Annotated in this window: 50 protein-coding genes, 1 tRNA gene and 2 pseudogenes; 21 read left to right on the top strand and 32 right to left on the bottom strand. The window is 57.2% G+C overall.

The features are described from left to right. Nucleotides 1-434: 434 nt before the first annotated feature. From FBY03_RS18970 to FBY03_RS18955, 4 genes are all read left to right on the top strand, one after another. The gene (locus FBY03_RS18970; protein WP_147173911.1) at nt 435-2,555 is read left to right on the top strand and encodes a tetratricopeptide repeat protein; all 2,121 of its coding nucleotides are present in this window, start codon (nt 435-437) and stop codon (nt 2,553-2,555) included. Between the two features lie 8 nt (nt 2,556-2,563). Further along, nucleotides 2,564-2,917, top strand: a complete 354-nt coding sequence (locus FBY03_RS18965) for a hypothetical protein (protein WP_147173910.1) — start codon at nt 2,564-2,566, stop codon at nt 2,915-2,917. Beyond that, nucleotides 2,914-5,415, top strand: coding sequence for an Hsp70 family protein (locus FBY03_RS18960; RefSeq protein WP_147173909.1), 2,502 nt, complete (start codon nt 2,914-2,916; stop codon nt 5,413-5,415). Before FBY03_RS18965 ends, FBY03_RS18960 begins: the two co-directional genes overlap by 4 nt. A 247-nt stretch (nt 5,416-5,662) precedes the next feature. After that, nucleotides 5,663-6,838, top strand: a complete 1,176-nt coding sequence (locus FBY03_RS18955; RefSeq protein WP_256677991.1) for a competence protein CoiA — start codon at nt 5,663-5,665, stop codon at nt 6,836-6,838. A 277-nt stretch (nt 6,839-7,115) separates the two neighbouring features. Here the strand turns inward: FBY03_RS18955 and FBY03_RS18950 are convergent, their stop codons facing one another. Continuing rightward, nucleotides 7,116-8,390, bottom strand: a complete 1,275-nt coding sequence (locus FBY03_RS18950; protein ID WP_147173908.1) for a Y-family DNA polymerase — start codon at nt 8,388-8,390, stop codon at nt 7,116-7,118. Beyond that, entirely contained in the window at nt 8,383-8,820 is a 438-nt protein-coding gene (locus FBY03_RS18945) for a LexA family transcriptional regulator (RefSeq protein WP_147173907.1), read from the bottom strand. Before FBY03_RS18945 ends, FBY03_RS18950 begins: the two co-directional genes overlap by 8 nt. Nucleotides 8,821-8,922: 102 nt before the next feature. Here FBY03_RS18945 and FBY03_RS18940 point away from each other — a divergent pair, with 102 nt between their 5' ends. The 7 genes from FBY03_RS18940 to FBY03_RS23085 all read left to right on the top strand — a co-directional run bounded on the left by FBY03_RS18940 (nt 8,923) and on the right by FBY03_RS23085 (nt 13,934). Further along, a complete protein-coding gene (locus FBY03_RS18940; protein ID WP_147173906.1) occupies nt 8,923-9,624 on the top strand; it encodes an SOS response-associated peptidase family protein in 702 nt (233 codons plus the stop codon). A 140-nt stretch (nt 9,625-9,764) separates the two neighbouring features. Continuing rightward, complete coding sequence (locus FBY03_RS18935; RefSeq protein WP_147173926.1) at nt 9,765-10,094, top strand: hypothetical protein; 330 nt, start codon at nt 9,765-9,767, stop codon at nt 10,092-10,094. Between the two features lie 89 nt (nt 10,095-10,183). Further along, nucleotides 10,184-11,152, top strand: coding sequence for a DUF932 domain-containing protein (locus tag FBY03_RS18930; RefSeq protein ID WP_147173905.1), 969 nt, complete (start codon nt 10,184-10,186; stop codon nt 11,150-11,152). Nucleotides 11,153-11,232: 80 nt separating this feature from the next. Continuing rightward, nucleotides 11,233-12,237, top strand: a complete 1,005-nt coding sequence (locus FBY03_RS18925) for a YqaJ viral recombinase family protein (RefSeq protein ID WP_147173904.1) — start codon at nt 11,233-11,235, stop codon at nt 12,235-12,237. A gap of 85 nt (nt 12,238-12,322) precedes the next feature. After that, nucleotides 12,323-13,225, top strand: a complete 903-nt coding sequence (locus FBY03_RS18920; protein ID WP_147173903.1) for a hydrolase or metal-binding protein — start codon at nt 12,323-12,325, stop codon at nt 13,223-13,225. Nucleotides 13,226-13,253: 28 nt separating this feature from the next. Next, nucleotides 13,254-13,751, top strand: coding sequence for a DNA repair protein RadC (gene radC / locus FBY03_RS18915; protein WP_147173902.1), 498 nt, complete (start codon nt 13,254-13,256; stop codon nt 13,749-13,751). A 9-nt stretch (nt 13,752-13,760) separates the two neighbouring features. After that, a complete protein-coding gene (locus FBY03_RS23085; RefSeq protein ID WP_178090707.1) occupies nt 13,761-13,934 on the top strand; it encodes a hypothetical protein in 174 nt (57 codons plus the stop codon). Nucleotides 13,935-13,980: 46 nt separating this feature from the next. On the opposite strand, the gene FBY03_RS18910 is transcribed toward FBY03_RS23085, so the two are convergent. The 8 genes from FBY03_RS18910 to FBY03_RS18870 all read right to left on the bottom strand — a co-directional run bounded on the left by FBY03_RS18910 (nt 13,981) and on the right by FBY03_RS18870 (nt 27,196). After that, complete coding sequence (locus tag FBY03_RS18910) at nt 13,981-16,806, bottom strand: DEAD/DEAH box helicase (RefSeq protein WP_147173901.1); 2,826 nt, start codon at nt 16,804-16,806, stop codon at nt 13,981-13,983. Between the two features lies 1 nt (nt 16,807). After that, nucleotides 16,808-18,493 carry a site-specific DNA-methyltransferase gene (locus tag FBY03_RS18905; RefSeq protein ID WP_147173900.1) on the bottom strand — a complete coding sequence of 562 codons (1,686 nt, stop codon included), beginning with the start codon at nt 18,491-18,493 and terminating at the stop codon, nt 16,808-16,810. Then, complete coding sequence (locus FBY03_RS18900) at nt 18,493-21,357, bottom strand: SNF2-related protein (protein ID WP_147173899.1); 2,865 nt, start codon at nt 21,355-21,357, stop codon at nt 18,493-18,495. Before FBY03_RS18900 ends, FBY03_RS18905 begins: the two co-directional genes overlap by 1 nt. A gap of 131 nt (nt 21,358-21,488) precedes the next feature. Further along, nucleotides 21,489-22,376, bottom strand: a complete 888-nt coding sequence (locus FBY03_RS18895; RefSeq protein ID WP_147173898.1) for a WYL domain-containing protein — start codon at nt 22,374-22,376, stop codon at nt 21,489-21,491. 222 nt (nt 22,377-22,598) lie between these two features. Further along, nucleotides 22,599-24,737 (bottom strand): NERD domain-containing protein, encoded by a 2,139-nt coding sequence (locus FBY03_RS18890; protein WP_147173897.1) that lies wholly within the window; start codon nt 24,735-24,737, stop codon nt 22,599-22,601. 81 nt (nt 24,738-24,818) lie between these two features. Continuing rightward, the gene (locus FBY03_RS18885) at nt 24,819-25,094 is read right to left on the bottom strand and encodes a hypothetical protein (RefSeq protein WP_147173896.1); all 276 of its coding nucleotides are present in this window, start codon (nt 25,092-25,094) and stop codon (nt 24,819-24,821) included. A gap of 308 nt (nt 25,095-25,402) precedes the next feature. Further along, nucleotides 25,403-26,284, bottom strand: coding sequence for a hypothetical protein (locus FBY03_RS18875; RefSeq protein ID WP_147173895.1), 882 nt, complete (start codon nt 26,282-26,284; stop codon nt 25,403-25,405). A 93-nt stretch (nt 26,285-26,377) separates the two neighbouring features. Further along, the gene (locus FBY03_RS18870) at nt 26,378-27,196 is read right to left on the bottom strand and encodes a tetratricopeptide repeat protein (protein WP_147173894.1); all 819 of its coding nucleotides are present in this window, start codon (nt 27,194-27,196) and stop codon (nt 26,378-26,380) included. Between the two features lie 115 nt (nt 27,197-27,311). Between FBY03_RS18870 and FBY03_RS18865 the strand changes: the two genes are divergently transcribed. The 3 genes from FBY03_RS18865 (at nt 27,312) to FBY03_RS18860 (ending at nt 29,474) form a co-directional block, all read left to right on the top strand. Next, complete coding sequence (locus FBY03_RS18865; protein ID WP_147173893.1) at nt 27,312-28,376, top strand: YafY family protein; 1,065 nt, start codon at nt 27,312-27,314, stop codon at nt 28,374-28,376. A 55-nt stretch (nt 28,377-28,431) separates the two neighbouring features. Beyond that, complete coding sequence (locus FBY03_RS23080) at nt 28,432-28,596, top strand: hypothetical protein (protein ID WP_178090705.1); 165 nt, start codon at nt 28,432-28,434, stop codon at nt 28,594-28,596. A 71-nt stretch (nt 28,597-28,667) separates the two neighbouring features. Next, nucleotides 28,668-29,474: a hypothetical protein gene (locus FBY03_RS18860; RefSeq protein WP_147173892.1), complete on the top strand. Its 807-nt coding sequence runs from the start codon at nt 28,668-28,670 to the stop codon at nt 29,472-29,474. An 8-nt stretch (nt 29,475-29,482) separates the two neighbouring features. Here the strand turns inward: FBY03_RS18860 and FBY03_RS18855 are convergent, their stop codons facing one another. The 3 genes from FBY03_RS18855 to FBY03_RS18845 form a co-directional block, all read right to left on the bottom strand. Next, nucleotides 29,483-29,758, bottom strand: coding sequence for an inovirus-type Gp2 protein (locus FBY03_RS18855; protein WP_147173891.1), 276 nt, complete (start codon nt 29,756-29,758; stop codon nt 29,483-29,485). Nucleotides 29,759-29,837: 79 nt separating this feature from the next. Continuing rightward, nucleotides 29,838-30,827 (bottom strand): inovirus-type Gp2 protein, encoded by a 990-nt coding sequence (locus tag FBY03_RS18850; protein WP_147173890.1) that lies wholly within the window; start codon nt 30,825-30,827, stop codon nt 29,838-29,840. A 336-nt stretch (nt 30,828-31,163) separates the two neighbouring features. Next, a complete protein-coding gene (locus FBY03_RS18845; RefSeq protein WP_147173889.1) occupies nt 31,164-31,397 on the bottom strand; it encodes an AlpA family transcriptional regulator in 234 nt (77 codons plus the stop codon). A gap of 200 nt (nt 31,398-31,597) precedes the next feature. On the opposite strand from FBY03_RS18845, the pseudogene FBY03_RS18840 reads away from it, so the two are divergent. The 3 genes and pseudogenes from FBY03_RS18840 (at nt 31,598) to FBY03_RS18830 (ending at nt 34,384) form a co-directional block, all read left to right on the top strand. Continuing rightward, nucleotides 31,598-32,544, top strand: a pseudogene (locus FBY03_RS18840) (IS481 family transposase). 613 nt (nt 32,545-33,157) lie between these two features. Beyond that, on the top strand, nt 33,158-34,012 hold the full coding sequence (locus tag FBY03_RS18835) for a hypothetical protein (RefSeq protein ID WP_147173888.1): 855 nt from the start codon (nt 33,158-33,160) through the stop codon (nt 34,010-34,012). 295 nt (nt 34,013-34,307) lie between these two features. Then, nucleotides 34,308-34,384, top strand: a tRNA-Met gene (locus FBY03_RS18830). A gap of 63 nt (nt 34,385-34,447) precedes the next feature. Here FBY03_RS18830 and FBY03_RS18825 read toward each other — a convergent pair. The 11 genes and pseudogenes from FBY03_RS18825 to FBY03_RS18775 all read right to left on the bottom strand — a co-directional run bounded on the left by FBY03_RS18825 (nt 34,448) and on the right by FBY03_RS18775 (nt 42,440). Next, nucleotides 34,448-34,885, bottom strand: coding sequence for a hypothetical protein (locus FBY03_RS18825; protein WP_147173887.1), 438 nt, complete (start codon nt 34,883-34,885; stop codon nt 34,448-34,450). Between the two features lie 87 nt (nt 34,886-34,972). Next, entirely contained in the window at nt 34,973-35,299 is a 327-nt protein-coding gene (locus tag FBY03_RS18820) for an excalibur calcium-binding domain-containing protein (protein WP_147173886.1), read from the bottom strand. Between the two features lie 64 nt (nt 35,300-35,363). Beyond that, entirely contained in the window at nt 35,364-35,669 is a 306-nt protein-coding gene (locus tag FBY03_RS18815; protein WP_147173885.1) for a HigA family addiction module antitoxin, read from the bottom strand. A 12-nt stretch (nt 35,670-35,681) separates the two neighbouring features. Next, nucleotides 35,682-35,960, bottom strand: coding sequence for a type II toxin-antitoxin system RelE/ParE family toxin (locus FBY03_RS18810; RefSeq protein WP_147173884.1), 279 nt, complete (start codon nt 35,958-35,960; stop codon nt 35,682-35,684). Nucleotides 35,961-36,016: 56 nt separating this feature from the next. Further along, a pseudogene (locus FBY03_RS18805) lies at nt 36,017-36,629 on the bottom strand (tyrosine-type recombinase/integrase); the annotation flags it as partial. Between the two features lie 11 nt (nt 36,630-36,640). After that, nucleotides 36,641-36,949, bottom strand: coding sequence for a panthothenate synthetase (locus FBY03_RS18800; protein ID WP_147173883.1), 309 nt, complete (start codon nt 36,947-36,949; stop codon nt 36,641-36,643). Between the two features lie 129 nt (nt 36,950-37,078). Beyond that, on the bottom strand, nt 37,079-37,873 hold the full coding sequence (locus tag FBY03_RS18795) for a methyltransferase domain-containing protein (RefSeq protein ID WP_147173882.1): 795 nt from the start codon (nt 37,871-37,873) through the stop codon (nt 37,079-37,081). A 159-nt stretch (nt 37,874-38,032) separates the two neighbouring features. Continuing rightward, on the bottom strand, nt 38,033-38,590 hold the full coding sequence (locus FBY03_RS18790; protein ID WP_218570802.1) for a nuclear transport factor 2 family protein: 558 nt from the start codon (nt 38,588-38,590) through the stop codon (nt 38,033-38,035). A 146-nt stretch (nt 38,591-38,736) separates the two neighbouring features. After that, complete coding sequence (locus tag FBY03_RS18785) at nt 38,737-39,645, bottom strand: DMT family transporter (protein ID WP_147173881.1); 909 nt, start codon at nt 39,643-39,645, stop codon at nt 38,737-38,739. 5 nt (nt 39,646-39,650) lie between these two features. Then, entirely contained in the window at nt 39,651-40,295 is a 645-nt protein-coding gene (can, locus tag FBY03_RS18780) for a carbonate dehydratase (protein WP_147173880.1), read from the bottom strand. Nucleotides 40,296-40,445: 150 nt separating this feature from the next. Further along, entirely contained in the window at nt 40,446-42,440 is a 1,995-nt protein-coding gene (locus tag FBY03_RS18775; RefSeq protein ID WP_147173879.1) for a bifunctional UDP-sugar hydrolase/5'-nucleotidase, read from the bottom strand. Between the two features lie 208 nt (nt 42,441-42,648). On the opposite strand from FBY03_RS18775, the gene FBY03_RS18770 reads away from it, so the two are divergent. Next, entirely contained in the window at nt 42,649-43,041 is a 393-nt protein-coding gene (locus FBY03_RS18770; protein WP_147173878.1) for a serine kinase/phosphatase, read from the top strand. A gap of 5 nt (nt 43,042-43,046) precedes the next feature. On the opposite strand, the gene rimI is transcribed toward FBY03_RS18770, so the two are convergent. The 5 genes from rimI to FBY03_RS18745 form a co-directional block, all read right to left on the bottom strand. Further along, a complete protein-coding gene (gene rimI / locus FBY03_RS18765) occupies nt 43,047-43,499 on the bottom strand; it encodes a ribosomal protein S18-alanine N-acetyltransferase (protein ID WP_147173877.1) in 453 nt (150 codons plus the stop codon). Further along, on the bottom strand, nt 43,496-44,302 hold the full coding sequence (locus tag FBY03_RS18760) for an energy transducer TonB (RefSeq protein WP_147173876.1): 807 nt from the start codon (nt 44,300-44,302) through the stop codon (nt 43,496-43,498). The genes rimI and FBY03_RS18760 overlap by 4 nt, the downstream gene beginning before the upstream one ends. Continuing rightward, complete coding sequence (locus FBY03_RS18755; protein ID WP_147173875.1) at nt 44,299-45,846, bottom strand: 2-isopropylmalate synthase; 1,548 nt, start codon at nt 45,844-45,846, stop codon at nt 44,299-44,301. The genes FBY03_RS18760 and FBY03_RS18755 overlap by 4 nt, the downstream gene beginning before the upstream one ends. A gap of 360 nt (nt 45,847-46,206) precedes the next feature. Next, nucleotides 46,207-47,451 (bottom strand): saccharopine dehydrogenase family protein, encoded by a 1,245-nt coding sequence (locus FBY03_RS18750; RefSeq protein WP_147173874.1) that lies wholly within the window; start codon nt 47,449-47,451, stop codon nt 46,207-46,209. Between the two features lie 29 nt (nt 47,452-47,480). Further along, nucleotides 47,481-48,578: a carboxynorspermidine decarboxylase gene (locus tag FBY03_RS18745; RefSeq protein ID WP_147173873.1), complete on the bottom strand. Its 1,098-nt coding sequence runs from the start codon at nt 48,576-48,578 to the stop codon at nt 47,481-47,483. 391 nt (nt 48,579-48,969) lie between these two features. Here FBY03_RS18745 and mksB point away from each other — a divergent pair, with 391 nt between their 5' ends. From mksB to mksF, 3 genes are read left to right on the top strand one after another with little or no spacing between them, the layout of a single operon-like run. Next, nucleotides 48,970-50,238 (top strand): Mks condensin complex protein MksB, encoded by a 1,269-nt coding sequence (mksB, locus tag FBY03_RS18740; RefSeq protein ID WP_147173872.1) that lies wholly within the window; start codon nt 48,970-48,972, stop codon nt 50,236-50,238. After that, a complete protein-coding gene (gene mksE, locus FBY03_RS18735) occupies nt 50,235-50,945 on the top strand; it encodes an Mks condensin complex protein MksE (protein WP_147173871.1) in 711 nt (236 codons plus the stop codon). The genes mksB and mksE overlap by 4 nt, the downstream gene beginning before the upstream one ends. Next, nucleotides 50,942-53,779: an Mks condensin complex protein MksF gene (gene mksF, locus FBY03_RS18730; RefSeq protein WP_147173870.1), complete on the top strand. Its 2,838-nt coding sequence runs from the start codon at nt 50,942-50,944 to the stop codon at nt 53,777-53,779. The genes mksE and mksF overlap by 4 nt, the downstream gene beginning before the upstream one ends. Nucleotides 53,780-53,838: 59 nt before the next feature. Here mksF and FBY03_RS18725 read toward each other — a convergent pair whose 3' ends face one another. Genes FBY03_RS18725 through FBY03_RS18715 form a run of 3 tightly spaced genes read right to left on the bottom strand, consistent with a single transcriptional unit; the run spans nt 53,839 to nt 57,401 of the window. Then, complete coding sequence (locus FBY03_RS18725; RefSeq protein WP_147173869.1) at nt 53,839-56,139, bottom strand: PqiB family protein; 2,301 nt, start codon at nt 56,137-56,139, stop codon at nt 53,839-53,841. Beyond that, nucleotides 56,132-56,755: a paraquat-inducible protein A gene (locus FBY03_RS18720; protein ID WP_147173868.1), complete on the bottom strand. Its 624-nt coding sequence runs from the start codon at nt 56,753-56,755 to the stop codon at nt 56,132-56,134. The genes FBY03_RS18725 and FBY03_RS18720 overlap by 8 nt, the downstream gene beginning before the upstream one ends. Continuing rightward, on the bottom strand, nt 56,742-57,401 hold the full coding sequence (locus FBY03_RS18715) for a paraquat-inducible protein A (protein WP_147173867.1): 660 nt from the start codon (nt 57,399-57,401) through the stop codon (nt 56,742-56,744). Before FBY03_RS18715 ends, FBY03_RS18720 begins: the two co-directional genes overlap by 14 nt. Nucleotides 57,402-57,671 lie beyond the last annotated feature (270 nt).

The raw sequence follows: 57,671 nt of genomic DNA, 5'->3' as shown, positions 1-57,671 counted from the left end.
GTGACGACAGGCAGAAACCGGCCGAGGCTGTGTAAAAACGCAAATTCTGGACGTTTTAGGGGGTGCTTGACCCCTTACCAAATAGGCGATCGTGGCGTATACGCGATTACAGGAGGTCGCTTTTGGGTCGGGTCGATCTCGGTGCACGTTTTTACACAGGCTGGGCCAGAAGCGGACCTTCACGACAGGTTAAATCCATGTCGCTATGGGGCTAACAGGGCTTGCTCAAGGTTATTAATAGCCTCTCGGCTTTACCGTGTTGTTGAACCCGGATCGAGAGCAACAGGTCGAGAAAAGAGCGGCATAGTTAGACGGTTGACGCGACAACCACCTTGAAGGGCGCCGGTCCACCGTGATCAGATAAGCCCTCGCAAACTCAACTGCCAGAATCATGGCAGTTTCGCCACTGCCCGGACAGGATCCAAAATACGAATATGGACGTAGAAGAGCTAATAGAAAAGGCTAGAGATCAACGTAAACGCGACCGATACGAGGAAGCAGTAATTTCTGCCAAAGCAGCCACGGTCCAGGATCCCGACAATGCTGATGGCTGGTGGCTTCTGGCACTCAGCAATATTTCCCTAGGCAGGAAAGAGGCTGCCCTAGAAGCTCTCAAGGAAACCAACGACAAAGCCCCATACTTTGCCCAAGCGTGGGCAAAACGGGGCAGCTTGGAGCTTGACCTGGGGGCTCCTGAGGAAGCAGCAAGCTCGTTCGAAACTGCACTTGACTGTGACAATGATGAGATTGAGGCGCTACGAGGTCTTGCGCATATCTACGGACAGAACAATGACACTGAGAAGCGAACGGAAGAAATCCTCGTACTCACCAAGCTCGATGAACTTCAGGGTCTCAGTTCATGGGAACTTAATCGATTAGGCATCCTACATTTCCTCAACAACCATGGCTTTGATGCCATCAAATACTGGTCACGCAACGCGCACCAAAGCGACGACACCGCATCGTTGTTCAACCTTGGCCTCGCCTACAATATGGATGACGTGTCCCAAGACGTTGATGCTGTCGACTGTTGGCGCTTGGTCATGCGCAGAGACGTATCTAACAAAAAGGCGCCAGGCCGCATCCAGTCTGTCAAAACTCGACTCTTGGATTTGGCTCGCAAGGTTCAAACATCCCGAAAGTCACTCTGCCTGCCAGAAGATCAGTGGTACTCGATCTACATCAACCCCTTCCAGCTCCTAAATTGTCCGAAAGACTTCGATTTCGACGACCTTGAACCCAAGGTTGTCCAGAAATGGAAAAAAATGTTACTTCAGGAAATTGAGCTTGAAGAGGGAAAGCTACATTGGATGCCCGGGATTACTGTTGATCGATCAAAGGCCATTGAGTTAGCGGAAAAGTTGTCCGACATAGAGGTCGCCTCCTATAACTGGGAAGTATTTAAGTGTAAGCCTCTCCTGGAGTTTTTATCCAAAGGCGATATAAGCCATTTCTTACTCGACGAAGAATCGTCACCCCTCGATTTTATCGAGCGTGTAAGTGTTTCCGAAGAGGTCAGGGAGTGGTTAAGCGAACCATTTTCAGCGCAGTATGACCGCGTTTTTAGCAAGGCAGTTGTTGCCAGGGATGTGCCAGCGATTGAAGCACTGCTCGATGGCCGTCGCTGGATCATGCCCTCTTATACAGATCACTGCTTTGAAAACGCATTGCGAGAGGCCGGCTCATTATTGATTCCTCTACGGGAGCTCAAGATTCGGGCAGAGACCTTTAAAGTAACTGTCAAGCAGATCGAGGATGTCTTGGAAAAACACAAGATTATAAGCATCCTAAATCTGTTGCCGGCTTACTTCCGTAACGTGCAAAACGAAGCGGTTAATTTAGTCAGAAGCATTGCCATTGATGCGCACAACGTACATGAGGATTCTGAGCTATCGTTAGCGATTATTGAACAGAGCAAAGAGTTTTCCTTCAAGTCTATTGAACTCACACAGCGTTTGAATGAAGACTTCGAAACCATCTCAGAGATGATAAAAAAGCAACGAGAGCACGAATGTCACCTAACCTTCGGCAACGCACGGAGCTGGAAAGTTACGAAGGAAGGAGTGTCCGATAACGGTGACCTGTGTCCAGTAAATGAGATTCGTGCTCTACGCTGGGGAATCATGGTTGAGCAAAATGGCTCACACAACTACCTATTCGCCGCTAGGCGACGGACTGGTAAGGAGTACATCGTGACATGGACATCTTCCGAACACGAAAAACAGGATGAGTTGTTTGATCAGCTCGTCAATGCCGCGTTCCACTATGTCATCCCCAGCTTGATGGAGAATCTCCTCGACGAGCTAAAACGCGGCGGTACCCTGACAATAGGTCCGGTCCAGGTCACTCAGCATGGTATAAGCTTCGAATCAAAATGGCTGCTGTTCACCAGCCTAACTCAATTGCCTTGGAGTGCGGTAGATGTCGCGCTTCAGAATGGTAAAGCCATCGTGGCAGATAAATTCAGTGGAAAAAGATCTCCCTCAATCAGCTTACGTGACGTTCCGAACGCCATGTTGCTCAGATTAATTATAATGTCATTCAATCGCGATTAAGGATAGTCATGGCCACTCCCCCGCCTATTGAGATACCACGCTGGACGCTTGTCGTACTGAATAGCCTTTATGAAATAGAACGCAAGCTGCAAGTTCACGGCGACCTTGGACACGCTAAGCGCAACATTGATCGAATCAAGGAGGTATTTGAACAGCAGTCCTTGGTGATTGAGGATCCGCTGGGGCAGCCCTTTAAAGAGACACGCACCGACCTCGAGGCAACCATCGTCGGCGCAGACACCGAGAATTTGGTAGTCACTGAGGTCATCAAGCCTGTGATTAGACTGGTAAATGGCCCGGTCTCGCGGGTAGTGCAAAAAGGGATCGTTGTAGTACAGAGCAAGGAGGAGGCATCGCAATGACAAAGATGATCAGTTTCGGGATTGACCTAGGAACCAGCAACTCGCTGATCTCCAAATTTGACAAAGGATCAGTCGAGGTATTCAAGAACCCCAATGGCTTCAAGGAAACGCTCCCGTCGATCGTAGGCTTCCGAAATGACCGGATAATGGTCGGTGACCAGGCTCGCACGTATGCCGAGAAGGACCCGAAGAGCGTTGCCAGCCGCTTCAAGCGAAAGATGGGTACTACAGAAGCAATTAAAATTCACTCACTGAAGGCATCCAAGACTCCGGTCGAGCTTTCTGCTTTTGTTCTCAAGGAGTTAAAGGGATTCGTACATTCCGGCGAAGCAGTCGAAGCAGCGGTAATTACCATACCCGCCTCATTTGATACGGTGCAGTCAAATGCCACCAAGGATGCAGGGATCTCAGCCGGCTTCAAGCACGTGCTCCTCCTCCAAGAGCCGATCGCAGCAAGCTTGGCATATGCGAACAAGGAAAAGAACGACGACCTTCGGAACAGTCAGTGGATTGTTTATGACCTAGGCGGCGGCACCTTTGACGTGGCATTGGTCAAGATTGTCGAGGGCGAATTAACAGTGGTTGATCACGAAGGTGACAACTATTTAGGTGGGTCTGACTTTGACTCGATGATCGTTGAGAAGATCCTGGTTCCGGAGATCAACCGCCGCGGAAAGTTCGAGGACCTTCTTGGTCAACTGAAAAGCGAGAAAGGCAAATACAACAAGCTTTGGACTGTCTTGCTCCACAAGGCGGAGGAGGCCAAGATCGAATTGAGCACCAAGGCATCGGCGGAAATCGATCTGGGCATGATTCGTGATCTCGAGGATGACGAGGGCAATACCATTGACACCATCCTGACCATAACTCGCTCTGAGTTAGAAAGTGTCATCAAGGATGCAGTGGATGGCACTGTCGACTTGATGAAAAAGATACTGACGAGACACTCTCTGCAATCGAGCGATCTCAAGTTCATCCTGATGGTGGGTGGATCGACCTACAGCCCCTACGTTCGCAAGCGCGTCGAGGAAATGATGAACATCCCGGTCAATACATCGATTGACCCGACCAGCGCGATTGCCATCGGAGCCGCTTACTTTGCGGGCAGCAAGGAATTTAAGCCTGAAGGCGCTGCGCCGAAAGCTCCGATGAGCGCACAGATAAAGCTTCGTGCTGTTTACAACCGCAACTCCCAGGAAAGCGAAGAAACATTTACCGCCAAGGTTGAAGGAAATACCGCCGATCTGTTCTATCGGATCTCAAATGACGATGGCTCCTTTGATAGTGGTCTAAAGCCCCTGATGACCCGCATCGCTGAAGATCTGCCGCTGCGCGAAGGATCCTTCAATCTGTTCACCTTCAAGATCTTTGACGGCCAATCCAACATCATCAATGTCGGCTTTGACTCGATCCAGATTTCACAGGGTCGCTACAGCGTGGCGGGCCAAATGCTTCCAGAAGACATTTGTCTAGTTAGGGATGATCTATCCAACAAGGACACACGACTCGACCTTATTTTTGCTAAAAATTGCGTATTACCTACCAAAGGGAAGCGTACCGTTGAGATCGGCAAGACGATTGTCCAGGGCTCTCGTGACTCCATCGCCATCATGGTAGTTGAAGGGGCATCCGAAAAACATTCATCGACCAATAAGCCGATTGGAGTATTGGCCGTCACCGGTGAGCAAATCAGCCGTGACCTTCTTCGCGGCACAGAGGTTGATCTGACCTTCGAAATGTCGGAGTCACGAGACTTGACGGTGTCCGCCTATTTGAATGGTACGGGACAAGAGTTCTCTCAGGTCTTCAAGGGGCAGGCCCGCCACGTCGATACCCGTTTGTTAGCCGCCGAGGTGCTTCAACTCGAAACGAAGATCCAGTCCGAGATTGAGGACGCTCAGGCGAACGACAATCATGATACTGCAGCTAAGTTGGAGAAACTGAATTACGAACTCCAGTCTCTTATCGTTGAGAGCGCATCTCTTTCTAGCGATGACGTGACCGACGATCGCTTCAAGCTCGCAGACAAGAAGTGCAAGATTGCTCAAGGAATTTTTGAGTTAACAGCATCCAAGCGGATCGATGCTGCAAAAGCAAATTATCTCCAGGTAAAGTTCGATACGGCCTCCATGATTAAAGAGTCGGGCAACGATCGCGAACGTAATCAGCTTAAGGAAATCCTGGCGCGAGAGGAGTTGCATATCCACTCAACCAACCCAGAGCGTATCGACGCTGCGACGAGCGAATTGCAGCGACTTCACTTCCAAATCCTGGCTCGCCAGCCCGACTTCCTAGTAGGGATGTTCCAGCACTTGGAAGAGATACGACCGACTATGAACGATCAGGCGCAGGCCAAGCAGCTGATCGACCATGGACGCCGGCTGGTTGCGACCAAGAACTGGGACGATTTGCGTGATGTAAATGGTCAATTGTGGATGCTTGTTCCCGATACCGAGCGCGCAGATGAAGACGTGCGCCTCTATACCGGTATCGTTTAAGCAACGCCGTTTGCGGCGGGTCTTCACCGGCCCGTCGCTCTACGACCGGCCGCTCTGGGTCGACTTCGGCCTGTCGCGACAGGCAGCTTTTGGCCGGTAGTTGCCCGCCGTGACAGGCCGGAGTCGACCCGTGCGGCCCGTCGTGACGGACAGAAGTCGGCCAGGAGCTGTCATTGGGTGTCTACAAAATCAGGCGCAACTCAGGGATAGTTTCCCCCGCAGCTGATATTCAGGACTGAGGGCAGAGATGGCGTGTTCGGCTTTTATGGACGGCAAACGCATTATTGGGGCGTTTCTCTCCGATCAGGAATGGAGTGAGCTCAAGAAACTTTCCAGGGCACGCAAGGTGCTCATGCCTGATACGAAGCTGCCTGCCATTGCCAAGACCGTTCGCTGGAATGGAGGTGTGACCCGTTTCTTCTCCCACTTTCCCGGCGAGGCTCCCGAGGGCTATGCCAGCAAGGAAAGCCCCGCTCACACAGCGAGGAAGCTTGCGATCTATTCTAGGCTCCTAGAGCTGGGCATCCCCGCAGAGCTTGAAGCTGGCCGGGATGATTGGCGGGCGGATGTGCTGGTCGGTAAGTCGGCCTTTAGTCCCGAGCTGGCAATCGAGGTACAGCTGACCAAGCAAAGCGCCCAGCTCACCTATGAACGCACGAATCAGCGATCCACTTCCGGGGTGCCTACCCTCTGGATATTTGGCCATGGCTCTAGTACCGGCCACCTGGGAGTGGAGCTGCTTCAAAACAACCCCGTGTTTGAGGCGGACAGTGAAACGCAGGCTGCCGATATTGCTCAAGCCGTATGCACGGGAGAGGCGTTTTTCAATGACCGAACTGAGCTCGCGAGCACGCCGGCAAGGCCTATCGCGGTGAAGGTGGATTGTAAGTGCGGCAAGCCTTGGTTGTTGCCAGTAGGCGTAGTGCTGCTGCCCAACCGCATTCGTGGCGATCTGAGGCCGACCTACGTTTCGGTGTCCAGAACCTCTACAAAGCACAAGGGGAAAGCTGTCAGCACCTCCGGGGCATTTACCTATCTACGCCGCTATCTGGGCGTTATCGCGGCTGCCGGTGAGAAGTATGGGTTGCCTGTAGGCTTTGATCTTTACCCCGAGCGCGCCTACGGACACACGGGAACGATCCATGTGCAGCGGTTCTCATGTCCGAATATGCGGTGCCGGAGAATTATGCATGCCTTCGGCTGCAAGGGTGAAGACTTGGTCTGGTGCCCGGTGCCGATCACAGCGCATGTGGATGCGCGGCCTATAGTAGACGTTGAGCCGGCATGGTTGGTGGCCATGCCGGCACCATACGACGAGTCAGTTTTTACAAAGGCGCAGTGGCAGGAGCGCTTTATCCTGCCGATGCGTGCTGGACTGGTATGTCTGGGGACTGTTGGCGGGATTGATCCAGAAGATTTATGAATCGCACCTAACTTCGTATATACCTTCAAGCCTCAATGGGCATTTTCTGAGCTAGCGCTGGACAGTCCGCTTTTGGCCGATTCTGTTGAAAAAGTCGGCCTTGGTTACCACGACGTAAAAGTTGGCGCCTGAGATTGAAATCTTAAAATTCGGCAGAGGTTTGGGCTCAGATTTCACGTAACGACGCACAGAAAAGTGGTTTTCATAGGTCACTATTGGGCGGTTCGGGCAAAACGACTTTTTCAACAGAATCGGCCGTTTTCAGCCTATCACGCCACTATCGAGCGCTCACCCGCCACAACTGATCCAATCTCGTCGTGTAGCTCTGGCTCATCATCTCCCGCCGCATCCCCCAGTCCGGCGCCAGCTGCACGCGGCCCGGACGGATCGTGCCCCTGCCCCACTTGCTGTTGATCTGGTCGAGTACGTCCATCACCTGGCTGGCCTCGGCCGGCTGCATGGGTGCGAACAAGTCTCCGGTGCATTGGTTACGCTGGCATAGGCCGAGCAGCAGCACCTCGGCTTTGCTGTAGGCGAATCCGTCCCGATAGACACGCTCCAGGCCGGCCAAGGCGGCCTTGGTGATCAGGCGGGTGTCGTCGGTGGGATATGGCAGTTCGCACATCACGCCCTTGGCGTACTTGGCTTCCTCCGGGTTGAACATGCCGGTGCGGATGCTCACGCGGATCTGTTTGCATACCGAGTGCTGAGCACGAAGCTTCTCGCAGGCCCGTGCCGCGTAGGTGGCCACTGCCTCGCGAATCGACGGTAGCTCGCGCAAGCGTTTGCCGAACATGCGGCTACAGCAGATCTCCTTCTTCGCCGGTGCGGCCTCCTCCATCTCCAGGCATGGCGTACCGCGTAACTCCCTGACGGTTTTCTCGATCAGCACGCTGAAGTTCTTACGCAACATCCAGGTATCTGCTTGAGCCAAGTCCCAAGCCGTGCGGATATTCATACCGGCCAGATGCTCTGTCATCTTTCGGCCAATACCCCACACCTCACTCACGTCCATCCGCTGCAACAGCCGGTCGCGTCGTGCCGGATCACGAATATCCACCACACCTCCAGTCTGTCCCTGCCAGCGCTTGGCCGCATGGTTGGCCAGCTTGGCCAGGGTTTTAGTGGTGGCTATGCCTACGCCGGTCGGGATACCGGTGTGTTGCAGGACCTGGGCGCGGATCTGCCGGCCGAGCTGTTCCAGCGAACCGGGCATGCCCGTGATATCGGCGAACGCTTCGTCAATGCTGTACACCTCCACTGTCGGCACCATGCCTTCTATCACTGCCATCACCCGCTCGCTCAGGTCGCCATACAACGCGTAGTTGCTGGAGAACGCGACAATGCCGTGCTGACGGAGCTTGTGCTTGATCTGGAAGTACGGCTCGCCCATCTTCACGAAGGGCTTGGCGTCAGCGGAACGGGCGATCACACAGCCGTCGTTGTTGGAGAGCACGACAATGGGTGTGCGCAACAGGTCAGGCCGAAACACTCGCTCGCAACTGGCGTAGAAGCTGTTGCAGTCGATCAACGCAATGGCGGGTTCAGGCATGGCAGTGGTGCCGGCGAATGCTGGCCGTGACCACGCCCCAGATCAGCAGCTCATCGCCTTCCATGATGAAGCGCGGCGCGAACGTGGGGTTCTCCGATCGCAGCACGATCAGCTTACCGTCCATATTGAGGCGTTTGACGAACGTGTCGCCATTGATCGCCGCGATGACGATATCGCCACTGCTCGCCTGCAACGCCCGACTCACCACCAACACATCCCCATCAAAAATGCCGGCGCCTACCATGCTCTCGCCGTCGGCCCGCACCAAGAACGTGTGCGGTGCATCAATTTCCAGCAGCTCATCGAGGGAGAGCTTTTGCTCCAAATGGTCTTGTGCCGGACTGGGAAAGCCCGCAGGAACGCGAGAGGAAAAAAAGGGCAGCTCGATAGCGGAGCTGCCCACGGGGCCGAGAATGGTCGCGCTGGCCATGGAGGAGATACCTGCAAAACAATACTGGATGGATAAACAGTAAAACAATTGACAGGCTTACGGTCAATGCCATGCTCAGGAGAGCGATAGAAGGAGGCAACCATGTGCGGACGTTTCGCCCAATACCAAGGCCTGGCGGACTATCTGGCCGAGCTGAACGCAGAGCAGGACGTGATCAGCGGATACGACAACGTCCCCCTCGCCCGCTACAACGTGGCGCCGAGCACCAAGGTGCACATGCTCTACGGCGAGACTCGCGGGATCCACTTGGGTGCAATCCGGTGGGGTTGGGCTCCGCACTGGGCCAAGCCCAACTTGCCGCCGGCAATCAACGCCCGGGTAGAGACGGTGGCCAGCGGCAAATACTTCAGATCAATCTGGCCGCATCGCGCTCTGGTCATGGCTGATGGCTGGTACGAATGGGTAAAGGATGAAGCCGACCCGAAGAAGAAACAGCCTTACTTCATCAAGCTCAAAAGCGGTGCGCCGCTGTTCTTTGCTGCGCTGGGGCAATTTCCAATAGACGATGGCGAGGAGAGAGAAGGCGATGGTGTGGTCATCATCACCCAGGCCAGCGATGGAGAAATGCTGACTATTCATGACCGGCAGCCCGTGGTGCTCGCACCAGATGCGGCCCGCCGCTGGATAGACCCAGCGCTAAGCTCCGTTGAAGCGGAAGAATTGGCGCAGAACCAAGGATTACCCGCTGCCGCCTTCACCTGGTATCCGGTGACCAAGGCTGTTGGCAATGTGAAGCACGATTCGCCCGAGGTAATTCAGGCGATCAGCCTGCCAAATCCATGAATCAGCGAAATCAACGACTCCCATCAACACCTTGCGCAAAATCAGCCCATCTCTATCGCTAAAGGAATAGTCGTTTTCGACTCCAAAAAATCTCAGTCCTACATCACCGCTATGACATCCCCACCATGGAGTTTCAAACCATGTCATTGCAGTGTCCTCGCTGTAACTCACCCAAAATCGCGTCTTTCCACCGGGCCATGAAGATCGCTGCTGCCGTCGGTGCCGTGGGAGGCGCTGCTCGTGGTGCCAGCGCCGCTTTAGCTGGCGGCCAGATCGGTGCCACTGTTGGCGCTTTTGCCGGCCCGTTTGGCATCACCCTCGGTTCAATATCTGGCGCCATCCTCGGCGGGCTGGTCGGTGGCGTCGGCGGTTGCGCGCTTGGCGCTCAGCTCGGCGACAAGCTCGATCGACACGTGCTGGCAAATAACCTCTGCCTGGCCTGTAACCACCGCTTCAACCTGCCTGTCTGACCCGACTTAACACTCCCCAAAATCCTCTTCGGCCAGTGCTGCGCATCGCGCAGCGCTTATGCCGGCCTGCACCTAAAGGAATCACAACCATGGCTCATCAAATCGAACAAATGGCTTACGTTGGCGCAACTCCCTGGCATGGCCTCGGCAATCAACTTACTCAGAAACAGCCCATCGAAGTCTGGCAACGTGAAGCCGGTATGGACTGGCAGATCCAGGAAAGCCCGGTCCACTTCAAGGCGGACGCGGTCGGTCACCTGGGCACCATTCACTCCTTCCCGGAACAGAAGGTGCTGTTCCGCTCGGATACCAAGGCTCCTCTGTCAGTGGTCTCAAAGCGCTACCACACCGTGCAGCCGCGTGAGGTCCTGGAGTTCTACCGGGATCTCACCGAGGTCTCTGGCTACGAGCTGGAAACCGCTGGCGTATTGAAAGGTGGTCGTAAGTTCTGGGCTTTGGCCCGAACCGGCCAAGCCACTGCATTGAAAGCCAATGACCAGGTCAATGGCTATCTGCTGCTGGCGACCTCCTGCGACGGCACCCTGGCCACTACTGCCACCCCTACCACTGTGCGCGTGGTCTGCAACAACACCTTGAGCATTGCGCTGGATGGCACCAGCCGCGCGATCAAGGTGCCGCACAACACGCGCTTCGATCCCCAGGCGGTGAAGAAACAATTGGGCATCGCCGTCTCGCAATGGGACGAGTTCATGTACCGCATGCGCATGCTGGCTGAGCGCAAGGTGCAGTGGCATGAAGCTATGGGCTTCTTCATGAACGTGATGTGTGAAGTCAGCCCAAACAGCCAACTGCCCGAGCAACTTCCCAACGAGCGCGCCCTGCGTAAGGTGCAGGCGCTGTACGAAGGGCAAGGTCGCGGTGCCAATCTGGAGTCGGCACGCGGTACCGCCTGGGGACTGCTCAACGCCGTAACCGAATACGTCGACCACGAACGCCGAGCTCGCAGTAATGAGTACCGCATGGACTCGGCCTGGTTCGGCCAGGGTGCGCAGATCAAGCAACGCGCGCTAGATGCAGCTCTGCAACTCGCCGCCTAACCACCCTACTTCCTCACTCCCAATTACGCCCGGTCAGCCTCGTGCTGCTCGGGCGTTTTTATGTCCGCAAGGTGACCCATATGAAAGCCAAAAACCTGACTAGCACCACCGCCAAGCCTCGCCCTGCCCTGCGTCTGGTCAACACTAAAGAACTGCCGCGTGAAGACTGGCTGGCCGTGCGCAAGCAAGGCATCGGCAGTTCGGATGCCGGCGCTGCGGTGGGCCTAAATCCATATAAATCCCAGCTTGAACTGTGGCTGGAGAAGACTGGCCGTGACACCACCCTCCCCAAGCTAGATCCCCATGATGAGGAAAGCCCGGCGTACTGGGGCAATGTGCTGGAGCCGGTCGTGGCCTGGCATTACAGCAAGCGCACCAGCAACCGCGTGCGGCGCATCAACGCCGTGCTGCAGCACCCTGATCCGGAGCTGTCGTGGATGCTGGCCAACATCGACCGCGAGGTGATCGGGGCCGACGATGTGCAGATCCTCGAATGCAAGACCGCCGGCATAAACGGGGCACGCCTCTGGAAGGATGGCGTGCCGGAGTATGTGCAACTGCAGGTAATGCACCAGCTCGCCGTCACCGGCAAGCAGGCAGCGGATGTAGCGGTGCTGCTGGGCGGTCAAACGCTGGAAATCCACCGCATCGAACGGGACGAACAGATGATTGCTCGCCTGATCGAGCTGGAGCGTAAGTTCTGGTACTACGTCGAGACCGACACACCACCACCTGCTGATGGCTCAGCGTCGGCTGAAATGGCACTGCGTGCGCTCTATCCGGAGGACAACGGCCAAACCGTCGACTTCAGTGGCCGCGCTGGCTTGGCAGCGGCGTACCTGGAACTCAAGGCTGTGCGCCAATCCATCAGCGAAAAAGAAACACGCGAAGCCCAGCTCAAGCAGATGCTGCAACAGGCAATGGGTGACGCCACCCGCGCGGAGTTCAGCCACGGCTTTATCAGTTGGAAGAAGTCCAAGGACAGCAACGTACTCGATGTCGAACGCATGCTGAAGGACAAGCCCTACCTGCAGGTTCGCTACACCAAGCTCAAGGAAGGCAGCCGACGCTTCCTGATCGGCTGATGCCCCTAACAACCAATCCCCCCTTGGCCAGCCCATGCAGTTAACGCTGCGTGGCTGGCCTTTTTTCGTTTGCAGGAGAACCACCATGCTCAAAGGTCTAGCAATCACCCCCCCGGTGCTCGGGCGGATTTCGATTGGCAAGGTCGTCGAGAAGAACGGCAAACGCCTGCCGGAGAAAGATGATCAATTCACCATCACCTCCCAGGTGCAAGGCAAGGACGGCTGGCTGCTGCATCCACTTAATGATGAGCTGCGTAAAAGTCAGGAAGACAAACTACGCAGCATCCCGGTGCGGCTGCTGTTCAACGAACCGGAGTTGAACTTTCGCGCTGACTACACGCTGTTTGATCGACAGTCCGGCCGGCCGTTGTGCGTGGGCAACGGCGAGACCTGCAAGCGAGTTACCCAGGACGGCATGCAATCGCTGCCCTGCCCGTCCCCGGATGCCTGTCCCCTGGCCAAGGGCGGTGCCTGCAAACCTTATGGCCGGCTGAATGTGCTGATTGGTGATGACGATCCGCTAGGCAGCTTTGTGTTTCGCACCACCGGTTTCAACAGCATCCGCACCCTGGCCGCACGACTGCATTACTTCCAGGCCATTTCCGGCAATCGGCTGGCTTGCCTCCCGCTGGAATTGCGGCTGCGTGGCAAGTCGACTCGGCAGAGCCATGGCACACCGATCTTCTACGTCGACCTGACCGTACGCGGCGGCATGGATATGGCCGAGGCGCTGCGTGCTGCCAAAGATCTTGATGCACAACGGCAAGGGGCGGGCTTCGATCAGGTTGCGCTGGATGAGGCGGCACGACGTGGTTTTGGCAACGGAGCATTCGAGGACAGCGAGGAAGACGTCGGCGCAATCGTCGAAGAGTTCTTCCCCGCTGAAAGCAGCACTGATCAACCGCTCACTAAATCTGCCCCGCAGCAATCGGGCAAACCCAGTCTGGCTGAAAAGCTGGAAGCACAACATCAATCCCTGAACGCCTGAGCCTGGTCCCAGACCAAAGGAGCTGAGTATGAGACTGCACAAAATCAAGGCCGGCGAGACAGCTGGCACCTACCTGATCGAATCCCCAGTCACCGAATACGACATCCTGCTGATGGCCAAACAGCTGGCCAGCCAACGCCTGCGCCGGGGACGGCAACTGACGGCACCACGGGACGTATTCAGTCATCTGCAGGCGCTACTCGAAGGCTACGAACACGAGGTCTTTGCCCTGCTGATGCTGGATTGTAAACACCGGGTCATTGCCTTTCACGAGCTGTTCCGGGGCACCTTGGACGGAGCAAGCGTCTACCCCCGGGAGATCGTTAAAGTCGCCTTGGAACACAACGCTGCTGCCGTGATCCTGGTGCACAACCACCCCTCCGGCGATCCCGAACCCAGCCAGGCGGATCGCACGCTGACCGACAAACTAAAGGAGGCGCTGAATCTGGTCGGAGTGCGGACGTTGGATCACATCATCGTGGGGCACGAAGGCTGTGTGTCGCTAGCGGAACAGGGTTACCTGTAAGGAGGCGGTATGAAGCCGGTGCTACGCACCTTCGTTGCAGTATTCATGTTTGCCGGCATCTTTGCTGGCTGCCTGGCGATATTGCTGCTGGTGATTCTGATGGTGCGCTTTCCGCCACTGATTCTGGTCGTGGTTTTGGCCTGTTGGATTTACCGCAAAGTACGCATTCCGGATCATTTATGAGCAGCAAAAAGGGTAGCCGAAGCTACCCTTTTTTGCGTGGTTTCCCCTATGCCTGCAAAGCAACATCCAGCTCGCCAGATAACTCATAGCGGGTCAAAAGCTCAGAATCAGCCTGACAGGTAAAGCTCGCTATCAGCCCCGACAAGGTAGTGTTTGGCGCGACCGCCGTATGCGGCACCAGCAGATAGGTCCAAGGCTTACCCCCAACCTTCTGACTGTGGCAGACAGTGGCAATGTGCGCCCACAGCGCAGCGAGCTCTGCTTTTTGCAGCACCGATGCTTCCTTCATCTGATCGGCACGTTTTGTCTCAATGATCAAAAGACGATCATTGCTTTCGGCAACAAAGTCCGGCTGATAAGGAAGGCCATCCGAGCTGTACAGCTTGAATTGATTGGGCCCTGGTTTCATCCACAGCTTAACGCTCGCGTCTCTTTCAAGCAGCTCACTCATCAGCCGCTCTGAGTCCGAGTCAAACTTAGCCAAGTGATAGCAAGATTTTTTGAAACCGCTGAATATGTATTTTTTTATTTCATTCAGCTTCTCAGGCGCCTTACGGAAGTCAGAAGCGTACTTAGTACCCACATCCTCAAAATTTTGCGGGCGCAAATCCTGGAAGGCAGCATCAACCGTTACCCGGTATTTTGTCTGCCCACGCCACATGTTTTTCTTCATCTCGACAAAAATGGCGGCCGCCATCTGCTTGGAGTGCCCCTGCAAAACACTGCGCAGTTCTTCGGGCTTTTCATATTTCGCGGCAAAATGCTTCACAACCTGCCCCGCCAGGTCATACAGCACTTCTGCATGGGCTTCGTAATCGATCTCAGGAAGGTCGATCAGCTTTGAGACGATGAAGTCCTCAGGTCTTACCTGCTGCTCCGCATTGGCATCGCCGATGATGCTCTGCCTTTTCTCCGTTCGTAAAACCTGAATCAACAGTTCCTGCGCCAGGGGCTGATAATTCCAGTGCTTTAGGTCCAGCGTGAAGGACTTGAAGCCAAAGGACACCTCTTCGGTAGGCGTAATGGTCAGCGCGGGTATCGGAATAATCTTCTCGACGAACTGCTCGCAGATGGCCTTAACAATTTCCTGCGCCTTTTCAGTAGAAACAGGGAATAGCGCTTGCTGCGGCGCTTGAACGGCCTGCACTGCCTTTAAGACAAAATCTTGCACTTCTGGCTTTTTCAGGTCCGTCAGGCCGCCCACTTTTTTGGCTGCTTGCTGCACGACAACTTGTATCGCCGCCTCGGCCAGCTCTACCTCTTGCGCATTGTCCAACGTAAAGCTGGCTCGGGCCTCCTTGGCCTGCAATGGGACGCCAGGTGCGCCGCCCTCATACTTATGCTGCGGGCTCGGCTCTGAAGATGGTTTAGCCAAACTCTGAACCAAATGCTGCAGAGTATTTTGTGCTGTCACCATCTGCGGCTTGATTGAGGGCACATCACCGCCGTCACCGATAAACACCTGCTTCAGTTTCTTGGTGACACCGTTTTCGGTTTTGGCCAACTCAATGAGTGCGTCGAAGCGATCGTGAGAGATCACCGTCAACTGATCGACCTCCGCCACGCCAGTGCGCTTGCCGTAAGGCAGACGCAAACCACGCCCCAAGGTCTGTTCGGTCAGAATATCTGAAGCTGAAGCCCGCAACGGCACGATGGTGAAGAGGTTGGTTACGTCCCAACCTTCCTTCAATTTGTTGACGTGGATGACGATGTCCGTATCGCCGCTTTTTTCGATGTTAAGCAAGCGCTGGGCATTCTCATCGGTCTCTTCGCCCGAGGTCTTTGAGTGAATTTCAATCACCCGGCCCCGGTAGCGGCCAGCAAAAAAGTCATCGGACTCGACGAACTGCCTGACCTCAGAGGCATGGACGGTGTCTTTGGTCACCACCAACATAAAGGGCCGCACAATCGGTTTGTCGTGGTTTTTAGCGTAGATTTCGAGGGCAACCTTGACGTGCTCGTGGTAGTTAATTCCGTCCTCGAGCATGATGTGCTCAAGCGTTTCGGCATCCACCGATTTGGGATTAAAGTTCGCCCTGGTGCCGATAGCAGGCTCTTTGACGTAGCCATCTTCCATCGCATCCGGCAGCTCGTAGCGGTACACCACATTCTTAAACGCTTGGGGCTTACTGCCAGTGGTTTTCGGCGTCGCCGTCACCTCAAGACCCATAATCGGCTGCAACTCGGCAATGGCTTTGAATCCGGCACTACCGCGATAACGGTGCGCTTCATCCATGAGCAGTACCAGGTCATCAAGCTCAGACAGGTACGAGAAATAGCTGTCGCCAATGTACTCCTGCAGGCGTTTGATACGAGGGGCGGCCCCACCTCGCACCTCGGAATTGATCTTCGAAATGTTGAAGATATTGATGATCACACTTTCGCGGCCAAATAGATCCGCGCCGCGCACACCACGGCCTTCTTCATAGTTTTCAGCGTTAACAATCAAAGGCGCGTTATGAGCGAAAGCCTGTATCCCCTGGAACACATATTTAGGGCTGCGCGGATCAAAATCGAACAGCAACTTCTCATAAATCGTCAGGTTCGGCGCCAGAATGAAGAAGTTTCGGCTTTTGCCGATCATGTGCAGATAGCTGATGAACGCACCCATTAAGCGAGTCTTGCCGACCCCGGTAGCCACGGAAAAGCAAACCGACGGGAAGTCGCGTTCGAAATCTGCAAAGTCCGCGTCAGTAACCTCACTGAATGCCTGGCGCACCTGCTCACGAGCGACCTCTACATCAGTGTCCTTTTTCGGATCGATCAGCCCTACGATGGTGTCGAGACGCCGCAGCGCCTCTGCCTGAGGCTTGCGTAACGAGAGGCGCTGACTAATTTCGGCAACTACACGATCCTTGTTTAGCTCAATCATCTCAGTTTTCCTCAGAGCCATCGAATAGGCTGGCCTGCGCTACCGATGCTTTAGTTTTTTTTGATTTGCTCGGTGTGGCGTCTGCTTCTTCGGGCTCTACGTCTTGCAGGGGTAACGCCGCAATTTTTAAGGAGTAATCGTCTTTACCCCACTCGCAACGATCCAATACCACACGGGGGATTTTCTTGATAGTTAGGTTCGTTAAGTTATCGCCAGCGGCCTCATAGGCCATACAGCAAACCAGCAGACTGCGCTCTTCCCCCACCTCATCTGACAAGGCCTTGAGTTGGTCAAAGGTTAAGCTGTTGGTGGTCACGTAGATAAAAGCGTTTTCAGTGGCCTTACCGTGCATCCAGTAGTGTTCGGCGGATGGTGCGTAGGTGTAATTGAAATGCTTGCAGATGGCCTCGGCCAGCATCTCCGGTTGGTAATCTTTGTTGATGACCAAATTGCCCCATTTGTCTTTTTGCAACAGCGAAGGTGCGAGTTTGAAGAAGCGGTAGCCACCCCCACCCTGCCAATTCGCAGACTCAGTCACACCGCCTTTATCAGAGCCGTCGATGACCTGTTGCATACGCGGCACAATATGAGTTTTTGCATGCTCGCCCAGCTCGACCATAATCCAGCGGCGGCCCATTTTGTGGGCTACAGCACCGGTTGTACCCGAACCTGCGAAGGAGTCGAGGATGAGATCGCCAGGATTGGAAGCGATTTGAATGACATGTTTCAGCAATCGTTCTGGTTTTGGCGTGTCAAAAGGCAATGTGTCAGGAAACAATGCGTGGATTTCACGCTTAGCCTCTTGAGAGTGTCCGACTTCGCTATGCGGCCAAATTGATCGAGGAACTACTCCGTCCTGAACATCTTGTAGAAACAACTTAATAGCAGGGGCATTGTCTCCACTTTCTCCGAAAACAATTCTTCCTTCACCCACCATTGCCCAAAAATCTGGTTCAGTCATACGCCAGTGGCTACCTTTCGGAGGACGTATCTCCCGCCCCGAAGGCGTTTCGACAGTATACATAAGCCCTGCATGTCGTTCACCTGACGCGAAAATCGGCCCTAAACGCCATGGCCCACGTGAATCGTTATCTGGGTTTTTGTACTTACTTGCTGCCTTATCGTCACGAGGCAACAAATTTCTGTGATACTTAAATTTATTTCCGAGTGGTGAATAGATGAGAATGTAATTGTGTGCAGGAGAAATTGCGGCGGCATTGCTGCGGCCATAGAAATTTTCCCAAATTATTGACGCCACAAATGCCTGGCGACCAAATATTTCATCACAAAGAACTTTTAAGTAATGCCCTTCGTTCTCGTCAATTGCGATCCAGATTGAGCCGTCATCGCGAAGCAGCTCTTTGAGAATAACTAAGCGATCCCGCATCATGCTTAGCCAGAGTGAATGCTCGACACCATCGTCATAATGCTCAAACGCCGAGCCGGTGTTATAGGGCGGATCGATAAAGATACATTTCACCTTGCCACGCACATTGGGATCCGTCTCCAGCGCCTTTAGCGCCAGAAGGTTATCCCCATGGATCAGCATATTGTCGAAATGATCCCCCTCACGCCGCGTTTCGGCGTGATAGGAAAACTCGGACTCCTCAATCAGGATGCGCGGCTCAAGGCGCGGGCGCTCGTCTTTACCAATCCAGGTCAGTTCAAGTTTGGTTTTACCGGCCATTAGATCAGGCTCCATCGAATCGTAAACAGGTGGTCCACCTGTGGCGTCAAATTAAGTTGTTCGGCAATGGCATCTAACATGGCTTCGCGCTCACTATCGATCTCACGTAGGCGGGTATAGAGCTGATGCTGTAGCTCATCCACTTGGCGTTTTAAGGCTTTTGCTTCGTGCTGTAGCTCAAGCTTGGCGGCCAGATTAGTGGTTGCACGTGCCAATTTGTTCTTTTCATTGGCCTGCTTGGTTAGCTCTTTGATTTGCTGGTCATAGGCCACACGGGCGTCATTACGCCACGCATCCAGGCGGTCTTCTTCTTCGTTGAGGAATTCACCCAAACGCTCTTGTGCATGCCCGACTAGGGCCGTTTGCCGCGCCTCAGTAACTCCCACCAATTCAGCCTCAGGGGACTGCCCCATCGGTGCGCCAAGCTCTCGGGCTGGAATGTGCAGCAAGCGTTCGGCGGTACTCGGATCAAGCATGCTGCCGTCATCGTTGAACGCTGCGCAGATCAGCTCATCCCAGGTACGAGCGGGGGTTTGTAATGTGAGTCGCGAGAGGCGCATCCAGCCTGATTGGCCACGCACGCTGGCCACATCGCCCAGATTGCCAGCGTAGGCGCTGTAGTCAAACTCAAGCGCCGCCATGGGAGTTGATCGCGCTTTAGCCTGCGCCACCAGTTGGTCGGCCAATCCTCCATCGCCCAAGCGAAAGAAGCGCCAGCCGTTATCCTCGGCCTCAGGCCATTCGGTAGACCAGGTGTTGCCTTGATAATCAAAGCGCTCGGCATGATCAGCGTGAAAACGGGCCTCGGGCAATTCAGCGCGGGCAAGGGTCAGCAGTGCCCTACGGAAGTCGCCGAGGGCGGCATGAACGCCTTCCTTACGGCTCATCAGCCGCTCAATCACCTTTTCGTCCATCTCAGCCAAAATTTGGTTGCGTGCAGCCTGTTTGGCCGCATCAATCTCGACACTGAACTCTTCCTGCAGCCTATCGAAGGCCTCATTAATTTCGTCGTTCGAACGGCAGGTCTGGACGATCTCCAGAATGCGCCGTTCGATATCCACACCAGACTCAATGGCACCCAGCACTTCATCTGATGAGCCAAACACACCCTCGAAAAGCTTGAACTTCTGCTCTAAGAGCTGGTGAATGCGCTCCTCGGCCTGGTTCTTGCGATTGAGGAAGTTGATGACGGTGACGTCGATCTTTTGCCCGTAGCGGTGGCAGCGGCCAATGCGCTGCTCAACCCGCTGGGGATTCCAGGGCAGGTCATAGTTGATTAGCAGCGAGCAGAACTGCAGGTTGATGCCCTCGGCACCGGATTCCGTGGAAATGAGGATGGAGCGATCATGTTTGAAAGCATCGACAATGGCCGCTTTCATATCGGCAGATTTAGAGCCGGAGACGACCTCAGTGCCTTTATTTTTCGCAAGCCAGGCTTTGTAGAGGGCTGCGCTGTCTTTATCAGTGTTTGAGCCGTTGAGAACTACGGTTTGACCGGCAAAGCCGTTTTGCTCCAGCAGATCACGCAAGTAGGCTTGGGTACGCACGGACTCGGTAAATACCACGGCCTTGCGCTGACCGCCTTTGGTTTCCATCTCGGCCATAACGATGGGCAAGCACTCCAAAAGCGCTCGCCCTTTGGCGTTATCGTTAATTGAGGTGGCGATATCCCGGTAATGCGTCAGTTCGGCGATCTCGGCCTGCAGCTTTTTCGGATCAATCTCATCAAGATCATCATCCGTATGGTCTTCGACAGCATCCGCTTCGGTTGCGGCGATAGATCCAGCATCGCGCCAATCCTCAGCGTCTTCAGCAAAGCCATCGAGATCATCCAGGGTGTCGTCATCAACCACTAGCTTGGCTTGCAGGCGGCTGACCATCTTGTCCAAGGTTTTGGCAATGGCGAATGAGGACGAACCCAGAATCTTGCGCAAGGACAAGGTAACCAGGTGACGGCCATTTTTCCCGAGGGCAATGGTGCCAGGATTTTGCAGGTACGCCGACACTGACTCGTACAGATCCAGCTCAAGTTTGCTGGGGGTAAAGTCAAAGGTTTTCGGCAATCGGTTGGTGTAGTTGATCAATCCGGCCTTTTGGACCTGACGACGCAAAGTGCGTTTGCAGATGGGCTCCAAACGATGCTGCAGTAAGGTCATAGCAGCAAGGTTACCCTTACCGCCGAACTCGGCCTTAAAGGCCTGCTCCGAACCGAAGTAAGCCTCATCAATGATCGTGACGAGGCCGTACAGCTCCATCAGGTTGTTCTGCAATGGCGTTGCCGTCAGCAAAAGCTTCTGACAACCCTGCAAGGCATCGCGCAGGACGGCTGCTCGGGAGTTGTTAGCAGCCTTAAAAACGTTACGCAGCTTATGCGCCTCATCAAACACGACCAAATTCCAAGCAACCTTTTGCAGCTGATGAGCAATACGAGCGGCATATTCATAAGAAACGATGATGATGCCTTCCTTACGCCCAATCGGATTGGGTTGCCCGCTGGCCGCCAAATCTTTAAGACGCTTGGCATCCAGGATGACCGAGGGCAATGAGAACTTTTCACGCAGCTCCGTGGCCCATTGCTTGCGAAGAGAGGCCGGCACGATCAACAGAAGGTCTCGGCGCTGCTCCCACCAACGCTGACTGAGCACCAACGCCGCCTCGATGGTTTTGCCAAGCCCTACCTCATCTGCCAGCAGCACGCCTTTGGATAAGGGCGAACGCAAGGCAAACATAGCCGCATCGACCTGGTGCGGGTTCAGATCCACACGCGCCGAAGACAAGGACTGGGTCAAAGACTCGTCAGCACCGATGCCTTCACGCGTTAAGAAATGAGCAAAATACTTGGCTTGGTAAGGGCTGTAGATCATTGGGAAAACAAATCCTTTTTACTTGAGGCCTTCCTGCAATGGCAGGCTAAGAGAACCTAACGACCTTACACCGGCCACTTGAGGCAACGGAGCCAAGGGTGATTAATCACTGTTTGCGTGTAATTACTTGCTCACCCTGTTCGGTAACCCGGAGCCAGCACCGCCGTGTCCACTCCGTAGAGCAGCAGTGGGTCTTTCAGCCAGAGGCGGTATTCCGGATCACGCAGCCGATGATCAGGAGAGCAGTCGACGCTCCATTTGCGCAGTACATAACCAGCGGTGGCACCGCGCAGGCGTAAACGCAATGCCCCACCGCTCATGCCGTAATCCATCTCAGTGATGTCCGGATACGGTTGATCCGGATGAGGCACTATCTCCAGCTCGACGATGCGCGTCCATTGGATGTCCTGACTGCTCAGCTCATGGGAGGCAGGCAATTCACCTTTAATCAAATGCGGGCGTTTGATTCGCGTGATTACGAAGTCGCGAAATTCTTGGGTTTTACGATCAAAAGCTCGCACGTGCCAACGCAGCCCTGTATCGATCAAGGCGAAAGGCACGACCTCGCGTTTGGACTTACCACTGGAAATAGAGTGGTATTCGATAGCCAGGGGGCAACCCTGATGAATAGCGCGAGTGACATTCGCCAGCACATCCAAATCAGGATTCGTCAGCCGGGAAGGAATCTCACTGAGCACCCAGGTTTTGAGGCGCAGCGGTTCGCCATCGCCAAATGCCTGAGTCAGCCACGACATGACTCTTTCTGCTGGGTAATTAAACAGCGCATGGAAATCAGCGCCCAAGACGTAGGTCTTGGCCTTGGGGTCATAGTCGATATTGCCGGGGGCTAGCTCTCTGTAAAGCGCAAAATCCCGGGTCGCTGCAGCTGACTGGATGGCAAATCGATCCACTAGATCTTGCCGTCGAATCTCTCCGACGAAACGCACACGCAGCTCTATAAAAGCCAGGCGATCGCGCTGTGGCTGAGCGAGCTCTGCAAGAGGGGTTATGGGCGTCATATGAGTTAGGGGCACTTGATCTGAGCGTTAGGCGGATCTTATTGCACGCCTTAGGCGTACGTCTATATTTGCATTTTACAAGCATTATGGTAATCATTTTGATTACTTAATCTTTCGTGACAAAGGGAATGTAAGCCGTGCCCTGATCGTGACGATTCGGTATCGCCCAGCCACTGCCCCTAGAACTCTGGCGCGCCCTGGACCTCTGCTAAATAGAGGTCATCAAAGCAGGCCTCGCCAAATCTCGTTGTGCTCAATGACCTGGACAAACGCCCGTGCGCTTAACCCTCCAGGATAAAGCGATGCAGGCTCTTCCTCTTCTTCCTGATCAAACGCCCTCAGGTAATGCTGCTCATCGCGCAAGGCCACTTCAATGACTTCGCGCGACACGACACGAAAGCCATCAACAACCTCACCATCAAGCTCAATCGACGTGTCGACAACCCAAGCATGCAGAGCTGAAATCGATTCGTGCTCGCTGAGCCCAAGTCGGGCACGTAAATCTGAGTCAGCTTTCAAGGCCTTGATTACAGCCGGCTGTTTACGCTCCAATTGCCTGGCAGCCTTTCGCAGGGTATTCGTCCGGTGCAGCCAGACTTCGTGCGGTGTTGAGCGGATAAATCCGGACTTGACCTCTAGCAAGAGCATCACACCGTCTAGGTATGCCAGCAGATCTATCTCACCGGCATCAGGCTCTTCAGTGCTGGGCGGCTGATAGCCAACAACCACATGGAACCCCCTCTGCCTGAGCGCCTCGGCGAGCTCGTGCTCCACACGCTCGGTTTCGCCGCGTAACTCAGGCCGACGCTGCTCGACACGACGCAGGTTATTCACCGCAGCCGTCAAACTGTTCTGCCGGCCGGCAACCCAGGGAAACTGAAAGCTGTAGCGGCCGATCTTGTAAAATGGCCGTTCGTACAGTCTTGGCGTTGGCATGTTTGGCGTCTGCTTGAGCTGCGCAGACAGCGCCTGCAGATCACTGGTCCAAAACTGCAAAATTGCCTTGGCTGCATCAGCATCACCTGCAGGATGCTCATCACTGACCGTCCATGCACGGATCCGCCGAACTTTATCTGGCAGCTCCGACCAGGTCATGGGAAAGCGATTCTCTCCCTGCAACAACCCCTCAAAGGCCAAACGTCCAAGCGCCGCGATGGGATCCCCTAAGTCATCTCGGTAGCGATGATAAGGCTGCAGGTATGCCTGCTCGAAAAACGCCATGGTCAACTCGCTGGCGAGCATGGCGTGATGCAGCGAAACTTCAGCGCCATCGTTGAGCCTGACACGCTCACCTAGCCCGAAGACAACCTGTAAGTAGAGCTGGCTACGAACGGCCTTTATATAAGCGAGCTGATTGGCCTCATGGTTTTCAGCGCTGCCGATGATCTTCCCCGCCATACCTGATGCAGCAAACACCTCAACTGCACGGCGCATCCAGTAACACCAGAACAACTGGCTTTTGCGCTCGGTGCGCTGCCAACGCTGCGTGCCCTCATCGGTCTTATTGAAGATGACTGACTGCCCAGGCCTGAGCTGGTAATCACACTCATTGTCGTAGCAGAACCAGTCGATGGAACCTTCGTAGTCGATGCGCTCACGCATCGCAGCGGCCAATACAGCCACAGTTTCCAAATGAGCGGCACATTCAGCCCCCTCGCCTGGCTGAGGGAAGAGCATTGGCGACAGGTGCCGCTTCAGCGAGCGACCGAGTACTTCCTCGGATAATCGAAAATCAGATTCGGTGCAGACTTTAAGCTTGCGCAGAACTATCCGCTCGTAGACGCGCCAATCCTTGCCAGCAGGATCATCATCCACCTCGCCCAGACGGCCATAGGCCAATACACTGAGATAGGAAAGCAGCTCAAGCAGGGAGAGCGACTTGAGCTGATTTTCAGCCTGAGCGATTGCTTCATCAAAAGGTTCGAGTTGCTGCAGAAGGCGATCACAGACGCCAAAGAACTCTTGCCACGCGTCGCAGCTTAGCGTCTCCCGAAGATGTTTCCAGAGTGATGATCCGCTGCGAGTAAAAAGCTTCGAGTAGCGAATAGCCCAGCGCAATACACCAGGGTGATGAACTGCCAAATGATCCAGTAACTGCGTGCTGATCACATCATCGAAATGCAGAGCGCGCGCCAACACAAGGCTCGCAAGCTGAGCCCCCTCAAGATTGGCGGGCTCCAGCCAGAAACCAGCAGCAACCAATCCGGCCGCTCGATTACGTGCGGTGTACTTGCCTTGCGGACGCTGATCCAGAAAATCATGAAGACACTCGTCGAGTGCTCTGCCTGGGGCGAACCGATTCAGATAACCATTAAAGCGAGTCTGGTAATACTCCTGGCACCGCAGATCCTGACTCTGCACAACTGATAATCCTTCATCCGAATAGAGCCATGATCATACGGGATTGAAGTAGCCCGATCTTCTTGCACGCGAGCTCACCGGCTATGATCCGGCTAAGCGATGCAAAAGCGTGGAGCATGGATGATGCACGAAAACAAAATTCCTTTTGGTGAGCGAGATGGAATCCTGCTCCGCGCCTTTGAAGTCGAGAACGGTCTTCGCTGCAGCTGCATTTGCCCAGGCTGCCGGCAGCCACTGAATGCCGCCAACAATGGCGAAAAAGTCACCCCGCATTTTCGCCACGCTCAATCGAATGACTGCACTACAGGCTTTCGCGAGGGTGTAAGACGCGCTGCAGTTGCACTGATCGTGCAGCACAAGCAGCTCACACTCCCAGCCTTCCTCGACATAGCCAGAGCCCGTACAGCAAGCGGCCGAATGCTGGAAGAACGAGTCGAACTGGCCCCCATACTGGTCACAGCAGACTCAGTCGAACGCTTCGTTGAGCTGGATGGGTTGAGATCGACCCGAACAAGGTGCACACCAAGGCCACCGCACAACAGATCGTGGTGGCGAATCTGGATGACCTGAAGCAATGGCTTTATCAGTAGACCTAACGATAGAACCGCACGCCAACGCACTGGAGTCGGCCCGAACATTCTGGAGAATACGACCTGCAGTGAGTTTCAGAGCGCATGCGCTAGATCATCACCCATCATAAACAGCGCAGCCTCCACATGACGAGAAGTCCACTGCTCGGGCAAGGAAGCTGTTTCGCGCGCCTTTTCGATCGCAGCGTCAATTAACCAGTTCGCTCGCAGGTTCCAGGTCGCATGCTTTTGGTGGTTTCTTAAGTCACCAGAAGCCACAAAATAGCGAAAGACTTTTTCATCGGGTGATCGCTGCTTGCCGCCTGCTCTGCTTGTGTTAGCCCGCATGCACAAGAATTGAAGGTGCGGTGCGACCGTCTGCCCCTCCCGTATCGACCACTCCCGCACCAACCACGCCAATGCGGCCGCCACTCTGCTGTCGTAAATTACGAATTTGGGAAGGATTAACGAGTAAATTTTCGTCATGCCAGCATTGGAACGCAGGTTTTCGACTGCGTAGTGGGCCTTACCATTCTCTTCGGATAAAGCCTGTAACACTGGACTCAAATATGCGAGGAACTCAGCTCGGTTAGAGTCCAACCAAGCAGCATTTCCCTTGTCACGATTCCTGCCTATACGTGTGTAGACCCCACCCCATTTCATGATTGCCCGCGCCCAGTCTGCAAGCTCTTCGCTGTCAGGCAAATCTTGCGCCAAGCACTCTTGCATACCTTGCGAAAGGAAATCGAGCAGACCAGCGTTGGCTGCGAAATCCGAATGAGCTTTCAGACTTAAATTCCCCCTAGGCGTCTCGATATCGACTCGTTTGTTTGGCCACCTGTAACGTGAAAAGGCCTCACCAAGGGTCCGATCTACTCCCTCGCTGTGCTTAAAACCAACTTTCACCTCAGAGCTAATCAACTGCCCCATCCACCGTAAAAAGCCTTCCGACTTACGGAGAAATTCCGCTTTTTCCATGTCTCCCCCTTATCTAGATTCGGTGTGTACACAGCCCAAACGACAGCCAACGACACCTCAAGCACGCACAACCTTCCGAGCGGCTCTGCCCCTCTACCTCCCTTTAGCTGCTTCGCCCAGCCAGAAATCACCTAACCGCGTCGAGCGCTCGCCATAGCTCATATTGGTCTGGAAGTACTCCGCTAGCCGCTCCGCGGCCAAACGATACCCCCGCAAAGCCACATGCTGCAGCCAATACAGCGCAGTCGGCTCATCGTGAATCGGGAGGTCGTCTCGGAGCAGATAGCAGCCCAGTTCGTAGCCAGCGTCAAGATCGCCATCCTCAGCGCCTTTGCGGAACCATTCAGCAATCAGTTGAGGGGCGACGGACTCATGTTCCGACAGCTCCTGATACAGTGGACCTAGCAATCCGGCAGCAGGAATGATGCCCTGCTCGTAAGCTTGCTGGTAATACTCTGCGGCAAGTGCCAAGTCAACGGCGACACCTTTCCCGTAGTAGTACTGTTCGGCCAAGTTAAATAGCGCGTCACCTGATCCGGCGGTTGCCGCCAGCTTGAACAAACGGCGCGCCCTAGCATGATCCGCGGGCAGCATACGTCCATTGAGCCAAAGCCACCCCAAATCGTTGAGCGCATCGCAATCATCGGCTAGTGCCCTCTCGCGCAGCGCTAAGTAACACAGGCGAAACTCATCCGGCTCAACTACCCGCCGCAATGGCGAAAGGTCACTGATCTGGCGAAACATTTCGCCATACGGCAAGGAGCCTTGCGGCTGAATCTCGGCAGCGCGTAGTGAGGGCATTCCAATGCCTGCATACAGGCATCGGAACTCGTCCATCGGTTCTAGGGCAAGCGCCTCGACTCGCGGCAACAGGGATTCCAGCAGATTGATCACGCTGAGTGATTCGGACATCCTTTATCCCCCTAGTCTTTCAAATTGGTTAGGTTTGAATGGACGCTGGCGCGTCTGAACTTAACCAATGCTTCCACGGAGTGCCGACAATAATTGTCGCTAAGGACCTACTCTGATGCGCCACATCGACGACCAGCCTAGGGCGATGACGACCCTGGAGCGCCGCAACCTGGTTCTGGAACTCATTCCTTATGCCGGCAAGGGCACTATTACCAAGAGCGATGTCTACCTGAAAGCGCTAGACATGCTTCCAGGAAGCTCGTTCTGCGAGCGCACCATCGAGCGCGATCTCAAGGCATTCTGCGAAAGTGGCAAAATCGAGGATCTTGGGCCAGCCGCTGACGGATCCAAGCAATGGCAGCGCATCGAGCAAGCGCCCTCCGCCGTCTCACCGCGGGATGGGCAACTCAAGTCGGCCAAGGTCGCCCTCGGCATGGTCATGCTGATGGAGCATGCCAGCCACTTGATCCATGAGGCTGCGCTGAAGGATTTGCAAGAGCATTACCAGCAGTCAAAGCACCTGCTGAACAAACTGCATCCTTTGGAAGGGCGCTGGCTCAACAAGGTGGTCACTGGCACACAACACGTGCAGCTGCTACCGGCACCTATCAACGAAGGCTTCCTGCATGAAGTCCAACAGGCCCTGATCGAAGGCTATCAACTGGAAATCCGCTACTACTCGCGACGCAGCCAAGCGGAAAAAACCAAAGTTATCAGTCCGCTGGGGCTGTCCTACCAGGACTCCAGCATCTACGTGGTTTGCCTGGAAGCCGATGTGCCTGAAGTGCGGACACTACCGCTTCACCGCTTCCGCGCGATCAAGCCCCTCGAGGCTCGGCTGGTGAGAGAGCCGAGTAACTTCGACCTGCGCCAGCATGTCCAGCGCATCCTCGTCGAGGACCAACCTATCCATCTGAAGATGCGCATCAGCCCAACCTTGCGCGACCGGCTGGACGAGAGCGAAACACCATTGTCCAGAAGCCAGCGCCTTACCCCACAACACGACGGCTGGTGGATGCTTGAGTGCGAAACCGAGTACACCCAAGGACTGAAGTGGTGGGTTCTAAGCCATGGCGCAACGCTTGAAATACTAGAGCCGCCCTCCCTGCGACAAGCAATCGCTACCGCGGCGCATGCGATGGCGGGACTTTATGCGGACCAAAGGGGGTCAGCGACATAGGCTGTCGTGACCGGAACCTAGCCTGGACTCTCAATCAAGCAGGAGTCCAGACATCATGAAAACTTATTCAGCATTTCTGCAGCGCGTTGAGCCCAACGCCGGCCCTCAGGCTAACTTCACCATCACCGTTCAGGCCGTGACGTCGGCCATGGCCAAAGCCACTGCCGAGGCCCAGTACCCTGGCTACAAATGCATTAACGCTCCGACCCAGGTTCGCTGAAGGAGGAGCGACGCGTGGCAACCCAACCTGCGAATTCACGGCGCCGGCACAGAACAAGGCCAAACGACTACTTGTACCCGCTGATCGAGAGCGGCGAGCTGTTCACCCAGCCTTCAAGACTGAACGTGCCCCCACATCCGGGGTTTCTCTACGAACAGATGGCATGCACCAGTATCGGCCTGGTGGCTCCGACCGAAGCTCACGCCCATGCTTGGCTGCAACGAATACTCGCCGACTGCGAATCAGTTGTGGCAACAACCCCTTATTGCTTGCAAAGCCTCACCCTGCACGCTTTTGGCTGGGAAGATGCCATACCTGAGGGCATGCACTTTCACGAGACGCATGTTGTGGAGGCTGATCAACTCACTCACGAGCGATTGGCACACTGGCAATCTCGATCTGACCTACTGAGCCTCCACTTTAGTGGGAACAGGCCCTCACTCGGCGACCCCAACCCGAAATGTTTCTTCTGGCCGGATGGCAGAGAGTCCACGACACGCTTTCTGGCAAATCTGCTTATCGCCTTGGATCAGCGCGAACTCATAAAGCTGGATTGGGCGACCTATGCCAGCTTGTTTCCTGGCGGCAGGCGTTGCTGGGCGAATCACAGTAAAGGGGGACTACCTGTAGCGGTCCTGGGCTATCCGGGCAGTGCGTCAACACAGGGCTCGCCGAAGCCAATTCGCAGCGCTTTCATGCTCATCGACTATGGCGACACATTTAGCCTCGGCGAGTACGCCACAGCCTGCGACCAGTTAACCAGTCGGCTAACTACGGAAGGCCACATCTATGTTGCACTCCGCTACGCACCTGCATGCGACACGAGCCGGTACTGGCTCCTGCTGAGCGATGACCTCGACAGCAAGGAGCTCAGTTGAGTTAGCACTCACGACCGTAGCCGTCCCACACTGTAGAAGGCATCCCGGTTGAGCAGGATCAGCAGGTGATAATGCGGTCGCTGAGCCACCTCTCCGGCCCAGACGTAACGGCCCCTGAAGTCATGTGCGTACGGACAGCGCTTACGTGCCCTGATGCGGTGGTGCTCGATCTTGGCCTTAAACGACTCGATGAACCGACTGATGACTTCGTTGGTGTAGGCGTACTCAGGCAGATCGATACCCGCTGGTAGACGACCATCGGCCAGCCAGGACGCCACAGGCATAGCGCTTGCGCCCGGCACGCTGGTAACCCATCGGATTACCAGCGCGAGCTTGAGCTACCAACCCAACCTACCTGATGAGTTACGCTCGCCGGGGAGTGGACCGATTAGTCGCCCCGGAAACCTTTCTTGCCTGCCCCTTGCGCAAGCAGCGAGCGCCTACCGGCTTGAGCCTCAGATGTTGATCATTCTTGACCAGGTAACGCATGACGTAATGCACATTACCCCGAGCATTCAGATCCTTTCTGTGGATTAAGCCGATCCCCAACCTGTCTTGGTATTTTTCTTTTTCGAGGTTGCAGTTGTTGAAGTGGCCCAGACCACGGGTAATACGCTCCCACAGCTCACCGATCCGCTGCGCCCTGTAGATATCAGCACTCACCTGAGCACCGCTGAAGAAGAAGGCAGCATGGATGTGATACCCCCGATCCTCCCCTTGCTCAACGCTGCATATGTAGCCGGTCTCATGGTCGAAAAGCAGGTTACGCTCACGCTCAGCAATCAGCCGACTCAGGTCGTCGAAAACGTGTTCCACACGCAACCTCGCTTGCGCCTCTTTACGGTAATACAGATCAACCCTGATCACGCAGGTACGGGCGTAACGACTATGTACGGCATCAACGTAGCGACAGACTTCGATCTCCTGCTTAATCGCTTGGTAACGCTGATCGTGTTCCCAGCGCTTGTATCGCTTTTTGGTGAGAAGCGTTCGGACGTGCTTGGTCAGTTCGTTCAACGTCTCGCTGGTGCTCAGATAGCGCGCTTCACCTTCGTTCAAGCAGGTAATGCCGCATGGGCTGCGTTCAATCCCAATGGCCTGGCAGGCCTCCCGAAAAAGGCTCAAGTGCCAGCTGTACTGATACTCCTTGTCACTTTCGAACAAGGCGACCATCTGCTCGACCCCATCGAAGTATTTTGACAGCCTGGTTGCATTGACCTGCTCATCTCCATGCTTCGAGTAAGTGATTCGGAAGGCTTGGCTATCTGTACGCTGAATGGCGTTGATGAGTCGCTCAATCCGGATAGCGATATCGGACTGTGAGCGGTAGGTGTAGCTGTTTCGTTCGGTCATCGTTGTGTACCTGATTGGTTGTTCTCATATCAGGTGTGTGTTGTGTATTTTTTAATCGATGACCTATCCCATTGGCGGGTTAGTAGTGGCTGTGTTGCTATCAATGCTCAGGCTATTGATTGGTTATAACTTGATAGTCTATAGCTATTAGCTATATAACTAGATCCCGACCCGAGATCTAGTGACCATCCCTGCCTGGCAAGTCAATGGGGAGCAACATTGCCTTGCTAGGCGCGTGAATTCACAAACGCATTCAGGGAGAGTTAGCTGAGAATCCCTGGTACACACGCCGGCATAAACGCCATGACTGACCAAAGCCAGTCATGGCGTAGCAGGTTAATTGCTGCTGACCATTTCCAGACGACCAGCCCGGCTTGAGGCATCCGCAGCCAGGTCGCGCTCCTCGATCTTTGCCAAGATCCAATCACAGACCTCGCTGTGGACCCAGCCGACGCAACGATCTCCAAGCGAGACTGTCGCTGGAAACGTGCCTTCCCCGATGTACTTGTAGATGGTTGACCGTGCTAAGCCGGTCGATTCGATGACTTCTTTCAGACGGATGATCCTCATGAACGTGGTCCTCCTGTTCGTTCAGAGGATTGGGGGACTGTGTGAAAAAATACGGCTCCGCTCACTGCATCACTTGATCCGCTGCGCCCTTCGCGACCAAGCCTATCGGCGCCTAGCTGTGATCTCTCAGTAGGTTGTTCACTCGGAGCGTACCCGGAGAATTGGAGGCGCCAACCAAACCAAACCTCCGAGAGCCCCGAATGAACATGCACCAAAATGCCCGATTGACTCGCCATGGTCGAGAGCTGCTGGTACGCCGCATCACTGAGCATGGCCTGCGTCCCATTGAAGCCGCACAAGCTTCCGGGGTCAGTGCGCGAACTGCGTACAAATGGCTCAAGCGCTATCGAGAAGAGGGCTGGGCCGGTTTGCAGGATCGCTCCTCCCGTCCCGCTCACTGCCCGCACGCCCTCCCTGCGACGCTCGCTGAACAGGTCGTCGAGCGCCGCCGTCAGCGGCAAACTTACCGTAGATCAGTCTGGCGCTGGGTATCGGCCACAGCACCGTTGCCCGCCTGTTGCGCCGAACAGGTCTGAATCGGCTGTCAGCTCTAGAGCCCGCCAAGCCTGTGGTGCGCTACGAATACTCCCGGCCGGGTGGATTGTTGCACCTGGACATCAAGAAGCTCGGTCGTTTCCGGCAGCCGGGACATCGAGTGACCGGCGACAGGCAGGTCAGCTCTCGCGGGATCGGCTGGGAGTATGTCCATGTGGCGATCGACGATGCATCGAGGATCGCCTTCAGTGCCATATATGCGGATGAGCGTGGCCGCAGTGCCTGTGCCTTTCTGATCCAAGCCCTGCGTTACTACGCCAGCCTTGGCATACGGATCGAGCGCGTGATGACCGACAACGGCGCATGCTGCAAGTCGGGAAGATTCAGGCGTCTGTGCCGGCGGCTCGGGCTTTGCCATCTGCGCACGAAGCCATACACCCCGCGCACCAACGGCAAGGCCGAGCGTTTCATCCAGACAAGCCTGCGCGAGTGGGCCTATGCACGTGCCTATGAAAGCTCCGAGCAACGCGCCGCGCACTTGCCACTCTGGCTACACCAGTACAACTGGCATAGGCCACATGCCAGTCACGACTACCGGCCTCCAATCAGTCGGCTTGCTTCTGTGAACAACCTAGTGGGTTTACACACCTAGCCAGTTCTCTGGCCAGCGAGGACGCGGCAGCTAAATTCTTGCGACCTCGCACGATCCATTGATCAGTGCTTCACGTACCTGGATGCGACCAACCTCCATCGTCCTACACCCCAAAGGCTCGAAACGAGCGTGCCTCGGTCAGTCGCTCGTGGCGATAGGGGCACTGCCCCCCCCGCATTTAGCTGATCCGGTGAACACAGCCGATAGACCTCGATAGTGTGCTGCCGACTTTTCCTCAACTCGATACCACCTCCCACTGCGCCTTGCTTTTGCCAAGGAGCACGAGCAACGCATGCATTGCGCGTCCGAGGCAGGAGCGCGACAGAATCGGCATCACTACCCACATGGTCAGCTCCCCACAGATCGATATGAAATTAATAGCGCAAGCATCGCGTACAGCAAAAAAGCACTCACATTTAGCTAAACACCTTAAAATATCTGGTATACGCAAGGTTACAGATTCATAGAATACACATAGAATATCTATAAACTGTTGGTATAACCAAAATAGAAAAGCAATAGAGCGCAAGTAAATTCAACCTATAATTTTCTATAATAGCAATCATCAGATAGTATTTAATAATTAGAAATTATTTTTTAATAGGACTTACACATGGCTATTACAGTTGATGGTGAAGAGCGCGACACTCTGAGCTTCCTGCTTGATGAACCATTCCACGACAGGCGTCGTGACATCTGGCTGTGGCTCAAGCTGTACCTAGAGAAAAAAGCCGACTTTGATACCGCCACCTGCAATGGCAGCACCATGAGGGATGAAATCGCTCGCTTTCTGAACCGAAACCCTCGCCTCCTCAAGGACATTAATCCGACGGGGGACCGCGCCCTGCTCCCTGGTGAATGCCTGAAGTGGATTGAGGAGGATGAACGCCAGTATCAATGGCTACTTCACAGCATTGAGGACATCACCGATTTGAATCCCCCAAGCGGGCTGCCTCGACTGGTACATCTCAGCAGAAGAGATCATCTGATCGCCATGCTTGATCTCTGGGATATCGAAATCGAAAAGAAGGAAGAGGCCGTCGAAAACTTGCGCGACGCCTGGCTTAATCACAAGGCAAGAGACAGTGACTACGAGTGGTTCGCAGACAAAAAGGAAGGCGCCAAACGCTGCAAATGCGCCAGAGAGTGGCTGGAGAAAAACCGACGCACCTTGTCGACAAGGCTCCCCCCCTTCAGCAATTACAAAGAACTTCTGCTGCACTTCGACGAGGCGAATCTTGGCCCGTACGAACAGAAAGCCATGATCCAGGAGATCAAGAGGCAGTGGAATCGCCAGCAGTTCGACGAGCGCAATTCTGACAAGAAGCAGGTCAACGTCATGCTATCGAAATCAGTGATTGCCCAACTCGACGAGCTGGTCAAGCAACACAAAATAAAGCGAGCTCAAATCGTGGAGAAACTGGTAAGAATGGAAGCTGACACTGGCATGTACTTAGCCGAAGACTAAAAGCATGTAGAGGTAGTGACCACCTCAGCGAACCAAGACAAGCCCCCCGCCTTAACGGACTCCACCACCCGCATCCGACATTGCAATGCAGGAGCACCTCACCCAGCCACCCAAGAAATCAAAAAACCGGGTACAAGGCCGGGTACGCAAATCGTCGAAATTCGAGCAAGCCACCATAACAAGCGGCCTATCAGCCAACACTTACCGTTTAACGTCTAAGCGCTTGATCGCGCGCATAAAATTTCGCCAACAGGCTTGACAGCAAAGCCCCATACGAGAATAATGCGCGCCACTCGGCTACGTAGCTCAGCTGGTTAGAGCATAGCATTCATAATGCTGGGGTCCGGGGTTCAAGTCCCTGCGTAGCCACCAAACAAAACAAGGGTTTAGCGAAAGCTAAGCCCTTTTTTGTTTTCCGAAGTGACTACCAAGTGACTACGGCGTGCCTACTCCCTGCGACATCTTCGCGACATCTGCCTGAAGCTTTTCAAGCTGAAGCTTTGCTATCTGAAGCTGAATCCTCGAGGTCTCGTCCACCACTGGCTGCACGTCTGTATGCCATTTTCGAAAGCCATAAAACATCCCGCAAATCGCAAGCCCAATTAAGACCCCCAAAGCTTTATTGAAAAAGCCTCTATTTGACGTGGCGACTTCAAGCTTCCGCTCCAAAAGGGCCTTACGAAGCTCTTGTGGAGGAGTAAGCCCCTCCTGCTGCCTGAGTGCTTCCACCTCTTCTAAGTTTTCAAAGACTAGGTCGTTGATGGACTGCTGAACGTAGAGCAGTGAGCCGACAGAAAAAATGAACAGCAGCAGCGAGAACAACGCATAAAACTTGAAGATGTTATCGGTAGGTACCGGAAGCTTGCTTTCCATGTCGAGCCTTTGAGCTGAGGAAGGGGGAGAGACTAAGTATTCATTCCGCTTGAGAACGGATCATAGGCTAAAGCACAACGCTCTAACCTACTGGCACCACTGGCTCTCACACGGAACACCATCATAGTCTCCATCCATCTGCGTTCCAGGGCAGTTCTTGAGGAAGTACGTGGCCTCCTCACAGGAACGCATCTGTGAACAATGAGTTCGACCATCACAACTATAAGAAGATGCCGTCGAGGCAGATAATGCAGTCGATGGCGATCTAGCGTTACTGAAAGCATCCGTAATCACTGGGCTGCTCAACACGCTACCATCGCTACCGATGTTCGATATGACAGGGCTATTGGATAGCTTCGGGTAGTACTGCCACACAGCAAAACCAATCGCGACAATCAAAAGCAGCTTTTTCATTCCGTAGACTCAAAGATTCCTATTTCGGTGCAGGCCAGCTCTACGCCAATCGCTTAAGCAAATTTCATCCGTGAGCCGCTAGCGGTTCAATCTCATGCTCGATCTCTTCGCCATTCGCAGCGAAGGTAGTGGCCAATGCGTACTCGGTCTGAAGGTTCATCCAGAACTGAGCGGACGTATCAAAATAGCGACCTAGGCGGATGGCCATATCAGCAGTGATGCCGCGACGTTCCCGCACAATGTCATTTACGGTCGGGGCGGACACATGCAGAGCGCGAGCAAGCGCAGCGGGCGTAATCGCCAACGGTTCCAGAAACTCTTCGCGTAGGATCTCGCCCGGATGGATGGGGCGCATTCCGTTAATTGCCATGGTGCGACCTCCTCAGTGGTAATCGACGATTTCAACGTTTGTCGGCCCTGCATCTGTCCACTCAAAACAGATACGAAACTGACCGTTTATCCTGATGCTGTACTGACCAGCCCGGTTACCGTGTAATGCCTCAAGCCTGTTACCCGGTGGGGACCTCAAGTCTCGAAGCTCAACTGCAGCATGCAACATGGCTAGTTTTCTAGTTGCGACACCCAGGAAGCTTCTCCATCGTCGCGAATCGCCTGTTTCAAACAGAGCCTGCGTTTCCGCACATCTGAAATTCAGGATCACGCTTTAATCCTTAACGTTAAGCGTTATAAACCATACTACACCATAGTAATGGGCAGTCAAACGAATGCATGGCCACGCTGTGCCAGCGGAGATAACCGCAACGCTGACTCCAGATGATCCGCCGATAGGTGCGCGTAACGCATGGTCATGGTGATCGAAGAATGTCCGAGGATGCGCTGCAAGCTGAGGATGTCCCCACCACCCATCATGTAGTGACTGGCGAAGGTATGCCGCAGAATATGAGTGAGCTGCCCTGGCGTCTGGAACCCGCAGCGTTCGTAGGCGCTACGAAATACCGACCGGCAGGACATGAATAGCCGACCGCTTCCGGCACCGCCACCTTTAACACGGCATCTTCGATCGCCTTGGGGATCGACACCGAACGAGACTGCCGGTGCTTTGTCCGGTGAAAGTGGGCCTTACCCCAAAAATGGCCGCGCGCGTCAGGCTTTGGGCTTCATCCCATCGACCACCCGTGGCCAAGCAGACCACGGCAACCGGACAGGTATGGTTGTTCGTGGACTTGCGGCACTCCTCGAGCAATTGGCCTATCTGCTCCAGGCTCAAAAATGACAGTTCGGTCTGGTCCGTCTTGATCTGCCGGACGTTCGCTAGCGGATTTTTACCGGACCATGCGCCCAAGCGGATCAGCTCGGAGAACACTGAGGATTGATCAAATCTTAATCACGCCATTTCTTCCCGAGTTCTTCCAGGCCCGCGTTTCGCAAGTCTTCCGGAGTCATCAAAATGCGGAATTTGCAGTTGGCTTCGAAGTTGAGAAAGAAGGGCTCTGCAAAACCCGGAACGTCCGAGGGGGCTTTTACGTCGATCACGAAAAGCCCAGCACGGGTGCCGTCTTGCTCCGTGAAATAAGCGGCCTCAGGTTTGATGGTATCGAGGATGCGCCCGATGACCTCGCCACACTGTCCGTTTCTGACCAGGGCGTTGAATGGTTCATGGGGGAATTCGACCGTAAGTAGCATTTTCATTCGAGGGTCTCCTTCTGTTGCGGCAGCTATAGGCGGTGCCGCGTACGCCTACCCCTGAGCTCGGTTCCATTGGCATTACTGCAGCCCTGTCATCCTTGACCACAAAAGCCTGAACTGGGAGTCAGTTCATCAGGGTTTGATGGCGGTGAGGATCAGAGCTGGCATCACGAATACAACGTTGCCATCGGCCGTCACGAACGGCAGGAGTGACTCTTCTGCCTGCTCAAGCAGTCGTTCGAACTGCGCATCGTTCAGCAGGCCGCCTAGCGTCCATACGCAGGCTCTTTCGGTGGAGACGAGCGAACTGATGGAGGCGAAGCGCAGCTTGCCGTCGTGCCGCATGATCTTCGCGTTGACAATGCCGGCCGCAGTGCACAGCGAGAACAACGGTTGCGGGTCGCCACACGCAAAGGGAGCGCGGAACGCCTGCGCCACCTGCTCGCCAAACAGTCGATGCAGCAACTCTGCGAGTACTGCGTAACCGGGAGAATGGTCCAGCGCATCGCATACGGCCACTACCAGTCGCCCGCTTGGCCGCAGTACACGCATCATTTCGCGCAACGCAGCGAGTCTGTCCTCAAAGAACATAAAGCCGAATTGGCTGACCACTGCATCAAAGCTTTGGTCTGGGAAGGGCAACGACTCCGCCCGGCCATTCAGCCACTCGATACTTGAGCTTTTACGCCGGGCCACGTTGAGCATTTCGTCGTTGGGATCGAGGCCCACGACGCTTCCACCGCCGCCCACACGCTCGGCACAAGTACAGGCCAATACCCCGGTGCCGCAGGCAACATCAAGCACCCGCTGGTTCAGCCAGACGCCAGCTTCATCCGCGACGACATGCGCCCACTGCTCAAACAGAGCAGGGACGAAGAGCTCGTCATAAATTTCAGCAGGAGAGTGTGCAACTTGCTGCATGTTCATTTGGCGCCTCCCCTTACACGATCTAGCCGCCTAACATTATGTAGACAGCAGATAGTGTGTTTGAGCGCCGTTTAATTAGTGGCAAAACGCTGGTCTACTTAGACGGAAGGTCTCTAATACTGGGTATTTAAAGCAGGAAAAGTTTTCTCACCCGATGACCTAGGTTGCACTGCTGGGGCTTGGGTGACTCGTGGCTGGGAGATCGTAAACCGTGGATGGATGCTCGTGAACGATGACGTACTCGCCGCCGCGCTTCTCCCACACCTCACTGATTCTGGCTTCAATTTCATAGCCAGTTCCGCCCGCGAAACCGTAGCTCAGATGAAATGGATAACTGGTGACGACGACACGGCCCTTGGCAAGCTGCTTGACTGCTATGGGGCCAGTCCGCTGTACGTGGATACGCGTGAGGGCGGGATAAATCGATTGCCGCATTTGCTCGAACCCAAGGAACCCATGGATCGGAGGAAGGGTGTCGTAGATCACCACATCGGCATCAGCGGCATATAGCTTCGACAGTGCTTGAAAGTCCGGGCGCCCTACTTCGCTCGACCAAGCTTTGCAGAAGGCATCAGCGCGCTCGTTCCAGAAAACTACAGCATCATGTGATTTCATGGCTCGGCCTGCAATCGGCTTGGGTGTGTGACTGCATTGGCCTGTTTTGTCGGAAAGCGCTGTTTTAACCAGGACCCAGGCCAGCTGAAAGCCCCGTTTCATGGAGCGGTCTAGAGCAGAGTGTAGCCGCTCAGGTGATGCTTAATGCTGGGGGCCGGGCTTAAAGTCCCAGCGCACCACCATCTAAAACAAGGGCTCAGAGAAAGCTAAGCCCTTGTTTTAGATGGTGGTGAATTAGAGCCAAGGCTTTATTCGCGCGGGGTCGGTCTTTGCGTAGCCAGCAACAACCCGGCGAAGATCAGCGCGCCACCCATCCAGTGGAACGACTGCAGGCCCTCCCCCAGCAGCAACCAGCCGAGCAACGCGGTGAACACCGGCATCAGGTAGTTGGACAGCGCCGCCTTGGCCGCTCCGAGTACGCGCACTCCGTGGTTCCAGGCCAGGTAGGCGACGAGTGAGGCGAACACGGCCGTGTAGGCGATGGCGCCGAGGTTGCTCGGTGTCACGGCGAAACGGGCACCCTGGCTGAGTTCATACAGATAGAACGGCAGGAGCAATGGCACCCCGAGCAGCATCAGCACACCCAGCAAGCCCAACGCGGGAATCGGCAGCAGGTACATGGCCCAGCGCCGCAACAGCAATGAATACAGCGCCCAGTCGGCCACGGCCACAAGCATGATCAGGTCGCCGCGATTAAATGACAGCGTCTCCAGGCTGGCCCAGCTGCCTTGGGCGATCAGCACCAGCAAGCCAACTGCCGCCAGCCCCATACCCACCCAGGCGCGTCGCTGCGGCCATTCGCCCAGTAGCAGACCGGCGCCGATGAAGGTCATCAGCGGCAGGCAAGTGTTGACCAGGGTGATATTGATCGCCGCCGTGGAGTGCGCGGCGCTATAGAGCAGTGAATTGTAGGCACTGATGCCGCACGCGGCGAGCACCAGCAGGCGCCAGCCCGCTTGACGCAACGCCGTGCGATGGCGCCATAAAGGCCCGATCGCGAACGGCAGCACCAGCAACAACGCCAGGCTCCAACGCCAGAAGGCCAGGGCAAACGGCGGTATGTCGTCGTGAAACGCCCGCGCGATCAAGGCGTTGCCCGACCAGCAGAGCACGGCCAGCAGCAGGCCGAGCATCGCGAAGGTACGCGGGCTATGCATCGGGTTCAGTTCTGCCCGAGTGGACGCAGACGGTATTGCGGTGGCAGTTGATCGAGACCGCTGACGGTCACGTTGAGGTTCTTCCAACGGCCATCCTTGATGCCGTAAATGCAGCCGTGCACCGACAGCGCCTGACCGCGGTGCCAGGCGTTCTGCACGATGGTGGTATGGCTGACGTTGGCCACCTGCTGGATCACGTTCAGCTCGCACAGGCGATCGACCTGCTCGCTCTCGGTCGGCAGCTGCGCCAGGTGCTCGCGGTGCTCGTAATACAGGTCGCGAATCGAGCGCAGCCAGCCATCGATCAAGCCGTATTGGTTGTTCTGCATCGAGGCACGCACCCCGCCACAGCCGTAGTGGCCGGTCACCAGGATGTGTTTGACCTTGAGCACATCGACCGCGTACTGGATCACCGACAGGCAGTTGAGGTCGGTGTGCAGTACCACGTTAGCGACGTTGCGATGAACGAACAGGTCGCCAGGCAGCAGGCCGACGATCTCATTGGCCGGCACCCGTGCATCCGAGCAGCCGATCCACAGGTATTCCGGCACCTGCTGGCGAGCCAACTTGGCGAAGAACTCCGGGTCCTCCTGAGTGATCGCCTCGGCCCAGCGCGCGTTGTTGTCGAAAAGGTGCTGTAAATCACTCATATCGTCTGCTCCCAGGAATGCCGATGCGCACCATACGAAGCGCGCCTGGCCTTTGACAAGCCGCATGGCACAACAGTCACAGCTGACAACCTAGCGGCCACTCGCCTTCCCAGCGAAACTCGCCGCCACAACCTGCCGGCTTTTCGTTGACTACTCCTGGCGCAGCGGGTCTATCGGCGACGGCTCAGCACCCGCAACAGCAGACGCTGACAGCGCGTTTGAGCGGGCGCGCCGACGCCGCCAAACACCGCCGAGCCACCAGACGATCAGCACCAGCCCAAGCACCACCAGCAAACTCACGCCCCACTGCAACGGCCCGGCATAGCGGTACAGCTCGACGGGATGCAGGCTCGGCTCGCGCAGCATGCGCTGTTCGGCCGCCGCGCCCTGGGTCGGGATATCGGCCAAGCCATCGCCATCGAGGTCCGGCAGACTGCGGATATGGTCGAGCAGCCCCTGCCATTCCTTGTATTCCTGCACGCCGGGCTTCTGGGGATCGACATCGATCACCGCCGCCTTGATCTCGGCCAAAGGGTGACCTTGGGCATCCTTGGGCCGCACCTGCAGCAATCCCTTGGACAGATCGGCGATCAGCCAGGTGAAGCTGCCGACGTAACTGGTGGCGCCAATGCTGTAGAGCCGATCAGTCTGCATATCCAGGGCTTGATAGCCGGTGTTCGCGTCGCCGATCTCGATCCGGCTGACCTGATCAAACGGCACGCGGTAGGGGTTGTAGCTGAACCTCACCCCGGACACGCGCGGGTAGTAGCTTTGGCTGTCGCGCAGCTGATAGGCCAGCAGCAGCACTTCCAGAATGTTCTTCAATTCCTGGCCGGTGACGTACACCTTGATCAACGGATAGCCCGGTGCATCGTCGAATTCGCCGATGCCCAACGGTGCGATGCGAAACAGATCCGAGACACTCTGCACGCCGTCCCGGCCCATGATCAGGTTGTCGCGGATGGTGCCGTTGCCGGTGAAGGCCAGGTCGCTGCCGGTGGCGTGGCGCAGGGCATCGGTGACCAGGTTAGCCAGGAGCGGATCGTCGTACTCACGGGTCAGGGTCTGGTCGACCTTGGCCAACGGTTGATCGAAGCGATAGCCCTTGGGTGCCAGCATCTGCTGGTCGACCACCCGCTTGAAATCCTCCACCTCGGCGGTGATCGCCGCATCACCCGCGGTCTGGTCGTTCAGGGGATGCAACCGATAGTCGACCACCCGAGTGTTGCCGCCGTCGTCCAGGCGCATGTGCAGTTCGCCCAGATACTGGATTTCCGAACCGGCCTGCATCACCGGGGTCTGTCCATTGACCAGGATTGGCTGCGCCAGCGCGGTATGCGAATGACCGCCGACCACGATGTCGATCCCCGGCACCTGCTCGACCAGCTCGACCTCCTCGCCGCGCCAGCTGCCATCGGCTTGCTGGGTCACGCCCATGTGCGACAGCAGGATCACCACCTCGGCACCCTCCTCCCGCAGCTTCGCGACCATGCGCTTGGCGGTTGCCACCGGGTCGGCGAAGATCGCCGGCTTGATCATCGGGCTGACCGCCACGGCATTATTGCCGAGCAGACCGAATAGGCCGAAGCGGATGCCGCCCTTGTCGATCACCTTATAGGGCAGGATGCGCCCGGCCTCGTAGTGCGCCTGCAGGCTGTCGTCCTCTTTGCGCGCGGGATCGAAACTCAGGTTGCTGGAAAACAGCGGTACCAGCGTATCGCCCTTGACCCGGTAGGCGGCGCCGATCATCGCCGCCAACCCGGCCGGACGAAAGTCGAACTCATGGTTGCCCAGGGTCGCGCCGTCGTAGCCCAACTCGCTCATCAACCGCAATTCACCGCCCATCTCGCGGCTGACCGTATGAAACAGCGTACCCATGCTGAAGTCGCCGCCATCGAGCAGCAGCACCGGTTGCGCCCCGGCGGCTGCGCGCCGTGCCTTGACCAGGGTCGCCAGGCGAGCGACGCCGCCGAGCGTGTCGTCGTCATTCAGGGTGGCCGGGCTGTATTCGTTGTTCGGGCCGAAACCGAGCAGGCGCGATTGCCAGTCGTTGGTATGGAGGATGGTAAAACTGCGCTCGGCGGCAGGCGCCAGGCCGGCCAGCAACAGACAGCTGGCAACGAGCCAGGGACGGAGCAAACGCATCGGGGTTCCTTAGGCGAATGGGACGGTCAGCACCGCTCAGCTGAACGGTGGGTGCCCAGCAGTATGTGGCAGGCCGTGCGCGGCGGCAGTGTCGGATCAGGCCGCAGACACTCGCCAATCGAGTCAGCCGCAGCGTCGAGCGCAGCAGTGGGAATCTTTCGTGATGACCGACGTCAACTTTACATAAGGGCCACACCGGGAACCGCAGATGTCTCCATCCATTCAGCACAACAAACCAGCGGCCGGCAAACACAGGCACGAAGACCTCGATCTCGACCCGCTAGACGCACTGGAGGGCTTTGCGGATGCCACGGAGCCCGATGAGGAGCTGATCGAAGAATTCGAGCACAGCCAGCGCCGCGAAGCCGGCTTGAGCGACGATGCCCCTCCGGGCCATGGCCCCGACAAGGATGACGTCGACCTCGAAGATTTGATCCACGAGGATGGCGCGCGCTCGCCGCTCGAAGCAGGCGGAGGTCTGTCGGTGGACTATGACCTGGACGAGGACGCTGACAACCTCGACGAAGAGCTGGAGCCGACCGAGCCCGCTCAGTCGAAGCCGCGCAAGACCGCGCGCGAAAAGCCCGGCGGCGGGGCCTAACGCCATCAGTCGAGCAGGGTGCAGGCCATGACCAGCGCATCCTCGCGGCCACCGACCGCGGGGTAGTAATCCCGCCGACGACCGATTTCATTGAAGCCGTAGCGTTCATACAGGCGGTAGGCCGACTGGTTGCTGGCCCGCACCTCGAGGAAGCACTCGCCGGCCTTGAGCTGCATGGCGCGCTGCATCAAATACTCCAGCAGGCGCAAGCCCAGGCCACGGCCCTGGCTCTCCGGCTTGACGGTGATATTCAGCAGGTGCGCTTCGTCGATGATCACGTTGATCACGCCGTGGCCGACCTGTTGGCTGCCCTCGAACATCAGCCAGCACTCGTAGGACTTGATGCTGTCGAGAAAGGTACCGCGCGTCCACGGATGGCTGAACGCGGCATATTCGATTTTCAGCACGGTCTCGATATCCGCCTCGGTCATCGGGCGGAAGGAAATAGCATCACTCATTGCGGCTGACTCATCCAACGTTGGCGTACCCGGCGCATGGCCTGCCACAGCTCGGCCTTGCGCTCTGGTTCGTCCATCAATAACTCCAGCCCTGGCAGTGCCCAGGCCGCGCCCAACCCCTCGATCTGCAACTCGCGGTTGTAGAGCGAGGCATCGGCGTCGCCGGCAAAACGAATAGCCGGCAAACCGACCAGCCACAGACAGGTGCAGGGTTCCTGCTCCTCCAGACGGGCGCCGACGAAGCTCTGGATAAATTCCAGGGCGGCTGACGGGCCCTGATCCATGCTGCCGCGTACCAGCAATGGCCAGTGCACCGGTTCGCCGATCAACTGCGGACTGTCCGGCAGGCCGGCGGCCCGCAGCAAATCCTTGAGCAGCAGGTAGGACGGGTCGCGGCTCTGGAAGGGTTCGCCCGTGGGCAACTCGACCAGCACCGCGCAAGCACCCGCGCGCAGTAACTGCAGGGCGAAGCGTGGCGGTGGCGTGACGACCGCTTTGACCACGGGCGCGGCCGCTTCCGCCTCGTCTGCGACGGCGTTGGCGTCGCGGGTGGCGGCGCTGGGTCGTGGCACCTCGATCTTCGCTCGTTCACTCGCCGGCTTGCTGAGCGGTTCGGCCTGAGCCGGTGCGGCACTCACCCGCGCAGCTGGAGCATCCGCTTCTGCTTCCTCGGCTACCGCCTCCGGCAACGGCTGAAGCAGCTCCGGGCGCGAGGGGGCGGCAAACGGCAAGTCCACGCGCGGCAGCCAGCTGGCCACCTGCATGGCGCTCAGATAGGCACGCCGGCGCAGTTCTGCAATCAAACGTCAGCCACTTGTGGATGGGCCTTCTGCCCGGCCTGCATCAGGTTCAGTGCATTGATATAGGCCTTGGCCGAGGCCACCAGAATGTCGGTATCGGCGCCGTTACCGTTGACGATGCGCCCGCCCTTCTCCAAGCGCACTGTCACCTCGCCCTGGGAGTCGGTGCCCTGAGTGATGGCGTTGACCGAGTACAGCTGCAAGGTGGCCGCTGAGCAGGCAATCGACTCGATCGCCTTGAAGGTCGCATCCACCGGGCCGGACCCTTGGGCATCACCGCTCTGCTCGCGGCCGTCGACGCTGACCACCACCTTGGCCTGGGGCACTTCACCGGTCTTGCTGGCCACCTCCAGGGTCACCAGCTTGAAGTGTTCGGGCGTCTCTTCGGCCAGGGTGTCGGAAACCAGTGCCTGCAGGTCTTCGTCGAAAATCTCGTGTTTCTTGTCGGCCAAGTCCTTGAAGCGCGCGAAGGCGGCGTTCAATTCACTCTCGCCGGCCAGCACGATGCCCAATTCATCCAGCTTCGAACGGAAGGCGGCGCGCCCGGAATGCTTACCCATCACCATCTTGTTGGCATTCCAGCCGACCGACTCGGCGGACATGATCTCGTAGGTTTCGCGGTGCTTGAGCACGCCGTCCTGATGGATGCCCGATTCGTGGGCGAAGGCGTTGGCACCGACGATGGCCTTGTTCGGCTGCACCGGAAAACCGGTGATGCCGGAGACCAGGCGCGAAGTGCTGAGGATATGCGGGGTGTCGATGCGCGTATGCACGCCGAGCAGGTCTTCGCGGGTCTTGATCGCCATAACGATCTCTTCCAGCGCCGCGTTGCCGGCACGCTCGCCGAGGCCATTGATGGTGCACTCGACCTGCCGCGCCCCCGCTACTACGGCGGCCAGCGAGTTGGCGACGGCCAGACCCAGGTCGTTATGGCAGTGCACGGAAAACACCGCCTTGTCGGCATTGGGCACGCGATTGAGCAGTTGGCGGATGGTCTCGGCGTACTGGTGCGGAATCGCGTAGCCGACGGTGTCGGGAATATTGATGGTGCGCGCACCGGCGTCGATGGCCGCCTCGATGATGCGGCAGAGAAAATCGAGCTCCGAGCGACCGGCGTCCTCGCAGGAGAACTCGACGTCGCTGCACAGGTTACGCGCGCGCTTGACCGCATGCACCGCCTGCTCGACCACCTGATCGGGCTGCATGCGCAGCTTGTACTGCATGTGGATCGGGCTGGTGGCGATAAAGGTGTGGATACGCCCGGAGTTGGCGCCGGCCAGCGCCTCGGCGGCGCGGTCGATGTCGGCATCCAGGGCGCGCGACAGGCTGCACACGGTGCTGTCCTTGATGCTGTCGGCAATCGCCTTGACCGCGGCGAAGTCGCCTGGGCTGGCGATGGCGAAACCGGCCTCGATCACATCGACGCGCAAGCGCTCTAGGGCCTTGGCGATGCGCAGCTTCTCTTCACCGGTCATGGACGCGCCGGGGCTCTGTTCGCCGTCGCGCAGGGTGGTATCGAAAATAATGACGCGGTCGTTGCTGCTCATGCTGATGTCCTCACGGAGTCGCCGTAGCACGCACCCGACGTTGGGGCGCATGTCGATAAGCGTCGATTGTCGCGTGAAATGCCGCGGGCGGGAAGGAGCAAGCAGCAGGCGAATCAGCCCGTAGGCTGGATGTCGCTTTTTATGTCCGCCCGCGCAGACTGTGGCGAATGTGCGGTGGAGAACGCTGAGCGGTTCTCCACCTTACTGCAGAAAGCAAAACGCCCGCCAAAATGGCGGGCGTTGGGCTGATCGAGCAAGCTAGAGCGAGACAAGGCAAAAACAGGCGGGAAAGCGGAGTTTACTGCTGTAAATGAGCATTTCCCGCCTGTTTTTAACGCCGTATCGCCGACGCTTAGCCGATCAGAGGGCCTGATCCCAGGGGCGGTCGCCGTTGGCGTCCTTGATCCGGGTCGGCAGGCCCATCACATCGAGCAGCTTGAGGAACGGCGCTGCCGGCAATTCCTCAACGTTGGCCATGCGTGCCACGTCCCAGTCGCCACGCGCGACCAGCAGCGCAGCCGCGACTGGCGGCACGCCGGCGGTGTAGGAAATGCCCTGGCTGTCGGTCTCGACATAGGCGTCCTTGTGGTCGGCGACGTTGTAGATGAACACCTCGGCCGGCTTGCCGTCCTTGCTGCCTTTGACCAGATCACCGATACAGGTCTTGCCGCTGTAGCCCGGGGCCAGAGAGGCCGGGTCCGGCAGTACGGCCTTGACCACTTTCAACGGCACCACTTCGAGGCCTTCGGCGGTTTTCACCGGTTGCTCGGAGAGCAGGCCGAGGCTGTTCAGCACGGTGAAGACGTTGATGTAGTGCTCACCGAAACTCATCCAGAAACGCACATTGGGCACGTTCAGGTGTTTGGACAGGGAATGCACTTCGTCATGCCCGGTCAGGTACAGACTCTGCTCACCGACTACCGGCAGGTCATCGGTACGTTTGACTTCAAACATGCTGTTGCTGGTCCACTGGCTGTTCTGCCAGCTCCAGACTTGGCCGGTGAATTCACGGAAATTGATTTCCGGATCGAAATTGGTAGCGAAGTACTTGCCGTGAGAGCCGGCGTTGACGTCGAGGATGTCGATCGACTCGATGCTGTCGAAGTACTGCTGTTGCGCCAATGCGGCATAGGCATTGACCACACCCGGATCGAAACCGACACCGAGGATGGCGGTCACGCCTTTTTCCTGGCATTCGGCCAGGTTTTTCCACTCATAGTTACCGTACCAAGGTGGCGTTTCGCAGACCTTGCCCGGCTCTTCATGAATGGCGGTGTCGAGGTAGGCCGCGCCGGTATCCATGCAGGCGCGCAGCACCGACATATTGAGGAAGGACGAACCCACATTGATGACAATCTGCGATTCGGTTTCGCGGATCAGTGCCTTGGTTGCTTCTATGTCCAGCGCATTCAGGGCATAGGCCTTGATCTCGGCCGGCTGCTTGAGGCTGCCTTTGGCCTGAACGCTGTCGATGATGGCCTGGCATTTGGAGATGTTGCGCGACGCGATGGCAATACGACCGAGTTCGTCGTTGTGCTGCGCGCACTTGTGGGCCACCACCTTGGCGACACCTCCTGCACCAATGATCAGAACATTCTTCTTCAATTTATCTGTATCTCCTTCGCTACCTGCCCTCAGGAAAGGCTGGACAGGTAATCGTCAAACCCAAATTCACGAACCAGCTCGACGCTACCGTCGAGTTGTCGCACTGCAATGGCCGGCATTTTCAGGCCGTTGAACCAGTTTTTCTTGACCATGGTGTAGCCTGCCGCGTCGATGAACGACAACCGATCGCCGATGGTCAGCGGACGATCGAACTGGTACTCGCCAAAGATATCCCCGGCCAGACAGGACTTACCGCACACCATATAGCTGTGCTCGCCGTCGCAGGGGGCCATCTTGGCGTCGAGCCGGTAGATCAGCAGATCGAGCATGTGCGCCTCGATGGAGCTGTCGACCACGGCCAGATTCTTGCCATTGAACAGCGTGTCGAGCACCGTGACTTCCAACGAGGAACTCAGGGTGATAGCCGCCTCACCCGGCTCCAGGTAGACCTGCACGCCGAAGCGTTCGGCGAAGGCTTTGAGCCGCGCGCAGAACTGATCCAGCGGATAGCCTTCGCCGGTGAAGTGGATGCCGCCACCCAGGCTGACCCACTGTACTTGATGCAGCAGATGGCCGAAGCGCTCTTCGATAGTCGTCAGCATCTGGTCGAACAGCTCGAAGCTGCCGTTCTCGCAGTTGTTGTGGAACATGAAGCCGGAAATCTTATCCATCACCGTGGCGATCTTTTCCGGGTCCCACTCGCCCAGGCGACTGAACGGGCGCGCCGGGTCGGCCAGCAGGTAATCGGAGCTGCTCACCTGCGGGTTGACGCGCAGACCGCGCACCTTGCCGGCGGAAGCCTCGGCGAAGCGCTCGAGTTGGCCGATGGAGTTGAAGATGATCTTGTCGCAGTTGGCCAGCATCTCGTCGATTTCATCGTCGGCCCAGGCCACGCTGTAGGCATGGGTCTCGCCGGCAAACTTCTGCCGGCCGAGCTTGAGCTCGTACAGCGAGGACGAGGTGGTGCCGTCCATGTACTGCTGCATCAGGTCGAATACCGACCAGGTGGCGAAACACTTGAGGGCCAGCAACGCCTTGGCACCGGACTGTTCGCGGACATAGGCAATCTTTTCCAGATTACCCAGCAGCTTTTGCTTGTCGATGAGGTAGTAAGGCGTCTTGATCATCTGTGTACCTATGCAAGGTCGGCCGGCAGGAAATCAGCTGTACTGACCCCTCCCCAAAAAGTGGAGGCGAATTGTGCAGACAACTGACGCATATCGAAAGGGCAACGGGAATATTTCGTCGATTCCGCGACCGTTGGCAACGCATTGATGCAACTCACCGATAGTCGGCCGCCGCAACCTGGCCGATGACAGGATGAGTGAACGGGGTTACAGGGGCATGACCTGCGCTTGAACCTGCCGCACTCAGGCTGCGGCGGATGCTGATATGGACGTTCTGCCGCTCGCCTTCTGCCAATCGCCAGGGAAACCAGAACAGATGACTGACACTCAAGCCTTTGCAGCCCCATGCAGTACAATCCGCGTTTTTCTTGATTAAGCGATCGGCCTCTCAATGATCGACCCCAAGCGCGTACTGCGCGCCCTTGCCGAACACTGGACCTTGCTCGAGCCGCTCTGCGAGCGCTTCGATAACGGCACCCTGAGCCTGGTCGAGTTGCGCAATCAGCTCGCCGCGCAGCTGCCGGACAGCACGCCGGTGGACATTACCGCCCTGCTCGACCAGTGGATCCGCCTGGATATTCTGGTGCCGGTGGCCAAGAGCCCCAACCGCTTTGAGCTGAATGCGCAGATCCATGACTTCCTCGCCTACCTGCGGCGCGAGCACCGCCTGGGCCTGTGCCTGGAGATCGAGGCGTACCTGCGCCACCTCGAACGCCTGGCCGGTTACATCCAGGATGCCTTCGAGGTGCGCGACGCCAGTGACCTGGCGCGTCAGCTGCGCCTGCTCGATATGCGCGTGCGCGACGTGTTGAAGAAACTGGCCAACGACGAACAGGCGCTGGTCGCGGTGGCCGAACGGGCCAAGACCAGTGATCGGCAGATTCCCCTGCGTCAGCGCTACGCCGAGGTGCTGGCCACCTGGGACGAATATGTCGAGCCGATGATCCAACTGGTCGCCGCCGATGGCGCCTTCGAGCAGGGCGTGTACCGCGTCGAACACGTGCTGTTGCGCCTGCTCGGCGAACAGCAGCGCCTCGGTCAGCTGGTCGATGACGATCTGCTGCTGCGCACCCATGCACGCATCCTGGAAATGCAGACCACCGCCCAGCTGACCCTGCGCCGCGCCCGCGAACTGCTGCTGCCGTTGCGCGAGGAAGCCCGCCGGCACAACGCAGTGACCCGCGGCGCGGCGCTGGCCCTGGCCGCCATCCGCCGCAAAGGCCTGGACGCCGTGCCACAGGCGGCGCTGCCCTTGTTCAGCCGGCCGCAGAGCACCTTCCTCGGCAGCGCCTCGCAAGTCGAGGCCTACGTCTATGCCCTGGCGCGCTTCCAGCCGAAGCCGGCGCAGTTCCCCAAGGCCAGCGCCACGCGCAAGGGTCAAGCGCCGCGTGCGCCGCGCACCGCCCGCGAAATGCTCGAGCGCTGCCAACAGGCCCTGCCGCTGCCGGACCTGATGCTCTGGCTGCTGGAGCAGGAGCCGGAAGGCGCTACCGATGAACTGCTCTACTGGTTCTCGCGCCTGTCGCGCGACGCGCGCTTCCAGCGTGAACGCCTGCAGCGCCGCGACTACCTGACCGTCGAGCATCAGCTCAGCCTGAACTCATTCGCCCTGATCAAAAGCCTCACGGCCCCCGATAAAGCCGAGAAGAACCCTGTATGAACCTCGACCTCTCCGAACTGAGCCAGCTGGCGCCGATTTTCCGCGAGCTGTTCAAGGGCTATCACGTCAGCCGCCGCGACCCCGAACTCTATGCCCAGCTGTCCAACCAGCAGGATCAGTACCGCGCACTGTTCAAGGCGCTCGGCTTCGAGCTGGTCTGCGACCCGCGCGGCTTCTATTACTTCGTCCCCGAGCAGATGGGCGCACAGGTCAACAAGACCGCCCAACGCCTGGCGCTGTTCACCTTCATCCTGGTCGAACACCTCGCCGACCAGGGCCGTGATCCGCTGGCCGTGCTCGATGGCGGCAGTATCGGTCGCGACGAACTGCCGGCGCTGCTGGAGAAATACCGCGACCTGTTCGTCCAGGCCGAAGTGACCACCCAGGACGAGCTGGAAGAGAAAGTCATGCGTCGCCTCGGTCAACTGGGCTTCGCCAGCGAAGACAACGGCATTTACCGCTTTCTCGCGCCGATGCATCGCTTCCTCGACGTCTGCCTGTCCGTGCAGCAGGATCGCGACCTGGCCGCCACGCTGCACAGTGACCTGCCGCTGCCCACCCCAGAGCTGATCGACGACGAGCCCGAGGAGGAGATCATCAGCCTGGCGCTGGATGAGCCTGAGCTTTCCGCCCCCGAGCTTTCCGAAGAAGACGCCCTGGCCCGCGCCATGGCCGAAGAACGCACGCAACAGGAGATCGAAGCATGAGCCAGGAACGCTACGGCATCCGCCGCTTCGCCCTGCTGAATACCGCCGGCTACAGCCTCGGCCTGTTCCCCCTGGAACACCCGCTGTCGGTCTACGGCGCCAACAACCTGGGCAAGAGCGCCTCGATCAACGCCCTGCAGTTCCCGATTCTGGCGCGCATGTCGGACATGAGTTTCGGCAAGTACAGCCTGGAGCAGTCGCGCAAGTTCTACTTCGCCTCGGATACCAGCTACATCCTGGTGGAAGTCGCCCTGCCCCACGGTCCCCATGTGATCGGCGTGGCCGGGCGCGGTCCGGGTGGCGGCTTCGGTCACCAGTTCTTCGCCTACGCCGGCGAGCTGGAGCTGGCCCACTACCAGAAGAACGGCACCTGCCTGCGCCAGCGCGAGCTGTTCAACAACCTCGAGCGCGAAGGCATCAAGGCCTACGAACTGAAACCCGAAGAACTGCGCCGCCTGCTGGTGGGCGGGCACACCTCGGTGCCACTCGACCTGACCCTGATTCCGCTGCGCTCGACCAGCGAACAGAGCCTGAAGACCTTCCGCGCGCTGTTCATCAACCTGCTGCACATGCGCGAAATCACCGCGGCCAAGCTCAAGCAGCTGTTCCTCGACGCCTTCGAACACAGCCTGCGCTCCGGCAGCGTCGACTACATCGCCGCCACCGAAGAAGCCTTCCGCGACGTGCGGCGCATGGAGCAGGATTATCAGGCCCTGGTCGGCGCCGGGCCGCTGATCGAAGCGCTGTCCGCCGGTGTGGCCCAGCGCGAGCATCTGCGTGGCAAGCTGCACCGCCTCTCGCCACTGCTCGACTCCTTGCTCGGCACCTGGCAGGACTATGCCGGCGCACGCCGTGAAGAGCTGGTGATCCAGGCCGAGCACTACCGCGGCGAGCAGGATGGCCTGCAGCAGGAACAACGCGGCGGCACCCAGGAGCTGATGCGCCTGGAGCGCGAGATCAGCGAGGTTCAACGCTGGCTGGGCGAACTGGCGGTGCTGAAGAACCGCTTCGCCCTGGTCGAGAATGCCCAGGTGTTGGAAGCCCAGCTGCTGGCCGCCAAGGACGCCCATGACGAGCTGGCTGGCGCCCTGGCGCAATCGCGGCAGTTCTCCAGCGAGGATCTCGACGAGCGCCTGCACGACCTGGAGAAACGCCTGAAGTCGATCAAGCAGCAACTCGAACATGCCGACAACAACAGCTACGCCAGGCTGCGCGAGGAATTCTCGCAACAAGATGTCGACCGCCTGATGCGCCTGTTCAATGCTCAACTATTCAGCCTGCCGCTGGGCGAGAAGGGCATCGCCCTGGACGACGGCGACGCCTGGGTCCGCTCCCTGGAAGTCGTGCTGGATGGTTTCAAGGGCGAGCGTTTCGAAGTCCCCGGCCTGTCCATCGACCTCGCGCACATCGAACCACCCGCCCTGCAGGCCCTGGCCGATCGCGCCGCCCTGCGCGATCAGAAAGATCGCCTGGAGCGCGAATACAAGCAACTGAAGACCCAGCAGACAGTGGCGGCCGACCGGGCCGCGAGCAAGGCGCAGACCGAACAGCTGTACCAGGCCGTGCTGGATGCGCAGAAGGCCCTGGAGGACTTCCGCCGCAGCCAAACGCTCTCCGCTGAGGAGGCCGACAAACTGGAGCGACTGGCGCAACTGGAGGCCACCCAGGACGAACTGACACGCGCCAGTGATGCCTTTACCGAACGGGTCCAGCAACTCTCTGCCAAGCTGCAACTGGTCGGCCGCCAACTGGCCGACCTGGAAGCCAAGCAACGGACATTGGAAGACGCCCTGCGCCGCCGCCAACTCTTGCCGGCCAATCTGCCGTTCGGCACCCCCTTCACCGACCCGGTGGATGACTCGCTGGACAACCTGTTACCGCTGCTCAATGACTATCAGGATGCCTGGCAGAGCTTGCAGCGCATCGACGGGCAGATCGAGGCGCTGTATGCCCAGGTACGCCTCAAGGGCGTGGCCAAGTTCGACAGCGAGGACGACGTCGAGCGCCGCCTGCACCTGCTGGTCAACGCCTATGCGCATCGCCAGGACGAGGCCATCACCCTGGCCAAGGCACGTCGCGCGGCGGTCACCGACATCGCTCGCACCCTGCGCAATATCCGCAGCGACTACGACAACCTGGAACACCAGTTGGCGCTGTTCAACCGCGAGATCAACAAGCGCCAGGTGTCCAACCTGGAAAGCTTCCGCATCGTTCTCGCACCGAACAAGGAGGCGCTCAAGCATATCGATCAGATCATCCACAGCGCCGGTCAGTACGAGGAAGGTGAGACCTTCTCGGTGTTCGACTTGCAGCAGAGCGGCGATCAGGACGTGAAGAACGAAGAGGCCAAGGAGTACCTGGCACGGCTGGTGGCGGCCAACCATAACCAGCTGGGGCTCAAGGACCTGTTCGAGCTGGCCTTCGAGATCACCAAGGTCGGCGGCGCCCCGGTGATCCACACCGACATCGACGGTGCGGCCAGTAATGGTACGACCATGACCATCAAGGCGCTGACCAACATGTACCTGCTGCTGCACCTGATGGATCGTGAGCAGGCCGGACGCGTACGCCTGCCCTACTACCTCGACGAAGCGGCAGACATCGACGAGCGCAACCAGCAGGCACTGATCGAAACCAGTTTGCAACTCGGTTTCGTGCCGATTCTGGCCTCAGTCAAACCGCAGGTTTCCGCACATGTGGCGATCGACCTGGAAGGTGGCAGCGGCCCTGACGGCATCTACATCGACGAAGCCGACTGGAAGTTCATCCAGCGTCGCGAGCCCGCCCAAGTCGAAGCACTGGGCACAACACTCACGGCAACCGAACCGGCGTGACTCTCGCGCCACACAGACCAAGGGCCGCATATGCGGCCCTTGGTCTGTGTGCGTCTTGACTACGGCAAGGCGATTTTCGGCGCCCAGCGCAACCAGGCTTCCTGGGGATCCTCAAACAGCGCAAAGGTCTGTCCAGGCTTGGCCTGCATGCCCATGTCCTCCTGTTCTGGCGTCGCGAACGCCACCCCGCCTTCGATAATGGTTTCCAAGGACTCGGCGCGCACCTGCACACCCTTGAACAAACCGGCATCGACGCCGACTCCAGAAGTGTTCCAAAAACGGCTGCCGGTGTGCACTAAAGCCATATAGCGCGGTTCGATCAGGATATGGATCAGCACCCGATCCGCCGTTGGCCCGAGCTCATAGCCCGTGACCTTGCCGACCGGAACCTCGCGATAGGTCACCGGCACCCCGGCTTTCAACGAGCTGCGTTGCGCCGCACTGAGCACCAGGCGCAACCCGGGAGAAGGCGCGGCCTTGTTCGGCGGTTGCGCCAAAGCGATGAACTCGGTCTGTTTAGCGCTCAGCTTGTCCGCCGGTAACACTTCCAGATACTGACCACTGACCAAGGTCTCGAGATTATCCACCCGGGTCAGACTCAACTCGGGCTTGACCACCCAGAACTGCGTGCCGGACCGAGCGATCTGCTGACTGGCTTGGGTGATGCGCGCATGCAGCAGCAGCGCCTGCAGGTCCTCGGTCAACTCGATACGTTCGACCTTGCCGACCTCCAAACCCTTGTAGCGAATGGCGGTGCCAGGGCTCAGTCCATCAGCCCGATCCAGCCGAATAGTGATAGCCTGGCCACCTTGCAAGGCGGTCTCGCGACTCTCATGCACGTTAAACTGCAGCAGTTTCTTGGGCATCTTCGCCGCCTTTGAGTCCGGCGTTTCGAAGGCCACGCCACCCGCCAGCAAGGTTTGCAGCGACTCGCTCTTCACCTCGACACCGGACAAGCCGCCCTTAAGCGTGATGCCGCTGGCATTCCAAAAGCGCGTGCTGCTATTGACCAAATGCGCATACTCCGGCTCGATGTACGCCGCAAATACCATTCTCTGATTATCGCTTGCCAGCTGAACGCTCTGCAGCGAACCGACCTTGAGCTGGTGAAACAGCACAGGGCTGCCCACCTCCAACGAACCCAGACTATCGCTGAACAACTCCAGGTGCAGCCCAGGTGCACTCAAATCCATCGGTGGCGCCTTCGCGCGGCCCTCGAACACACGTTTGACCTTGCCACCCTTCTTGCCCGGACGCACAGCGATGTAGTTGCCCGAGACCAGCGCCTCCAAACCCGAGATTCCGGACAGGGAAATCGAGGGCTTCACCGTCCAGAACTCGGTCCCTTCGACCAGATAGTCTTCGACGCGCGGGTCCAGTGTCAGCTCGGCCGTGGCACTGGCCAGGTCCTCGTTGACCGTCAAGGTCTTTACGCTGCCAGCCTTGATACCGTTGTACAACACGTCAGAGCGTCCGGCCTTAAGCCCGGCAAAATCGGTCAGATTGACCAGCACTTTGATTCCAGACTGCGCCGCCTCGAAGTCTTCATATAGACGAAACGGTTTGCTTGGATCGGTCGCTGGGCTGTCCTTACGGTATTCCGGCGTGGCAAAGGCAATACCACCCGCCACGATGCTGGCCAGCGACTCACTGCGTAGCTTGATGCCCGATAAGTCGGCATCGATAGTGATCCCGCTAACATTCCAGAAACGCGTATGTTTACGCACCAAACTGGCATAGGCCGGCTCGACATACACCTTGACCTCGACCGTACTCTGGTCATCGCCCAGCGCGTAGCTCTTCACCCGGCCAACTTGGATCTGCTTGTAGAACACCGGGCTGTCGCGGTTCAGTGAACCCAAGCGCTCGGCCTTCAACGTCAGGTGCAGGCCTGGCCGGTCATCCGACAACGGCGGCGCCTCGGGTAGCGCCTTGAACTTGTAGGTCGGCTCACCTTCACCCGGGCTGACGGCGATATAGTTACCCGAGACCAATGCCTCCAGTCCGGTAATCCCGGCCAAGGTCACACTCGGCTTGACCAGCCAGAATCGGGTTTCGGCACGCAGATGCGATTCGACATCGTTACTCATTTCCAGGGTCGCGATCACCCCACGTTGACTCTCACTGCGGTCCAGAGCCAATCGCTTGACCTTGCCGATCGACATCCCCTTGTAAATCACCTCGGTTTTACCGGCCTGAATGCCTTCCCCACTCTCGAAAATCACCTGAATCTCGATCCCAGCCTGGCTATAGGCGCGCCAGCCCAGCCAACCACCTATCAACAAGGCGATCAGGGGCAGGACCCATATGGCCGACCAGTTGGACGCCGGGCGTTTTTTTGCCAGAGGCAGATCACTCATGGTCGTCTTCCGACTCCGTGTTATCCCAAATCAAACGAGGGTCAAAGGTTAAAGCAGCCAGCATGGTCAGAATCACCACACTGGCGAAGGCGACGGCGCCCATACCCGGCTCGATGCTTGCCAGGGCGCCAAAATTGACCACCGTCACCAGAATGGCGATGACGAAGATGTCCAACATTGACCAGCGACCGATCCACTCGATAAAGCGATACATCAAAATCCGCTGCTGCGCCGACATGGGCTGATGTCGCTGTACCGAATAGAGCAGCAACGCAATGCCAACCAGCTTGAAGGTCGGCACCAGGATACTGGCGATGAATACCACAGCCGCAATCGGCAGCATGCCATGGTTCATCAACTCCACCACTCCGGACATGATGGTGTCCGATTGTCCCTTGCCCAGCGAGTTGACGGTCATGATCGGCAGCAGGTTGGCCGGGATATACAAAATCGCCGCAGTCAGCAGCAACGCCCAGGTACGCGCCAGACTGTTCGGTCGACGTGCCTGCAGAAGCCCGCCGCAACGCGAACAGTACTGCTTGCTCGAATTCGCCGCCTGACGGTTCAGTTGGTGACATTCGTGGCAGAGAATAAACCCAGCATCAATCGCGCGCATGCTCATCCTCCCCCGACAAGGCTTCCCAGATCTGATGCGGTGACATGGTCACCTCCAGCCAGACCTGAGTCAGCAGTAGCGCAATAAAACACAGCAGGCCCAGGCCCAGACTGAGGTCCGCCAGATCGGCCAATTTAACCATGGCGACCAGAATACCCATCAGGTAGACCTCGAGCATGCCCCAGTCCCGCAGGTGGTGATAGATGCGGTAGAGCAATAAGCCATAGCCACGGCCGAAATCCAGGCGAATGCTCAACAACACCGCGAGCTGACACAGCAGCTTGAGCAGGGGCACGGCCATGCTGCAGAGAAAAACCACCACGGCGACGCCCTGCATACCGCTGTCATATAGGCCGAGCACCCCGCTCCACAGCGTGTCCTCGGTGGTCTGACCCAATAGATTGAGCCGCATGATTGGTAAGAAATTGGCCGGCACATAGAGCAACAACGCGGCAATCACCAACGCCAGGCTACGACGCACTACCTGATGGCGATAGGTATACAACTCATAGCCACAACGGGGGCACTCCACGCGCTCACCTTCCGTGCAGTCTGGTTTGCGCATCAGCAGATCACATTCGTGGCAGGCGATCAGCTCCTCTACAGGCAGCTCCGACGGTGGCTGAGGATCGGCCGAATCGCACATAAACGGTCTCTCTGAAAGATCTGCCTATTCTAGACGAGCAGCACACCGAACTGTGGAGTACAGGGCAGCAGGCCAGCGATGCCCATTGCAAACCGCGGCGCTCGGCGACGCCCTGCCCCTTGCCTACCGAGGTTCTGCGAGTATTTTCGCGCACAAAGACAAACCCCCAACCGGCGCAAGCCGATTGGGGGTTTGGTGTTAGGCGCTTGACGATGACCTACTCTCACATGGGGAAACCCCACACTACCATCGGCGATGCATCGTTTCACT

The sequence above is a fragment of the Pseudomonas sp. SJZ079 genome (assembly GCF_007993865.1).
In the GTDB taxonomy this organism is placed as follows: domain Bacteria; phylum Pseudomonadota; class Gammaproteobacteria; order Pseudomonadales; family Pseudomonadaceae; genus Aquipseudomonas.
Note: the sequence above shows the minus strand (reverse complement) of the source record. Positions and strands in the feature narration are given on the sequence as shown.

Bases quoted from the DNA above. Each gene is read 5' to 3' on its own strand.
- FBY03_RS18755 (WP_147173875.1), bottom strand. From the start codon at position 45,846: ATGAGCAGCAACGACCGCGTCATTATTTTCGATACCACCCTGCGCGAC.
- mksB (WP_147173872.1), top strand. From the start codon at position 48,970: ATGATCGACCCCAAGCGCGTACTGCGCGCCCTTGCCGAACACTGGACC.
- FBY03_RS18920 (WP_147173903.1), top strand. From the start codon at position 12,323: ATGCTCAAAGGTCTAGCAATCACCCCCCCGGTGCTCGGGCGGATTTCG.
- can (WP_147173880.1), bottom strand. From the start codon at position 40,295: ATGAGTGATTTACAGCACCTTTTCGACAACAACGCGCGCTGGGCCGAG.
- FBY03_RS18960 (WP_147173909.1), top strand. From the start codon at position 2,914: ATGACAAAGATGATCAGTTTCGGGATTGACCTAGGAACCAGCAACTCG.
- FBY03_RS18850 (WP_147173890.1), bottom strand. From the start codon at position 30,827: ATGACCGAACGAAACAGCTACACCTACCGCTCACAGTCCGATATCGCT.
- FBY03_RS18795 (WP_147173882.1), bottom strand. From the start codon at position 37,873: ATGAACATGCAGCAAGTTGCACACTCTCCTGCTGAAATTTATGACGAG.
- FBY03_RS18720 (WP_147173868.1), bottom strand. From the start codon at position 56,755: ATGCGCGCGATTGATGCTGGGTTTATTCTCTGCCACGAATGTCACCAA.
- FBY03_RS18835 (WP_147173888.1), top strand. From the start codon at position 33,158: ATGGCTATTACAGTTGATGGTGAAGAGCGCGACACTCTGAGCTTCCTG.
- FBY03_RS18900 (WP_147173899.1), bottom strand. From the start codon at position 21,357: ATGATCTACAGCCCTTACCAAGCCAAGTATTTTGCTCATTTCTTAACG.
- rimI (WP_147173877.1), bottom strand. From the start codon at position 43,499: ATGAGTGATGCTATTTCCTTCCGCCCGATGACCGAGGCGGATATCGAG.
- radC (WP_147173902.1), top strand. From the start codon at position 13,254: ATGAGACTGCACAAAATCAAGGCCGGCGAGACAGCTGGCACCTACCTG.
- FBY03_RS18925 (WP_147173904.1), top strand. From the start codon at position 11,233: ATGAAAGCCAAAAACCTGACTAGCACCACCGCCAAGCCTCGCCCTGCC.
- FBY03_RS23080 (WP_178090705.1), top strand. From the start codon at position 28,432: ATGAAAACTTATTCAGCATTTCTGCAGCGCGTTGAGCCCAACGCCGGC.
- FBY03_RS18745 (WP_147173873.1), bottom strand. From the start codon at position 48,578: ATGATCAAGACGCCTTACTACCTCATCGACAAGCAAAAGCTGCTGGGT.
- FBY03_RS18970 (WP_147173911.1), top strand. From the start codon at position 435: ATGGACGTAGAAGAGCTAATAGAAAAGGCTAGAGATCAACGTAAACGC.
- FBY03_RS18790 (WP_218570802.1), bottom strand. From the start codon at position 38,590: ATGAAACGGGGCTTTCAGCTGGCCTGGGTCCTGGTTAAAACAGCGCTT.
- FBY03_RS18845 (WP_147173889.1), bottom strand. From the start codon at position 31,397: ATGAGGATCATCCGTCTGAAAGAAGTCATCGAATCGACCGGCTTAGCA.
- FBY03_RS18875 (WP_147173895.1), bottom strand. From the start codon at position 26,284: ATGGAAAAAGCGGAATTTCTCCGTAAGTCGGAAGGCTTTTTACGGTGG.
- FBY03_RS18855 (WP_147173891.1), bottom strand. From the start codon at position 29,758: ATGCCTGTGGCGTCCTGGCTGGCCGATGGTCGTCTACCAGCGGGTATC.
- FBY03_RS18945 (WP_147173907.1), bottom strand. From the start codon at position 8,820: ATGGCCAGCGCGACCATTCTCGGCCCCGTGGGCAGCTCCGCTATCGAG.
- FBY03_RS18785 (WP_147173881.1), bottom strand. From the start codon at position 39,645: ATGCATAGCCCGCGTACCTTCGCGATGCTCGGCCTGCTGCTGGCCGTG.
- FBY03_RS18965 (WP_147173910.1), top strand. From the start codon at position 2,564: ATGGCCACTCCCCCGCCTATTGAGATACCACGCTGGACGCTTGTCGTA.
- FBY03_RS18715 (WP_147173867.1), bottom strand. From the start codon at position 57,401: ATGTGCGATTCGGCCGATCCTCAGCCACCGTCGGAGCTGCCTGTAGAG.
- FBY03_RS18800 (WP_147173883.1), bottom strand. From the start codon at position 36,949: ATGAAAATGCTACTTACGGTCGAATTCCCCCATGAACCATTCAACGCC.
- FBY03_RS18770 (WP_147173878.1), top strand. From the start codon at position 42,649: ATGTCTCCATCCATTCAGCACAACAAACCAGCGGCCGGCAAACACAGG.
- mksE (WP_147173871.1), top strand. From the start codon at position 50,235: ATGAACCTCGACCTCTCCGAACTGAGCCAGCTGGCGCCGATTTTCCGC.
- mksF (WP_147173870.1), top strand. From the start codon at position 50,942: ATGAGCCAGGAACGCTACGGCATCCGCCGCTTCGCCCTGCTGAATACC.
- FBY03_RS18895 (WP_147173898.1), bottom strand. From the start codon at position 22,376: ATGACGCCCATAACCCCTCTTGCAGAGCTCGCTCAGCCACAGCGCGAT.
- FBY03_RS18725 (WP_147173869.1), bottom strand. From the start codon at position 56,139: ATGAGTGATCTGCCTCTGGCAAAAAAACGCCCGGCGTCCAACTGGTCG.
- FBY03_RS18905 (WP_147173900.1), bottom strand. From the start codon at position 18,493: ATGGCCGGTAAAACCAAACTTGAACTGACCTGGATTGGTAAAGACGAG.
- FBY03_RS18930 (WP_147173905.1), top strand. From the start codon at position 10,184: ATGGCTCATCAAATCGAACAAATGGCTTACGTTGGCGCAACTCCCTGG.
- FBY03_RS18815 (WP_147173885.1), bottom strand. From the start codon at position 35,669: ATGGCAATTAACGGAATGCGCCCCATCCATCCGGGCGAGATCCTACGC.
- FBY03_RS23085 (WP_178090707.1), top strand. From the start codon at position 13,761: ATGAAGCCGGTGCTACGCACCTTCGTTGCAGTATTCATGTTTGCCGGC.
- FBY03_RS18950 (WP_147173908.1), bottom strand. From the start codon at position 8,390: ATGCCTGAACCCGCCATTGCGTTGATCGACTGCAACAGCTTCTACGCC.
- FBY03_RS18775 (WP_147173879.1), bottom strand. From the start codon at position 42,440: ATGCGTTTGCTCCGTCCCTGGCTCGTTGCCAGCTGTCTGTTGCTGGCC.
- FBY03_RS18935 (WP_147173926.1), top strand. From the start codon at position 9,765: ATGTCATTGCAGTGTCCTCGCTGTAACTCACCCAAAATCGCGTCTTTC.
- FBY03_RS18870 (WP_147173894.1), bottom strand. From the start codon at position 27,196: ATGTCCGAATCACTCAGCGTGATCAATCTGCTGGAATCCCTGTTGCCG.
- FBY03_RS18820 (WP_147173886.1), bottom strand. From the start codon at position 35,299: ATGAAAAAGCTGCTTTTGATTGTCGCGATTGGTTTTGCTGTGTGGCAG.
- FBY03_RS18865 (WP_147173893.1), top strand. From the start codon at position 27,312: ATGCGCCACATCGACGACCAGCCTAGGGCGATGACGACCCTGGAGCGC.
- FBY03_RS18955 (WP_256677991.1), top strand. From the start codon at position 5,663: ATGGCGTGTTCGGCTTTTATGGACGGCAAACGCATTATTGGGGCGTTT.
- FBY03_RS18825 (WP_147173887.1), bottom strand. From the start codon at position 34,885: ATGGAAAGCAAGCTTCCGGTACCTACCGATAACATCTTCAAGTTTTAT.
- FBY03_RS18940 (WP_147173906.1), top strand. From the start codon at position 8,923: ATGTGCGGACGTTTCGCCCAATACCAAGGCCTGGCGGACTATCTGGCC.
- FBY03_RS18910 (WP_147173901.1), bottom strand. From the start codon at position 16,806: ATGATTGAGCTAAACAAGGATCGTGTAGTTGCCGAAATTAGTCAGCGC.